The organism is Bradyrhizobium sp. STM 3566 (assembly GCF_045571445.1).
GTDB lineage: Bacteria > Pseudomonadota > Alphaproteobacteria > Rhizobiales > Xanthobacteraceae > Bradyrhizobium > Bradyrhizobium vignae.
On record NZ_CP120692.1, the window covers coordinates 4235847 to 4291399 of the forward strand.

The window sequence follows — 55553 nt, forward strand, 5'->3', positions numbered from 1 at the left end:
GTTGATGCCGAAGGCGCGGACCAGCGTGGGGTTTTCGGTGGCGGCGCGCAAGTAGGCGCCGAGCTGCGTCTTCTCGATCAGGAACCAGGTGGCAAGACACACCACCAGCGAAAACACGACGACCCAGCCGCGGTAGACGGGCAAGAACATGAAGCCGAGATTCATGCCGCCCTTGAGCTGGTCCGGAATGGCGTAAGGCAGGCCCGAGGAGCCGAAGTAGTTCTGGAACACGCCCTGCACGATCAGCGCGATGCCGAAGGTCAGCAGCAGGCCGTAGAGATGGTCGAGCCCGGTCAGCCATTGCAGCATGGTCCGTTCCAGGATCATGCCGAAGATGCCGACGATGATCGGCGCCAGCAGCAGCGCCCACCAGTAGTTGATGCCGCCGAGGTTCAGCAGGAAATACGCCACGAAGGCGCCCATCATGTAGAGCGCGCCATGGGCGAAATTGATGATGTTGAGCATGCCGAAGATCACGGCAAGCCCGAGACTGAGCAGCGCGTAGAACGAGCCGTTGATCAGTCCCACCAGTAGCTGAGCGTAAAGAGCCTGCATCGATCCCGCACCCGGTCCCTTCGGCGTTCCCGTGAAAGTCGCCCGCAGGCTCGATGGCCTGCGGGCCGTTATCTTACTTCTTGAGCAGCGCGCACTTGCTCTCGGACAGCGGGGTGAAAGCCTGGTCGCCCGGCACCGTGCCGACCAGCTTGTAGAAGTCCCACGGTCCCTTGGACTCGGAGGGCTTCTTCACCTCGAACAGATAGGCGCTGTGGATGGTGCGGCCGTTGGGCTGGATCTCGCCCTTGCCGAACAGATCGTCCTCGGTCGGCATCGACTTCATCTTCTCGACGATCTTGACGCCGTCATGCGGATTGCCGCCGAGTGCTTCGAGAGCCTTGAGGTAGTGACGCACGCCGGCATAGACGCCCGCCTGCACCATGGTCGGCGGCGCATTGTTCTTCATCTTCGCGGCGAAGCGCTTCGAGAACGCGCGGGTCTGGTCGTTCATGTCCCAGTAGAAGGTCTCGGTGAAGTTGAGGCCCTGCGCCGTCTCCAGCCCGATCGCCTTGACGTCGGTGAGGAAGAGCAGCAGCGCCGCGAGCTTCTGGCCGCCTCTGCCGATGCCGAACTCGGCCGCCTGCTTGATGGTGTTGGTGGTGTCGCCGCCGGCATTGGCAAGACCGATGATCTTGGCCTTGGACGCCTGCGCCTGGAGCAGGAAGGAGGAGAAATCCGGCGTGTTCAGCGGATGCTTGACGCCGCCCACCACCTTGCCGCCGTTGGCGGTGACGACCGCGCTGGTGTCGCGCTCGAGCGCGGCACCGAAGGCGTAGTCCGCGGTCAGGAAGAACCAGGTGTCGCCGCCGGCCTTGACCAGGGCTTGGCCGGTGGTGTGGGCCAGCATGTAGGTGTCGTAAGTCCAGTGCACGGTGTTGGGCGAGCACTGCGCGTTGGTGAGGTCCGATGTCGCGGCGCCGGAGTTGATGTAGACGCCGTTCTTTTCCTTGATGACGTTGTTGACGGCGAGCGCGACGCCCGAGTTCGGCACGTCGACGATGATGTCGACCTTGTCGACGTCGAACCACTGCCGCGCGATCGCGGTGCCGATATCGGGCTTGTTCTGGTGATCGCCCGAGATGATGTCGATCTTCCAGCCCTTCGCGGCCAGGCCGGAATCCTCAACGGCCATTTGCGCGGCGAGCGTCGAGCCGGGGCCGCCGAGATCGGCATAGAGGCCGGACTGATCGGACAGCGCGCCGATCTTCACGGTCTTGTCCTGCGCGGACGCGACGCCTGCAGCGGCGAAGGTGAGCGCGGTGGTCAGCAGCAATGACGCAATCGACCTGGTGTTCATGCAACTTTCCTTTTTGAATTTTCTCGTTGGCAGTTCTTCAGTTTGAGCATGATCTTGTCGGAAACCGCACCATTTGTGATAGCGCGGCCCTCAGGGTCCTGATCATGCACTAGACACCCAAATAGGTGTGGAGCTTGTCCATGTTGGTGGCAAGCTCCGCGTTGGAAAATCCGTCAATGATCTTGCCGTGCTCGACCACGTAGTAGCGGTCGGCAACGGTGGATGCGAAGCGGAAATTCTGCTCGACCAGCAGAATGGTGAAGCCCTCCTTCTTGAGCCGTGCAATGGTGTGGCCGATCTGCTGGATGATGACGGGCGCAAGGCCCTCGGTCGGCTCGTCCAGCATCAGGAAACTCGCGCCGGTGCGCAGGATGCGCGCGATCGCGAGCATCTGCTGCTCTCCGCCCGACAGCTTGGTGCCCTGGCTGGACAGCCGCTCCTTGAGGTTCGGAAACAGGTCGAAGATCTGGTCGAGCGGCAGTCCGCCTGCGCGGACGACCGGCGGCAGCATCAGATTCTCCCGCACGTCGAGGCTGGAGAATATACCCCGCTCTTCCGGGCAGAACGCGATGCCCATGCGCGCGATCTTGTCGGAGGTCGCACGGATGATCTCCTCGTCGTTGAACTTCACCGAGCCCGAGCGCTTGCCGATGATGCCCATGATCGACTTCAGCGTGGTGGTCTTGCCGGCGCCGTTGCGCCCGAGCAGGGTGACGACCTCGCCCGCGTTCACGTCGAAGTTGATCCCGTGCAGGATGTGGGACTCGCCGTACCAGGATTCGAGATTGCGGACTTGAAGGATGTTGCCGCCGGTCGCAGCCCTGGCCGGAGCCTCGGCGATTGCAGTGTCAGGCATGACCGGCTCCCAGATAGGCTTCCTTGACGCGCTCGTCCTTGGTGAGCTCGGAGTAGTGGCCCTGCGCGAGCACCTGCCCGCGCGTCAGCACGGTGATGATGTCGGAGAGGTTGGCGACGACGCTCAAATTATGCTCGACCATCAGGATGGTATATTTCGCGGAGATGCGCTTGATCAGCGCCGCGATCTTGTCGATGTCCTCGTGACCCATGCCGGCCATCGGCTCGTCCAGCAGCATCATCTCAGGGTCGAGCGCAAGCGTGGTTGCGATCTCGAGTGCACGCTTGCGCCCGTAGGGCATCTCGACCGCGGGCGTATTGGCAAACTCACTGAGGCCGACATCGTTCAACAGCTCGCGCGCGCGATCGTTGAAGCGGTTGAGCACGGACTTCGAGCGCCAGAAGTCGAACGAAGAGCCGTGCTGGCGCTGAAGCGCGACACGGACGTTTTCCAGCGCGGTGAGATGCGGAAACACCGCCGAAATCTGGAACGAACGCACAAGACCCATGCGCGCCACATCGGCCGGTGCCATCGCCGTGATGTCCTGCCCCTTGTACAGGATCTTTCCGGCAGACGGTTTGAGGAACTTGGTCAATAGATTGAAGCAGGTCGTCTTGCCGGCCCCGTTCGGGCCGATCAATGCGTGAATGCTCCCACGGCGAACCTTGAGCGCAACGTCGCGGACGGCGAAGAAGCCCGCGAACTCCTTGGTCAAGCCTTCCGTTTCGAGAATGAACTCATTGGCCAAACAGATTTCCCCCTGCCCGCGCTAGACGCGTGGCTGTCCTTGTTACTTCGGCTGTCCGGAGGCCTTGGAGCCCGCCCGGGACGCCGCCTCCGGGCGCGGAATATGCCGGAGGTGACGGGGGTTAGGCAAGGCGGAAAGCTGAGCAGATCAAGCCTCCGGCTGGGATACAAATGCTCCCTTAGTCGGAGACGTTTTGATGTCGTGCCTGCCCGGCGTCCCGGTTCGCAAGGCGCCGGCCATCAAGCCGTCGTTAACGGTCTTTCGTCTCCCGCGCCAGCCTTCATAGAAAATTTTCCCGCAAGCGGGATCATGTGCGGGTCTTCACGTGCGGAGAATATTGCTTTGGATTTTGCAAGCGCCCCTCCCTCCGTCGTCAAGTCGATCCGGCAACGCGATCTCCTGAACACGTGGCTGCGACTTTACGCGCGCCGGCAGATCGCGCCGGCGATCTGGGAGTATCAGCCGGTGCGACTTGAGGAGGAACTGTGGGATCTCATCTACTATACGGTGGAATTTTCGACGCCGACGCCGCGCCTCATCATCCAGAGCGAAGGCACGCGCATCTCGCGCGCCTATGGACATACCGGCAAGGGCGTTCCGCTCGATGACTATGTCGGACCGCGGCTCGCGCCATTCGTGATACCGATCTATCACGAATGCGTGGCGCGCGGGTTGCCCGTCTACAGCGTGGCCGACGTCGACGACGTCTACGGACGCATCGTCGCCTATGAACGGCTGCTGCTGCCCTTTCAGACTGACGGCAAGGTCTGTCACGTCATCGCCTCGGTCAAGACGTTCTGCGAGGACGGCGGCTTCGAGATCAAGAATCTGATGCGCGGAAACGACGCGCTGCCGCGTCCAAAGATGCGCGCGGTAGTCGATCGCGAGCTGTTTCATCGCGCCCCCGGCCGCATTGCGCCCGCCGAGACGGTCGAGTTCGCCGACCAGCCGGGCTCCGGCATCGCCACCGGGATCATCGAGTTGAACTAAAGCGCCATGAGATTTGGAATCATCGTCGCTTCAGATTGTTGCTTACGCATGATCTTTCCGGAAAACCGCTTCGCACTTTTCCCGATCATGCTTCAGCAGTCAGCGCGCTTTGCCACCGACCTCCTTGGTATAGATATCCGGCTTGAAGCCGACCAGCAGCTTGCTGCCGATTTCCAGCACGGGCCGCTTGATCATCGATGGTTGCGCCAGCATCAATGCCAACGCCTTCTTCTCGGTGAGGCTTTCCTTGTCGGAATCGGGGAGCTTCTTGAAGGTCGTCCCGGCGCGATTGAGTAGCGCCTCCCAGCCGACCTTGTCGCTCCACTGCTTGAGCTTGTCCTTCTCGACACCTGCGGCCTTGTAGTCGTGAAAGTCGTAAGGCACGCCATGCGCATCGAGCCAGGCGCGGGCCTTCTTCATGGTGTCGCAGTTCTTGATGCCGTAGATGATGTTGGGCAAGACGCTCCTCGCGCATGGCGTATCGTGACACTCTTGGCGTTGTACGAAACTCCGGCTCGCGCGACAATATTGCGGACGCCGCCAACTCTCCGAACGGACATTCCATGCACGTCACCCACGATCCCGCAGCTGCCGCCTCACCGACCATCGACTTCGACAGCTTCCTCGCGGTCGATGTCCGTGTCGGAACCATCGTCGACGCCAAGCCGTTTCCGGAGGCACGCAAGCCGGCCTGGCGGCTGTGGATCGATTTCGGTCCCGCCGTCGGCGTGCGCAAGAGTTCGGCACAGATCACTGAAAACCACCCACTCGATACCCTCGTGGGGCAACAGGTCGCGGCCGTCGTCAATTTCCCGCCTCGCCAGATCGGCCCAGTGGTCTCCGAGGTGCTGACGCTCGGCTTCCCCGATGCGAACGGCAAGGTCGTGCTGGTGCAGCCGAGCAAGCCTGTGCCGAACGGCGGACGGCTGTTCTAGCGGGCACACGAACCAGAGCCGCCCCGCCGCCTCCGGCAGGGGCGCGCCAGCCACTTCACCGGCTTGTCTCCCGATCGGCGTCAGCAGGTCTTGACTTGCCACCGTCCTAAAAAAGACTGATCAGTCGTTTTTTTTATTTTTATCGCACCCGAAATTGGTGCATCCTCGACCAACTCCCCAAAACGATCGATCTGTCAGTTATTTATGGACCGGGCCGATGCCAAAGATTAGCGACAAGAAGCGCGAAGGCCGGCGGCAGCAGATCCTCGAAGCGGCCCTCGCCTGCTTTGCCGAGAACGGTTTTCACCAGACCGGCATGGCCGATATCGTCAAGCGGTCGGGCTTGAGCCACGGCGCGGTCTATCTGTACTTCCAGAGCAAGGACGACCTGATCGAAGCGCTCGCGGACGACCGGCATCGCCGTGAGGCCGTGCTCAACTCGGTGGCGCAAGGATCCGGTGATCCAATCGAAGGGCTGCACGCGCTGGTCCGCGTCTACGCGCAATGGCTCACCGATCCCGCCGGCGAAGCCCGCCGCCGTGTCGGCATCCATGGCTGGGCCGAAGCGCTGCGCAACCGCCGCATCCGCAGCAGCGTCGTCGAAGGCATCGACATGCCGCGCGCGCTGATCGTGGCGCTGGTCGAGCGCGGCCAGCATGACGGGCTCATCAAGCGCGAGCTCCGCGCCGAGGCGATCGCGCGCGTGCTGATCGCGACTTTTCAGGGCTTTGTGCTGCAACAGTGCTGGGGCGAGGACCTCGACGTCGACGCCTGCATGGCGGCCGTCGACAGCGTGATCGACGGCTTGCGCATGCCGAAGCCGGACGTCAAGCGACGAACCAGGACATGAACGATGTCCTCGCTTCATGAACTCCTCGCCGGCGTCGGTGTCGGTCTGGTTGCAGGACTGGCGTCAAGCTTTACGGGCACGAGCCCGGGCGGCGGCCTCGTGATCTTCTCCGTGCTGTTGCTCGGTGCCGAGCAGCACGTCGCCCAGGGCACGTCGCTGATCACGCAGATCCCTCCGACCGGTCTCGCCGGCGCACGCCGCTATTGGCAGAGCGGCAACCGCAGCCCGCTGCAATGGATCGTCTGGATCGCAATCGGATTTCTCGTCGGTGGCGCGGGCGGTGGCTATGCCGCGGCGGCTGCCTCCGATTCGGTCTTGCAATGGACCTGCGTGGTCTATCTCGCCGCGCTGATCGCAATGTTGGCTCTGCGCCGTGACGGCAAGGACGACGTCAGCGAGGCAAGCGCTTCAGCCGAATTGCCCTGGCTGCCCCTGCTCCTCATCGGTCTGCTTGCCGGATTTTCCTCGGGCTTCATGGGCATCGGCGGCGGCCTCGCGACCACTGTGGGCCTTGCTGCGGGTCTTCGCGTCCCACAGCACCAGGCGCAGCTCGTCAGCCTCGTCTTCTCGATCATCCCCACCAACGTTCCAGCGGCCTGGATCTACTGGAGCAAGGGGCTCATGGTCGGCTGGCCGGCCGTCATCGGCATACTTGCCGGCCTCTGGATCGGGATCGATCTCGGCGCACGCATGGCCAATGGCGTCGGCAAATCAGCGCTGCGCCGGGCCATGATCGCCTTCGTCTCGCTGATGGCGCTCTATATGACCCACAAGGCGCTGAGCTGAACTTACGGTCGCTTCGGAATGTTCAGCCCGCGTTGCACCGCAGGACGCGCGAGCCCGCGTTCGAGCCAGCTGCCGACGGCCTTGAACTGACCGAACTCCACGAGCTCGCCGGCGCCATAGAAGCCGATGAGATTGCGCACCCAGCCGAGCATGGAGATGTCGGCGATGGTGTAGTCGTCATCCATGAACCATTGCCGGCCGGACAGATGCGCCTCCATCACTCCGAGCAGGCGCTTGGATTCGTCCACGTAGCGGTCGCGGGGCCGCTTGTCCTCAAACTCCTTGCCGGCGAATTTGTGGAAGAAGCCGACCTGGCCGAACATCGGTCCGATGCCGCCCATCTGGAAGTGCAGCCACTGGATGGCCTGGTAGCGGCGCGCGGCATCCTGCGGCAGCAGCTTGCCGGTTTTCTCCGCGAGATATTGCAGGATCGCCCCGGACTCGAACAGCGGCAGAGGCCTGCCGCCGGGGCCGCTGGGATCGAGGATCGCCGGGATCTTGCCGTTCGGATTGAGCGAGAGGAATTCGGCCGTCTTCTGATCGTCCTTGCCGAAATCGACGAGGTGAACTTCGTAAGGAAGCCCGATCTCCTCCAGCATGATGGAGACCTTGACGCCGTTCGGCGTCGGCAAGGAATAGAGCTGAAGCAGTTCGGGATGTTTCGCCGGCCAACGCTTGGTGATGGGAAAGGCGGACAGATCGGGCATCGGGACCTTTGGTGCATGACTGAGCGTGCACAATCTAGGCAGGACGCCGTCCGGCGCAAGTCACGATTTATCCCTGCGAACCCGCACTCATCGCGGCAGCGTCGCCATCGCCGCGATCGGGATCATTGCCTCATGCTGCAGTCGGTACGCGATGAACCGTTGACCCGTGGTCAGCAGGAGGCCCGTGAAGGCGATCGCGAGCATCGCGGTCGCCAATTGGCACACGTCGTACATCAAATTCTGTTCCTCAGCAGTCTTAGGCGTAAACGTCGGCGCAAGCGCCACGTTCCGAGGCGGCATGGAAATATTGCTGTTTTTTCCCGAATTCTGCGCGAAGCCACTGTTCCGACGACCCGTGCAGGGACGAATGATCCCTTTGAGCGTTGTCGCTGCATGAACATCGAGAAGCGCGCCCTGCTCGATCATGCTGAACGCTGTCGCCGCGTCGCGAACGAGCTCGATCATGGCGAAGCTGCACAACGGTTGCGAGCGATGGCCGACGAGTACGAAGCGAGGGCGACAAGATTGGACGACGAAGGCGGCTCCTCGACTCCGGGTCGCAATAGTCACTGACATCTCCAAGGCGATCGGAATGGCTGATCGGTTTCAGTAGTTGATCTCCATCCGCAAGCCGCGAGGATCGATCTCCTCGCCGCCGACGCGCTCCGTGCTGTCACGCGCCGCGACCGCGCAGGCACAGGCGTCGACGAGATCGTCGCGGCCGATGCCGGTGCCGTGGCGTTGCGTCAGCCATTTCGGCAGGCGCGTGAAACCGCGCTGCGCCAAGAGCGCGGTCCGCTGTTCGAGACCGTGCACCGACGTCTTCCTTGCGAGACGGCCACGCCCTGCGAGATTCCAGAAGATCAATTCGGGATGGACCTCGCCGATCATCGCCTGCCGCGTCGGCGTCATGGCCTCGTCGAGCTCTCTCATCTTGTCCCTGATGTTCCAGAGCTGCGCAGATATGCCCCTGCCCTTGCCTTCGTGCTCCCAGTAATGGCGATTGGCGGCAGCCATGTCCGGGAACGTCCAAAGGTCTCGGCGCGCACCGAGAAACACGGCAGGGCCGACCAATTCGCGCCCCCGCAGATCGCAAGCGCGATAGCCGTTCGGGTTCAATCCGATCGGCATGTCGATCATCGCACGTGCGTGCGGGATCGCGAGCAGGCGCATCAAGCCCGGCGAATAGTCGAAGCCGTGATCGCCGCGGTCGTCGATCCAGGCAGCGACCCAGCCGAACCGAAATCCATCGAGGCCGAGATAGTTTGGCACGTCATGCGTCCGTCACTTGCAATTCTCACACGCCGGCACCGTGCGGGCGCTGCACTCGCTGCGGCCGCTCGCCGTCGCCGAGGCCGGCGAAGGCGAGTTCGATCGGTGGAAAGACTGACGCGAATTGCAGACGGAAGGCAAGCCTCTCACCTGCGTCCTCTATGCTGCCCGCCACTGCCACGCCCAGCGCGATCCGCATCGCCTGGTGCAGGCCGCCGATATTCTTCCTGTAAAATGCCATCGCATCCTCCGAGATGAGCCGAGGCCGAATGCCTCGAGCATCAAGAGGGCGCGCTGGCCGAAAAGGATTCGCGGGCGCGTGCAATTTTTTTTGAGATCAGCCTCCAACGGCCTGGTAGGCCAGGCGCTTGAACTCGAAGAAGAACGGATTCCAGAAGCCCATGTAACGCTGGGCCATCAACACGCCCGCGGTATTGGCCTCAGGACAAATCCACCAATGGGTGCCGGCAAGCCCGCCCCACTGGAATTCGCCGGTGGAGTTCGGCGGATCGAACGGCGTCGGCGCGAAGGTCACGGCGCCACCGAGACCAAAACCCTTGCCGGGAATCGGCCCGAGATTGGCGAAGCGGATGGTCTGGCCTGCGGGGAGCTGGTTCGTCATCATCTGCCGCAGCGTCTCCGGCTTCAGCAGAGCATCCGGCCCGGGCAGTAGAGCGCGCACGAGCGCAAGCATGTCCGGCAGGGTCGAAACCAGACCGCCGCCGCCCGAGAGCCGCGGGAACGGCTGCCGATACGCCTGCGGATATGGCAGATGGTCGGCGCGGGTGAGGCCGGGCTTCATGGGATCGAGCACGTCGACGCCGTTGTAGAGCGCAACCAGCCTGCCCTGCTGCGCCTCGGGGACGTAGAAGCCGGTGTCGGTCATTCCGAGCGGATCGAAGATGCGCGCCTTGAGGAAGCCATCGAGCGACTTGCCCGAGACGACCTCCACGATGCGGCCCAGCACGTCGGTCGCCACCGAATATTCCCAGCCGTCGCCCGGATGATAGGACAGCGGCAGGTCGGCAAGCCTGTCGATCATGTCGGAGAGCGGCGTCAGCGGATTGAGCACACGCGCCTCGTTGTAGCCTTTGAACAGCACGGTGCCGGGATCGAAGATGCCGTAGCTGAGGCCCGATGTGTGGGTCAGAAGCTGGCGGATCGTGATCAGCCCCCTCGCCGGCTCGACGTCGGCAAGGCTTGTCGCGCCCTGCTTCAAGACCTTGCGGTTGCCGAGCTGCGGCAGGAACTTTTCGACCGGATCATCGAGTCCGATGCGACCTTCCTCGGTCAGCAGCATGATCGCGCAGGTGACGAAGATCTTCGTATTGGAGAACGCGCGGAAGATATGGTCGGGCCGGAGCGCCGTGTTCGCCTCGCGGTCGGCAAAGCCGACGCATTGCTGATCGACGACCTCGCGCCCCCGCAGCACCGCCCACGACGCACCGGGAATGATCTCCTGATCGACGTAGCGCTGCATCGCCGTCCGTGCGGCGGAAAAATCTGTCGTCCTGGCGTCCATGTGTTTCCCCCAATTCTGGTTGGGATCGATATAACGAGATTTCCTACGATATGAAGCCTGCCGCGCAGCTCATCCCTGCTTCATGAGCGCGGTGACGTACAGGCGGCGACGGATTTTCATTCCCTGCCGCTGGTACAGCGCAATCGCCGACGTATTGCTCGAAAACACGTGCAGGAACGGAATTTCGCCGCGCGCTTCGATCCGGCGCGCGACCGCCGCGAGCAGCGCCTGTGCATAGCCGCGCCCGCGATAGTCCGGATGCACGCAGACGGCCGTCATCTCGACGAATTTTCCCGGCTTCATCCGCTCACCCGTCATCGCCACCAATTCGCCACCTGCGCGGATGCCGAGGAAAGTGCCGAGCTCATGGGTACGCAGCGCGAATGGACCGGGCTTGGTCAGCTCGATCAGCCGCATCATGGCAGGCACGTCGGCCGCCCCCAGCGTGACGATCTCGACATCGCGAAGCGGACTATCGGCGGGCGAGCCGATCATCTGCTCGCCGGTGTCGGCAAGAACGATCTTGAACCCGGCGGGAACGTCAACCGGCTCCGGCGTGAACAGCGCCGCGACTTGCGAAGGTGACATGAGATCGCCGAGCGCCGCAAAGCTTGCAGCGGACATGTCGGCCATGTCGGCAAAGGGCGTCATGTCCACGGGATAGCGCAGCGCTTGCGGGCCGCCCTCGGCCAGATGCTTCTGGCTCGTCGTCAGCGCGCTCCAGATCGGGCGATCCAGCAACGCCTAGTCACTGTCGGACACCGGCCTAGTCCTTGTCGAAGCTGACGATGACGGCGGCATTTGCGATCAGGATGGGGTCGTTGGCGACTTCGGTCGCCGAGGGGATCTCCAGCCCGCCCTTGACCGCAGTCACGGTCACGGTGCCGTAAGGCAGCTCCTTTGCGACGGCTTCCTTGTCCACCGCCTCGGGGTTGGGCACTCCGATCGTGACATCGACGAACATGTCGTTCGCGGTCTTGCCGATCATCCGGAAGAAACCGAGACTCGAATGCCTGATGGCATCCGACACCGCCCGCTTCGCCGCCTTGGTGGCGTCCCTGCCGTGAACATCGACGCCCATACCCATCTCGGTGACACAACGAACGCGAGTCATTTCAAGATCCTGTGGTTGGTCGAGTGATTGAGAGTGTCGGCGATCGGGACGCGCGGCACAAGCGCAGTTATTGCTCTCGTTTCCCGGACGCGCTGCAACGCTCTTGACGTTGCTGCGCAGAGCCGGGGCACGAGACCGTGGTTCTCACGCCTTTGCCTTCTCATGCGCGCGCAGCTCGTCGACCAGCACCCGCACGTTCTCCGAATAGTCGATCGGGATCGAGACGAGGTGCACGCCGCCCTCCTTGAAGGCAGCCTCCAGAGTCGGGCCAAAGCGGTCGATGCTCACGATCCGATGCCCTTTCGCCCCGTAAGCCTTTGCATAGTGGACGAAGTCGGGATTGCCGAAAGTCATGCCGTAATCGGCGAAATGATCGACGGCCTGCTTCCAGCGGATCATGCCGTAGGCGTTGTCCTCCAGCACCAGCACGACCATATTGAGCTTGAGGCGGGCCGCCGTCTCCATCTCCTGGCTGTTCATCATGAAGCCGCCGTCGCCGGCGACCGCGAGCACGCGGCGGTCGGGATAGAGCATCGCAGCCATCATCGCCGACGGCAGGCCGGCGCCCATGGTCGCCAACGCATTGTCGAGCAGCAGCGTATTGGCGACGCGGGTGCGGTAGTTGCGCGCGAACCAGATCTTGTACATGCCGTTGTCGAGCGCGACGATGCCGTTCTCGGGGATCACCTGGCGGATGTCGTGCACGATGCGCTGCGGCGTCGGGGGCCAGCGCGCCTCGGTGGCACGATCGGCGATGTGGTTCAGAATCTCTTCGCGGAGCGGGAGCAGCGCCGCCGCCTGCGGCAGCTTGCCTTCGAGCCGATCCGCCAACAGCTCCAGGCTGGGACCGACGTCGCCAACAACCTCGGCATCGGGGAAATAGACCTGCTCGACGCTCGCCGGGGTATAGCTGACGTGAATGACCTTCAGGCCCGAGGGGCCCATGATGAAGGGGGGCTTCTCGATCGGATCGTGCCCGATGGCGACGATCAGGTCGGCGGCATCGATCGCGTCGTGAACGTAATCGCGCTCCGACAGCGCCGCAGTGCCCATGTAGAGATTGGTGCCGCCGGGTACGGTCCCCTTGCCCATCTGCGTGGTGAAGAACGGAATGCCGGTGCGCCGCACGAAACTTGCGATGCCATGTGTCGACCGCGGCCGGCTGGTCGCCGCCCCCATCATCACCAGCGGGCGCCTCGCGGCCACGATCATCTCGGCGGCGCGGTCGAGCGCGGCGCGATGGGCGACCGGGATTTCGATCGGATGGACGGGGATCATGGGGACACCAGGCACTTCGTCGCCCGCGATGTCCTCGGGCAGTTCGAGATGCACCGGGCCCGGCCGCTCCTCCATCGCCACGCGGAACGCATCGCGTACAACAGTTGGAATGCTGGAGGCGCTGACGATCTGCCGCGACAGCTTCGTCAGCGGCTTCATGGTCGCGACCACGTCCACGATCTGGAAGCGCGCCTGCCGGCTGCTCATGATCGGCTTCTGACCGGTGATCAGGATCATCGGCATCGCGCCGAGATGCGCATAGGCGGCGCCGGTAGACAGGTTGAGGGCCCCGGGGCCGAGCGTCGACAGACAAACGCCGGGCTTGCCGGTCAGCCGCCCATGGGTTGCGGCCATGAAGGCAGCGGCCTGCTCGTGGCGGGTCAGGACCAACTCGATCTTGGAGGCGCGAAGCGATTCGACCAGATCGAGATTCTCTTCGCCGGGAATGCCGAAGATGCGATCGACACCTTCATTCTCCAGGGCCGCGACGAACAGGTCCGATCCCTTCACCTTGTGGTCCTGTCCGCTCATGTCGTCTCCGCTCGTTACGCATCCCAAGCTCCAGGAGCCGCCCATCGTAGCCGTCCATCGTTCCGGCACAACTCACAATGCAGCGTGGACTGGACACTTTATTCGTTGTCTGAGCACGTTCCGTCATCCTGAGGGGTGACGGTGATGGATTGGTGTCCGCGACAGCGTCTCAAATACTTCGCACAACGGAGTCAAGCGCGCTGCCCTTGCGGGAACCCGCGGCATCGATGCTTCGGTCTCGGCGCCGACCCCGGTTCACGCCGATGTTGCGACGTCCACATCCACCGATCCGGCGTCGCCACTGCTCGATCTCGGCAGCACCATCGCGAACCTGGTCGACACCTCGCTGTCGGCGATCTCGCACACGCTCGACAGCTTCAGCACGACGGTCAGTCAGCTGACGTCCACGGTAACCGGAACGATCGGCCAGCTCACGGACAGCGTTACCGGCCTGGTCGGCGGCCTCCTGCATTCCGTCGGCGGCGAAGCACACGACGGGTCCGCCCCCGACCTGTTCAACGCGCTGGTTACCGATATCGTGAGCAGGCCGCTGGCCTCGCAGCACGACAGCGCGGCGACGCACGATGTCGGTATCGCTGGCCTCGACACCGCCGGCGCGGTGCCGATGGCCGCGCTGCCATCGCTGACGCTGCACCTTGGCTTTTTCGGCCAGCCCAGCGACGGCCACGATCTCCATGACGGTGCATTCTCAGCACTCGGCGTCCACCATTTCTAGCGCCGGCTCGGTCCGCGATTGACAGTCCACGATCTCTGACTAAAGTCAGATATCATGCTCGACCCGGTCGCCCGCGTCCGCCGTTTCAACCGCGCCGTCACCTCTGCCGTCGGTGCGCTCGATACCTCGTTCCTCGGGCGCGGCCGGCCGCTCGGCGCGGCGCGCGTGCTCAATGCGATCGGCCACGGGCGCTCCGACGTCGCCGAGATCCGCGACTATCTCGGTCTCGATTCCGGATTGATGAGCCGGCTGCTCCGCAGCCTCGAGGACGAAGGGCTGATCGAGACCGCCGCACGCGAAGACGATGCGCGTCGGCGCATGGCAAAGCTCACACGGGCGGGCCGGCGCGAGTTCGCGGCCTACGAGGCGCTGTCGAACGCGCAGGCCGACGGCATCCTGACGCAACATTCGCAAGCCGAGGTGCTGCTGGCGGCGATGGACCTGGTCGCCTCTGCGCTGACGCGCGAGCGTGTTGCACTCGATGAGATGGATCCGCGAAGCGAGCAGGCCCGCTACTGTCTCGGCGAGTACTATGCCGAGCTCGGCCGCCGCTTCAAGCAGGGCTTTGACGTCTCGCTGTCGCGCGACCCCGACGCCAACGACATGCGCCGACCGCGCGGTAGCTTCATCGTCGCGATCTCGGACACGCTGCCGATCGGCTGCGTCGGCTTGAAGGGGACCGACCACGGCTACGCCGAGATCAAGCGACTCTGGGTCGCGCCCGCGGCACGCGGATTGCGGCTCGGCCGGCGGCTGATGGATGCGGCCGAGAGCACCGCGCGCGAGCTCGGTATCACGCTGCTGCGGCTCGACACCAACAGCGCGCTGCCCGAAGCCGGTCAGCTCTATCGCAGCACGGGCTGGCGCGAGATCCCGCGCTTCAACGATGATCCCTATCCGGACCTCTTCTTCGAGAAGCGCCTCTGATGCGGCGGGGCATCGTCATCTCGTCCGCGTCGGACTTCGGGCTGCTCGATGGCAAAGCGCACGGCTCGCGCGATCGCGTCGGGCTGAAGCGCGATGGCGCGATTGGTCTTCATCGCGCGTGACCCGGTCGGCGGTGAGCCAAGCTCGCGGCGGCCGGCGTCGGGATCACCTTTGGAATGGAGGCAAGCTTCCGGCCCGCGATCGCGCGCGGCGAGCTGGTGCCGATCCTGGAAGACTATTGCCCGTTCTTCGCCGGCTTCTACCTCTATTATCCGAGCCGCCGCAACATCGCGCCAAAACTGCGCGCGCTCATCGATCACGTGCAGCGGCGCGCATGAGCCGAAGGAACCTGCCATGGCCAGGGACGATCTTGCCGCCATCTACCGCGACTACATCGCCTGCCTGAACCGGCGGGACTGGCCGGCCCTCGGACAATTCGTGCACGATGAGGTCGCCCACAACGCGCGGCCGCTTGGGCTTGCGGGCTATCGCGCGATGCTGGAACGGGATGTTCGGGAGATACCCGATCTGCAATTTCACATCGAGATGCTGATCTCCGATCCTCCCCGCATCGCTGCCCGGTTGAAGTTTGATTGCACACCAGTCGGGATATTCCTCGGCCTTGCGGTCAATGGGAAGCGCGTGTCTTTCCACGAAAACGTGTTCTACGAATTTCGCAACCGCAAGATCCGGCAGGTCTGGTCGGTGATCGACAAGGCGGCGATCGAGACGCAGCTCTGAGGCCGCGCCTCGATCCGGCGCTCACGCCGCTGCCGGCGCCATCTCGCCTTGCGGCTTTGCGAAGGGGCGGAACGTCATGGCCATCAGGAACGCACCCAAGCCCATTGCCCAGGAGGCGATGTAGAGCCAGGCGTAGCTGGAAAAGGCGTCGTAGATCAGGCCGCCGGCGAGCGGGCCGGTTGCCATGCCGAGGCTGCCGGCCATCGCGGTGCCGCCGATCACCGTGCCCATCATCTTGAGCGGAAAGTTCTCGCGGATCAGAACGGCGTAGAGCGGCATGGTGCCGGCATAGATGAAGCCGAAGATCGCGCCGACCGCATAGAACGTCGTGAGCTGATGCGCGAAGACATAGGCGAGCGCGCCGAACGCCTGCAGCAGGAGGCCGGAGACCAGCACGCGCTTGGCGCCGAAGCGGTCGCCCATCAGGCCGAAGGCGATGCGCCCGCCGAGGCCGGCGAACCCCTCGATGCTGTAGATCGTCACCGCCGCGACGAGCGGAATGCCGCAGCTCACGGCATAGCTGACGGTATGGATGATCGGACCGGAATGGGTCGCGCAGCAGAAGAAGTTGGTGGCAAGCAAGATGAGGAATTGCGGGGAGCGCAGCGCCTCGCCCATCGACATCTCGCCTTGCGCGGCGCCCTCGCCCGCCGGTGTGGCCGCGGCCTGCGCGAGCGCCGGCGGACGGCGCACCAGCAGCGAGACCGGGATCATGATGGCGCCGACCACGAGCGCAATGATCTGCATCGAGGTGCGCCAGTCGTGGCCGGAGACGAGCCAGGCCGCCAGCGGCGACATCGTCATCGGCGCCATGCCCATGCCGGCCGAGACCAGCGACACGGCGAGGCTGCGATTTGTGTCGAACCAGCCCGTGACGGTCGCCATCATCGGCGCGAAGATCGCCGCGCAGGCCGCCCCGACCAGCAGGCCGAACACGATCTGGAACACGATCAGCGAGGTCGCATGGCTCGCCGCGAACAGGCTGAGCGCCAACACGGTCGATCCCGTCAGCACCACCGGCAGCGGCCCAAACCTGTCCGTTGCCGTGCCCCAGGCCATGCTGGTGAAGGCCATTGCCAGAAAGCCGATCGTCATCGCGCTGGAGATGCCGGTCACCGACCAGCCAGTGTCCTTTGCGATCGGCTGCAGGAACACCGGCAGCGAAAACATGCCGCCGACCGCGACGCAGCCAAGCAGGCCGCCAGCGACGACGATCACCCAGCGATAGTTGGAAGAGGTCATTTCGGTCTCCCGTCAGGTCTGTCTCACATGGAAGACGAATGGGAACGGCGCCGGCCGACAGCGGTCACGTCATTTTTGCCGCACGCTTTTGTGACCTGAAGCAAAAAGTGAAAAAACAACCCCATGCACAGTAGCGGGCACCAGCGGGATCAATGACTTACGAGGACGGTCATTTGCGATGTCAGGGCGCGATTTGACCTGTCGGGCAAAACACCGGCATAATGGCAACATCCCCCGGCCGCGCTCACCGCAGCGCCGCGCTCGGTCAAGCCTCGAACAAGGCCCTGACGTCGTCCTCGGTGAGCGCCGAAGCGATCTGTCCATCGCCCTCGAACAGACTGTCAGCCAGGGCCCGCTTTCGGGCCTCGAGCTCGTCCATCTTCTCCTCGATCGTGCCGGCGGCGACAAGTCTGTAAACGAACACCGCCTTGTCTTGCCCGCTCCGGTAGGCACGATCGATGGCCTGTTCCCCGACCGCGGGATTCCACCAGGGATCGAAGGCGATCACGGTGACGGCAGCGGTGAGATTGAGGCTGACCAGGAACACCTTCGCCGCGCCGTTCTGAAAGGCTTCGATCGCGGTCTTGCGGTCCCTGGTGTCGCCGGTGAGGAGACTGTAACGCATGCCATCGTCTTCGACGCGCTTCCCTTCCTGCACAAGGACGACACGCCGTATCCGGAATAACAGAGCGGCTCACCGGGCCGTGCGGGGGATGCTTCAACGATCCGTGAGTGAGTGGTAGGAGCCTGCATGAGTATTCGCCCGATCGTGCGCTATCCCGACCGCCGGCTCGCGCTGCCGGCCCGCCCCGTCACTGCGTTCGACGAGTCCTTGCGCGACCTCGTGAACGACCTGCTCGAGACCATGCGCGCCGCGCCCGGCATCGGCATTACCGCGCCGCATATCGGCGTGCCCTTGCGCGTCGTGGTGCTGGAGCTCGAGGCCAAGGATGGCGCGCGGACTTACGTCAATCCGGAGATCACATGGGCCTCGCCCGAGATGATCATGCATCGCGAGGGCAGCGTCTCGATGCCCGGGGTCAACGACGAGGTGCAGCGCCATGCGCGGGTGCGGATCAGCTACCAGGACGTCGAGGGCAATATGCAAAACGAGGAATCGGAGGGCTTGCGCGCCGTCTGCCATCAGCACGAGATCGACCAGCTCGACGGGATGTTCTGGATCCAGCGGCTGTCGCGGCTGAAGCGGGAACGGCTGGTGAAGAAGTTCGAGAAGATGTCGCGGAACGCATAGGGGGGATTGGCGACAGTGTCATCCACCAATTTGAGCCTTGTAGATCCGGATGGAGCCCGCTCACGCCCTCTTCCCGCTCCGCTTGTTGATCGGCGCATTGCGACGCTCTCGTTTGCCGCGCGCGATCTCGGTGGCCAGCGCGTCCAGCTTCGGCTCCCAGAAATTCCTGAACTGGCCGATCCATGCATCCACCGCGCGCAGCCCGGCAACGTCGACCGAATAGAGCCGCCTTTGCGCCTCCGCCCGAACGCTCGCAAAGCCGCTCTCGCGCAGCACCTTGAGGTGCTGCGAGACGGCCGCCTGGGTGATACCGAACTCGGCCCCAATGACTTCCTGAAGATCAAGCCGGGCGATGACAGCGAGTGTGTCGCGCCCCTACCCGCCCGCCATCAGCGCCTTCGCCAGCGCCATATACGCCGGCAGCGTCACGGGATCGTTGGCGGCATTGCCCGCCATTGGGTGCGAGGCGTAGCGGGCGATCACCATCTCGGCCTTGGGACCGATGTAGATGCCCTGGCCGTGGACGCCGCGCGCCATGTAGGCGCCGTGCGCGTTGTGCGTGATCCACCATTGATTGCGATAGGAGGCGCCCGGCAGCGTGGTGTAGCCGGCCGGCTTGAACTTTTCGGGATCGCCGCCGCGCCCGATGTCCTCTACGACTTGTGAAGGCACGACCTGGCGGCCGTTGAAGCGGCCGTGATTGCGCATGGTCTCACCGAAGCGGGCGAGATCGCGCAAGGTGGTGGAGAGACCGCCGCCGCCGCTCTCGGTGCCGATGCGGTCGACGTGATAATGCGCGTCCTCCTCCGCGCCCATCGGCTGCCAGATGCGCTCGGAGAGCAGATCCGACAGCGTCATGCCGCTGGCGCGCCTGACGATCCAGGCCAGCACGTCGGTGTTGACGGTCTTGTAGGCGAAAGCCTTGCCGTGCTCGCCCTGCTTCTTCTGCGCGATCAGGAAGTCGAAGATGGTGGTCGGGCCGTCATAGCCAGGCGGAATCGGCGCCATGCCGTTGGCGCGCCGCAGCCCCCACACATCCGAGTTCTTGTCGGTATAGACCTCGGTGTAGAGAAGCCCCGTGGTCATATCCATGACCTCGTGCACGCGCGCGTCCCCGAACGCGCTTGCCTTCAGCTCCGGCACATAATCCGTGACCGGTGCCTGCGGATCGATCTTGCCCTCGGTGACCAGAATGCCCGCCAGCACGCCGGTGAACGACTTCGTCACCGACATCGCGATATGCGGCTTGTGCGGCTTCAGCGCGCCGAAGTAGCGCTCATAGATCAGCCTGCCCCGATGCAGCACCGCGATGCCGTCGGCGTAGGTCTCCTCCAGCATTTTTGCGAAGGTCACGGGCCGGCCGTCCATCGTCATTGAGGCGACCGCGCCGATGTCGTGGTCCTGGCGCGGCAACACCGATGCCGGCCCCGCCCCGCGCCAGACGTTCACGGTCGGTACCAGCTGGCGGATGTTGCTCCAGGCCCAGCGCAGCTCGGGGAAGCTGCGGAACGAGCCGTCCTGGAAGGTGATGGTGCGGTCCGCCGGCGGCGGAAAGCCGCGCATCCAGCCGAGGGTTTCGGGGTCGGTTTCGAGGGCGGTGGCGTGCGGTCGCGTGGCGGTGGGCGAGACAGACATCAACACTGGCTCCAAAGAGGCGATGCAGATGTGGTAGCATGGGCGAGCATGGGGCACATCCGAGGCAAGCGCTGGGCACCTGCGCAACAATCAGGACGGCGGCAATTCACTGAAAGGACCGAGCATCCCAATTCGTGGTACCGACCAATCTCACATTTCCCGGCGAGATACCGCGTGAGCTGTAGCTGGCACAAACTAGCGGACTAAATAGCGGTGTAGCCGCCGTCGGCATTGATGCACGCGCCGGTGACGATCGAGGCCTTGTCGCTGGCGAGAAACGCCACCACCTGGGCGATTTCGTCCGGCCGGGCCAACCGACCGATCGGTTGCCGCACCAGCATCGTCTCGCGGGTCGCCTCCGGCAGCTTGGCCAGCAGGGGCGTATCGACATAGCCCGGAGAGACGCAGTTGGCCCGGATGCCCTGTCGCGCATAGGTCAGCGCAACCGAGCGCGTGAGATTGACGACAGCCGCTTTCGCGGCCGAATAGGCGTTGCTGTTCTCCTGGCCGACATGGGCCAGGATCGAGGCCATATTGACGATCGCGCCGCCACCCATCGCGAGCATGGTGGCCGCGGCAAACTTGTTGCAAATCGCCACGCCGGTGAGGTCAACGTCGATCACGCGCCGCCAGTCAGCGAGATCAAGCGCGTGGATCGGCGACTTGCGCTCGGGAATGCCGGCATTGGCAACGAGTATGTCGAGCCGGCCAAACTGCGTCACGGCCGCCTGCATCAGCGCGGCAACCGAAGCTTCATCGGTAACGTCGACGCACTGGAAGACCGCTGCATGGCCCTCAGCGGCAAGCCCGGCCGCAAGCGTAGCGCCGCTTTCGGCGAGGTCTCCCAACATGACCTTCGCCCCTTCGACCGCAAACAGCCGCGCGACGGCGGCTCCAATCCCGGAGCCGGCGCCAGTGATGACGGCCACTTTTCCCTGCAGCAGCATCGGTTGCTCCCATCCTAGATTAGGCCGCCGAGGTCAGTTCTTCTCGAACCCCGGACGCGGAATGGTACCCATCAGAGTGCGGGTGAAACCGCCGTCCACGACGATCTCCTCGCCGGTGATATAGCTGGCACGCTCGCTTGCCAGGAACACGACCGCATCGGCGATATCTTCGGGACGGCCGATCCGCTGCGCCGGCACGAGCGCGCGCCGCGCCTCATGCACGCCCTGTGTCCGATAGATGGCCTCGGTCATCGTCGTGCGGATCATGCCGGGGTTGACAACGTTGCTTCGCACGCCACGCGGTCCCCACTCCACCGCGAGCTGACGCGACAGCATGACCACGCCGGCCTTGCTCACGCTGTAGGCGCCGCTGTAGCTCTGCGGAAGCGAGGCCGAGATCGACGCCACATGGACGATCGCGCCCGCACCGCGCGCCAGCATCGGCTGTCCGAACGCGCGCGCGCAGCGGAGATAGCCGGTCAGGTTCAACGAGAGAATGCGGTCCCAGTCCGCCATGCTCGTGGTGTCGAGCCCGCCCGGCAACATGGTGCCGGCATTGTTGACGAGGATCGCGGCCTCGCCGACTTTCGCGGCTGCGTCACGGGCAGCACGTGCAACGCTGTCATCGCTGGTGACGTCGCAGGCGAGGAACTCGGCGCGGCCGCCAGTTGAGCGAATCTCCGCGGCCACGGCCGCGCCAGCCTCGTCGCGGTCCAGCACTACGACTGTCGCGTCAACCGCCGCAAGACCAAGGGCAATGCCGCGGCCGATGCCAGCACCGCCGCCCGTGACGACGGCAACTTTCGTCGAGAGATCGATCCAAACCATGCAGGGTGCTCCGAACCTTGGGAAGGCGACCGGCGCCTCAGATGGCCGGACCAGACAGGGATGGCAGTTCAATCCTGCGGATCAGCCGGTTCTCCTGGGCGACGATGAGATGCTCGGAGGCTTGCAAGTAGGCCGGCCAGTCCGGATCCTTGTCGCGCGACGCGTGCCGGCGCTCGAACTCGCCCATGTCCGGGAAGCCCCAGAGATGGACGATCTGGTTGAGCGGCCCGACTGCGCTCGTGAACATGCCGAGCGGGCGCCCCAGATATCTGAGCTGGACCGGCATCGCGAGCCGGTCGAAGATCTCGATGAACTCCGCCATCTTGCGCAGGCGGATGGTGTAGACGCGCAGGTCGACAATGGCAGGCTCGGTCATTGCACGATCTCCCGGGTTGCCCCTCTCAGCTGCGCACGAGTGCGCAGCTTCCCTCCTCGAGAGGCCGGAATGCTTCAGTCGCGCTCAGCGTCGAGACCAGCTTGTAGACGTCGCCGGTGGACGTGCTCTCCGCCGGCTTCTTCACCTCGAAGAGATAGGCCGGATGGATCTTGCGCCCATCGGCGCGGATCATGCCCTGGCCGAAGCAGTCATCGTCGGTCGGCATCTTCTTCATGAGCTCGACGACTTCGCGGCCGTTGCGCTTGGCCTGCTCGACGCCGAGCTCCTTCACCGCCTTGAGGTAGTGCAGCACGCAGGCATAGTCGCCGGCCTGACTCATATTGGGATAGACGTTTGCTGCCAGGCGCGGTTTCACGCGGTTCATGAAGGCGCGCGTTCGTTCGTTAAGATCCCAGTAGAAGGTCTCGGTGAGCGACAGGCCCTTGGCCGTCGACAGGCCCATGCCGATGACATCGGTGACATAGCCGACCAGCGCCGCCATGCGTGTACCGCCCTGGTCGAGGCCAAACTCCTGGGCCTGCTTCAGGCAGTTGATCAGCTCGTTGCCGGAATTGGCAAAGGCGATCACATTCGCGCCGCTTGACTGGGCCTGCAGCAGGAAGGACGAGAAATCCGAGGTCGACCCGAAAGGATAGCGTACCGAGCCGAGCACGCTGCCGCCGGCCGCCTTGACGAACTTCGCCGCATCCGCCTCGGCCGCATGGCCGAACGCATAATCGGCGGTGAGGAAGAACCATTTCGAGCCGCCGGTGCGCACGAGCGAGGTCGCCGTCGAATGGGCGAGACACCAGGAATCCCAGGACCAGTGCACGAGGTTGGCGCTGCAGCTCTTGCCGGTCAGGTCCGACGAGCCTGCGGTGGTGATCAAGGCGACCTTGTTCTTGTCCTCGATCAGATATTTGGCGCCGAGCGCGATCGACGAATTACCGACATTCTCGATCACGTCGACACCATCCTGGTCGAACCATTTGCGGATGATCGCAAGACCGACGTCGGCCTTGTTCTGATGGTCGGCGACCAGGATCTCGACCTTGATCGAGGGATTGGAAGCCATGAATTCGGCCGCCGCCTGCTGCGCGCAGGCAACCGTCGTCGGCCCCGACACGTCACGATAAATGCCGGACATGTCGGTGATCACGCCGATGCGGATCGTGTTGTCGGATTGCGCCCGGGCGAAGGGCGGTGCGAGCGCCGTCGCGAGGCCGGCCCCGACGAAACTGCGGCGTGTCATGCTCATGTCGTTTCTCCCTCACCTGCCCTGCCTGCGCAGAGCTGTTGTCATTGCAATCGGACGGCTTGGATCAGGCCTGCCGACCGGCGAGATGGCGGCCGGTGATGTAGCCGAAGGTCATGATCGGCCCGAGCGTGATGCCGGCGCCAGGATAGTTGCCGCCCATGATGGAGGCGCGATCGTTGCCGACCGCATAGAGCCCGGCGATCGCCGAGCCGTCCCGGCGCAGCACGCGGCCGACCACGTCAGTGGTCAAGCCGTCGAACGTGCCGAGATCGCCCATGATGATCTTCAGCGCGTAGTAAGGTCCGGCTCCGACAGGGGCGACGTTCGGGTTCGGCTTGTGCTCGGGATCGCCGAGATAGCGGTTGAACGCCGTGCTGCCGCGCTTGAATGCGCGATCGACGCCGTCGACGGCGCCCGCATTGTACTCGCGCACCGTTGCTTCGAGGCCTTCGGGATCGAGACCCGCGGCCGCGGCAAGGTCCCGCAATGTCGCGCCGCGCTTGAGATAGCCGTTGCGCACGAAGGGTCCGACCGGCACCGGCGCCGGCTTGGCATAGCCGAGGCCGTATTTGCGGATCGTGGCGTGATCGCAGATCAACCACGCTGCGGTCTCCCTGGCGCCGACGCCGTCGGCGATCATCGCGGCACCGACGTCGTGGTAGGATTCCGACTCGTTGGTGAAACGCCGCCCCTGCCGATTGACGGCGATCACGCCAGGCTTGTAGCGATCCACCAGATGCGGAAACACGCCGGTGCGATTGCCTAATGGCACGCGCGACACCGGCATCCAGGCCGCCGCATTCGGAAAGCGGATGTCGCAACTGCCGCCCTCCTCTTCCGCCATGCGGATGCCGTCGCCCGTGTTGGCCGAGGGCGTCGGCGACAGGTGCTCGCCGCCGCGGGCGAGGTGCGGATAGGCGCGCGCGATGCGCGCTTGGTCATGCGGAAATCCGCCGCTGGCGAGAACCACGGCGTGGCGCGCGGTGATTTCGTACGCGCCCCTGGCGTCGCTGACGACCGCACCGGCGATCGCGCCGTTGCGGCTGATCAGCCGCTGCGCCGGAGTCGCCGTCAGCAGCGGGATCCCGAGATCGAAGATCGTCCTGGCGAGCCGCGCCGCCAGCGCGTTGCCGCTGGTGATCTTGACGCCGCGGCGATAGCGCGCGAGATCCCAGAGGTGGCTCGCAAGCCGCCTCGTCACGTACAGCGCCGATGGCAGCGAGCTGGTCACCCGAAAGAAGTGCTTCAGCTCATCGTTGGACGAGTTGAACATCATGCCGATGAAGGTGATGGTCTCGAGCGGCGGCCGCAGCCGTCGGATCTCCTCACCGAGGGCGCGGGCATCGTAGAGCGCCGCAGTGACCGAGCGGCCGAGCCTGGCGCCGCCTTCCACATCGGGGTGATAGTCGGGATAAGCCGACAGCACGAACTTCGCTTCGGTCTCGGTCTCGAAGAAGTCGAGCATGCGGGGACCGACATCGAGAAAGGCGTCGATCGCGGCATCGTCGAAATGGTTGCCGGTCTCGTTCTTGAGATAGGTGCGCGCGGCCTCCCTGCTGTCGCTCACGCCGGCGTCGCGGGCATGGCGGTTGCCGGGAATCCAGAGCACGCCGCCGGAGAAGGCTGTGGTGCCGCCGAAATAAGAATCCTTCTCGACGATGATCACGTCGAGCCCGCATTTTCGCGCCGTGATCGCGGTGGACATTCCGCCGGCGCCGGAGCCAACGACCAGCACGTCGCACGAGAGGTCGCGCCCTTGCCCTGACATTGCCGCTTCTCCCTCGTCCTCCCCTTGGCCTCGCGCAGCGTTGTTTGTCAGCTCTGCCGAGGCACGATCCTGGATAGACGCGGCCGCCGGCGCCGCCAATGGACGAACCCGCTTTTGTATTGTACTTTTCATGAGCGCAGTGCAGCACCCCGCGGCCGACCGGAGGCCGCCCGGAGGGAACGGAAGCGATGATCCCGCACTATTTTTTGTATGAAGAAGCGGTATCGGAGGTCGAGCCATCGTTCCTTCACATCGAGCCGATCCCCGTGCGCAGTGGCCGTCACAATTGGACAATCCGGACCCATACCCATCCCGACCATCATCAGATTCTGGTAATCAGCAAAGGTGGCGGCGCCATCGAGGTCGAGGGTACGAGCTGGGCGGTCTCGCCACCGGCCCTGATCATCATCCCGGCACTGACGATCCATGCGATCCGGTTCAAGCCCGGCACCGACGGCTATGTCATTACCGTGGCGCCGCCATTCCTGCGCTCTGCCCTCGACGGGGACGCCGACCTCGTCGACGCCTTTCGCCTGCCGGCGCGCTTCCTTCCGCAACAGATCGGCCGCGACGTCGACCTCGTCGGCCTGTTCGCCTCGCTCGAGCACGAGTTCGTCTGGTCGGCTCCCGGCCGCCGCACCGCCATCAAGGCATATCTGCAGCTGCTCGCCGTGGCCGTGCGCCGGCTGCAGGAGCAAGAGCGGGTTCGCCCGATCTCCAGCGCGCGCGAGGCCGACACGGTGATCCGCTTTCGCGAGCTCGTCGAACGGCATTTTCGCGAGCATGCATCGCTCGATTTCTATGCGCGCAGGCTCGGCGTGACGACGGCCCGCCTCAACGCGTGCTGCCGGCTCACGACAGGCAAGTCGTCACTAGCCCTGATCAATGACCGGCTACTCACCGAGGCCAAGCGCAACCTGCTCTATTCGGACATGAGCGTGAACGAGATCGGCGCTGCGCTCGGCTACGCCGACCCGGGCTACTTCAACCGGTTCTTCTCGCGCAATGTCGGCCTGTCGCCCGGACGATTCCGCGACCGGCTGTTGTCCGACATGACGCGCGCCGCCGGTTGAGCCGGCATGGTGCCTTTAGCCGGCGAGAGAAAAGGCCAATCCATGTCGCTTGAGGGCCGCGGCGCCTTCGTCGAGATCATGGAGCGGACGGTCAGACAGGATCTCAAGGACGATCTGGCCTGCATAGCCCCGCCGCGTCAGGAGTCCCGCAATGGCCGCGAAATCGATCGCGCCCGAGCCGAGCGGATCATGCCGCCAATGCCCTTTCGGGGCATCGGACAAATGAACGATGCCGAGACGCGGCCACAGCACCTCGAGCCCATCGACCGGATCCTCGCCGATCGCAAAGGCGTTGGCGACATCGTAGATCACCGGCATGCTCGCATAACCGCCGGCATCGAGGAACGCCGAGATGTCGGCAGCGCTGGCGAGCAGCCCCTGCGGATGATTTTCGAGGATGATCGGCACGCCGGCGCGTTCCGCCTTGTCGTGAATGCGGGCGAAGGCGTCACGAAAGCTTGGCATCAATCGGTCGTTGGCCCTGGCAAGCAACGCATGCCGGCGGCCGGAGCCGACGCAGATCCAGCGCGCGCCCAGCTCGGCGGCGCGGTCGATCGCGGCCGCATATGATGAGACGGCAAAATCCACCACATCACGCGACGGGCTCGCGAGATTGATGTCGCTGCTGGCGAGATCGAGCGCCAGCAGCGACAGGTCGTGACGCTCGATCAAAGCGCGAATGCGGCGCATGCGAGCGGCATCCTCCCTCCAGGGATCGAAGTGCGGCGGCGTGGCCATCAGCTGAATGGCGCGATAGCCGGCGGCCGCGAGCCTTTCGATGGCCTCTTCGGCGATACAGTCCCAGGTGAATCCGAAGGTGTGGGCGCCGAGCACCGGGAGCGTCATGACGCCGTCCGATAAAGCTCGATGGTCCGCCGAATGCCGTCGCGCAAGGATGTCGCCGGCAAATCCGGAAAGACGCGCCGCAAATCGCCTTCGCCGATGTCCTCCGCGAATGGGAGCACGGGTCCGTCGATGCCGATCCTGGCCTCGGGCACAACGGCGCGCACGGCCGCAACGACCTCGTCGTTCGAAGCCACCTCGCCCGGCAGATTGAAGACGAGCGCACCGTCGGGTTCGCGACGGAGCGCGGCCTCGTAGGCCGCCACCACATCGTCGACGAGGACGAGACCCGCCGTCCCCACATAGGGAATGACGTAGGTCTCACGCCGCGCCGCCGCGCGGCAGGCGAGCGAGGGACCGGCGGTCATCCCGGTCTCCCGACCGAAGCCATAGACGATGTAGGGCCTGAAACCGATGCTGGCGATGCCGTGGTCTTCCCAATAGGCCCGCGCGCTGCCCTCACAGGCGAGCTTGAATGCGCCGTAGTGGGTGATGGGGCGCGGCGTCGTCCCGTCATGTGGACCATAGACGCCGGCGCTGCTCGTGAAAACGATGCGGCGAATGCCGAACGCCTGGGCCGCATTGAATACGTTCAACGTGCCGATGAGATTGATCATCGCGCCGCGCACCGGATCGGCTTTGCAGGCCGGCGTCAGCACGCCGGCGAGATGGACGATGGCCTCGCAGCCTTCCGCCGCCGCACGCACCGCCTGCGCATCCGCGATATCACCGATGCGCCACTCCATCGCAGCGGCCGAAACCCCGACGATGCGATCGAACTGCGCCGAACGCCCGACCGGCTCGAAGACGCGCAACTGATGGCCCTCCGCGGCCAACCGCCGCGCCAGCCAGGCGCCAATGAACCCGCCGCCGCCCGTGATCAGAATCTTCATGACGAGCTTCCGTGCTGATCAGGAACCGTGACCGAAGAAGCTCTCGCCCGGCCGCGCGACGCGGCCATAGAGCCCGGGCGAAGCCAGCGTCGCCATCGACAGCTCCTGCGCCGTCTGCAACAGCGCCGGCGCAAGCTCGAGCATGCGCTCCTCGGTCAGGCGGATGTGGGGACCCGCGATCACCACGGCGCCCGTCACCTCCCTGGTCTTGGGATGACGGATGGGAGCCGCGGTCGCGCTCATCCAGGGCGTATAGGTCTGCACGCAGATGCTGACGCCGCGCTTGCGGGTCTGGCGCAGATATTTCAGCAGCGCCGGCCAGCTCTCCGGCGCACGCGGACCATAGTCCTTGCGCAGCCCGTAGCCCTGCTTCTCCACCAGCGCGCGCGCCTCCTCATCCGGCAGGCACGAGAGCCAGGCGTGACCGCTCGCCGAGCAGGACAGCCGCCCCACCTGCCCCATGTCCGGATCGTAGCGCAGGCCGGCAGGCGAGCCCTGCGCCTTGGCCACCCACACCAGCTCGCGCCCGTCGATCATGGCCAGACGCACGAGTTCGCCGCTCTCCCGTGCGAGGCGGTCCAACAACGGCTGGGCAAAATCCGTGATGCCACTGCCGGCGAGGAACGTGAAGGCGAGCGAGGCGATCTTGGCGGTGAGCTGGTAGGCGCCCTGCTCGCGCTCCTGCCTGACGTAACCATGCTCGATCAGGCTCGTCAGCACGCGATGGGTCGCGCTGCGCGGAATGTGCAGCGAATCGGCGATCTCGAACAGCTGCATGCCATGGGCATTGGTCGCGAGCAGCTCGAGCACGCCGAGCGTCCGCTCCAACAGCCCGCTCGGCGCCTCGGCGGGATCCGGGTTTTTCAACATCAAGGCAGCATCCTGATTCACAATTGCATCTCCTGATCAGGTCGCACTATCTGACCGGTTTCGGCGGCTTTGTGAACCGCCATCGTGGCCCGCAAGGTCAGCATGCCGTCGCGCGCCGTGATCAGCGGCGCTTCTTCGGCGCGGACCACCCGCGCCAGATGATCGATCTGCGCAAGATAGGGATCGCCGCGCGTGAGGCCAATCTCGTCGCGCGAGATCGGAGCAAACCAGCTCTTGGCCGAGGCGTAGTGCCAATGTTCCAGCGTCGGCAGCGCCAGCGCGCCGTCGGTGCCGCAGAGGAAATGCGTCTGCACCATAGCCGGCTGCGGCGGATAATTCGGGCTCTCGCCGCTGGCAAGATCCCAGCTCCACGGGCTCGCCGCGGTATCGCTCAGGCTCAGCGTCACCAGCGCCCCACCGGCAAGGCGGAGCAGGATCGCCGCGGAGTCCTCGACCTCGAAGCCGCGCACCGCGTTGGACGTGACGGCTTGCACGGAGGCGATCTCGCCGCAGAGATGCCGGATCAGGTCGATCTCGTGAATGAGGTTGATCAACACCGGGCCGCCCCCCGCCTCGCGACGCCATACCACGTCGAAATAATCCGGCGGCTTGTAGAAGGTTGCGAGCACCGTCGCATTGGTCAGGCGGCCGAGCGCGCCCTCGGCAATCATTGCACGCGCCCGGCGCGTGATCGGATTGTGGCGCCGCTGGTGCCCGACCAGAACAGGCACGCCCGCACGCTCCGAGGCCGCCGCAATCGCCGCCGCGTCGGCTAGCGTGCTGGCGACGGGCTTCTCGACCAGGGCCACGATGCCGCGCTCGATGCAGGCGATCGCAAACGCGCGGTGGGTCGCGTTCGGCGTGGCGATGATCGCCGCCTGCGGCTTCACCGCCTCCAACAGATCGCGCGCATCGCTGTAGCAGGGCACGCCAAGGCCTTCTGCATAAGCCCTTCCCGCGGCAGCGGGTTCGGCGATTGCGACGAGCCGGCAGCTCGTCGAACGGCGGATCGTCTCGCAATGGGCCCGTCCGATTGCGCCGGCTCCGATCACCGCCACCGCGACCTCTGTCATCTGCGTCCTCACGAATTGCCGTTGCTTCCGAGGCGCTCTTAGCACGCCATAACTGGAATTGGAATGGGATTCCAGCTTGTGATCTTTGATATTGGAATTCGATTCCAGTTGTGATACGGCAGGCCCAAGAGCCGCTTGCACGGCCCACCGGCAGCGACCGGCGCATGTCGGAACGGGAGGAAACAAATGACGGATCGGAAGACGACATCGGCCATGACGGGCTTGCGCATCGGCCGTCGCGGCCTGCTCCTCGGCGCAACCTCACTCGCGGCCTCACGCCTCGGCATGCCCTATATCGGCAATGCGGCCGCGGCCGAGCCGATCAAGATCGGAATGATCTGGGCGAAGACCGGTTCGATCGTCGACCAGGCCGAATATCTCGCCCAGGGCGGCATGCTCGCGCTGGAGCAGCGCAACAACACGCTGCTCGGACGGCCCGCGGAGATCGTCTGGCTGGACGAGCCCAATCCGCAGGGCGCGCAGCAGAGCGCGGAGCGTCTTGTCGGCGAGCAGAAGGTCGTCGGCATGGTCGGCGGCGCGCTGTCCTCCTTCGCGCTAGCGATCTCCTCGGTGGCCAAGAAGGCCAAGATCCCCTACGTCGCTGCCAATGCCGCCACCGGCGACCTCACCGGCAAGTCCTGCAACAAGTACACCTTCCGCCTTCAGCCTCCCGTCGACGTGCACGCGCGCATCCTCGCGCCCTACTGCGCCTCGATCGGCAAGAAATGGTACCTGCTGACGGCATCCTACGCGTTCGGCCAGGACATCAAGCGCGCCTTCACCGACTACATCACAGCCAATGGCGGCACCGTGGTCGGCGCCGACGAGGTCCCGGTCGGCACGCCGGACTATTCCTCGTTCATCCTGAAGATCCGCGCCGCCAAGCCCGACGTCGTGATCGGCGGCATCGCCGCGAGCGATCTCACCACCTTCCTCAAGCAGTGGAACGAGCTCGGCATGAAAGGCAAGATTCCCTTTGCCGAGATTTCGGTCGGCAACACCGACCTCTGGGGCGTCGGTCCCGAAGCGGCGGACGGGCTCTATACCATCACCTGGTGGTACAAGAATCCGAACAATTCGCCCGAGGAAAAGGCGATGGCCGCCGCCTACGAGAAGAAATACAACAGGCCGGCGGCTGACAAGGCCTGGATGGGTTGGCTCGGCATGAAGAGCCTTCTCGATTCCATCGAGATGGCGAAATCGACCGAACCTGGTGCCATCGTGCAGGCGCTCGAGGGCTGGACGTATCGCCGCGGCGACCTGGATATCGGCTACCGCGATTTCGATCATCAAATGACGAGCCGGCTGCTGGTCGCCGGCATCCATCCCAAGATCACGGACAAATGGGACTATTTCGACGTCAAGGCCGAGTTGCCGAAGACGTCGGAGGATCTCGCCAAAGCCTTCGGCTCTGCCGGCGACAGCGCCTGCAAGATGGACACTCTCTGAGCCTTCCTTCCCTTGGAATGAGGCCGTGACGCAGGCCCCGCGCCTGCGCCATCGCCTCGCCCGATCCGAAACGGATGTCGCCATGCTCGACATGATCCTCTCGCAAGCCGTCAATGGCCTGGTGCTCGGCTTTCTCTACGTTCTGATCGCGATCGGGCTCTCGATCATTTTCGGGATGCTCGGCATCGTCAATTTCGCGCATGGGGCCTTCTTCGCCGTCGGCGCGTATCTCGCCTACGCCTTGAGCCGGGAGTTCGGCTGGTGGGCCGCACTCGCCGCACCGCTGTTGACCGGCATCATCGGCGTGATCGTGGAGATGACCCTGATCCGGCATCTCTACGGCAAGGAGCCGCTGCTCGGCCTGATCCTGACCTTCGCGCTCGCGCTGCTGGCGGAGGCCGTGCTGCGGCTGGTCTTCGGCGGCGCGCCCGTGCCCTTCGCCGCACCGAAATTCCTGGCCGGCTTCGTCGAATACGGCCCGATCCTGATCACCAGATACCGGATGTTCGTGCTGGTCACGACCGCGGCGGTGCTCGTCGCGTTCTGGGCCTTCCTCGCCTACACGCCCTACGGCCGGATCATCCGCGCAGGATCGCGCGATCCGGAGATGGTGGGCCTGCTCGGCATCAATCTGCCGATCGTCTTCAGCGGCGTCTTCGGCATCGGCTGCCTGCTCGCCGGCCTCGGCGGACTGCTCGCCGCTCCGCTGTGGACCATCACGCCCTCGATGGCCGCCGGCGCGATCATGCCGGCCTTCGTGATCGTCACCATCGGCGGCCTCGGATCGTTTCTCGGCGCTGTCGTCGCCGGCCTCCTGGTCGGCATCACCACCGCGATGACCATCCAGTTCCAGCCGGAATGGTCGGGCGCGGCCATGTACATCCTGATGGCTGCCATTCTCCTCATCCGCCCGCGCGGGCTGTTCGGTGAACGCTGGGAGAGGTTCGAGTGAGACATCTCGCCATGTTGCGCCATCCGGCGCTCGTCACAGCGCTCGTTCTCGCCGCACTGACGGCCGTGTGGTCCCTGCTCGGCGCGCCGATCTCACTGATCACGCAGATCGCGATCTATACGCTCTACGGCGCCGGCGTGAACCTTCTCGTCGGCTATACCGGCCTCGTCCCGTTCGGTGCGTCGGTGTTCTTCGGTTGCGCGAGCTATGCGGCGGCCTTCTTCATCCTCGGCCGTTACGGCAACGATCTCGTCTCGCTGCTGCTTGCGACGGCCTTCTCCGCCCTGCTGGCGCTCGTGATCGGCGCCATCATCCTGCGCCGCAGGGGACTGTACTTCTCGCTCCTGACCCTGGCTTTCTCCCAGATCGCCTTCGAGATTGCCTTCAAATGGACCGCGGTGACCGGCGGCGAGAACGGCCTGCAGGGCGTCTATCGCACGAGCTTTGCCGGGCCGTGGTCGTTTCACGTCTTCGTGGTCGCGGCCACCGTGCTCTGCATCTGGCTGATGTGGCGGATCGCGCACTCGCCGTTCGGCCGCGTGCTGCAGGCACTGCGCGACAACGAGCAGCGGGCGAGCAGCCTCGGCTATGACGTCCACCGGTTCCGCCATGGCGCCCTGATCCTGACTGGCACCTTCGTCGGCTTCGGCGGCGGCCTGCTCACGCTGATGCTCGAAGGCGTGTATGCCAACAATCTGAGCTGGCAGCACGCCGGCGATTCCCTTCTGATGACCGTGCTCGGCGGCGTGCATCACGTGCTCGGGCCGGTGTGGGGCGCGATCGCCTTCATCCTGCTCGAGGACCGCCTGTCCGCGATCACCGAAAACTGGTGGCTGATCTTCGCGCCGATCCTGATGTTGTTCGCGCTGACCTCGCCGGAAGGAATCCAGGGCCTGTGGCAAAGGCTGTTCGGCCGCCAGCGCTGGACGCTGGTGCGTGCCGATATTCCGCCGCGCCCCGACGTCATTGCGCCCTTCGCGAGCAGCGCCAGCGGGCCCCACCGTGGCAAGCCGCTGCTGCAGACCATCGGGTTGAGCAAGAACTTCGGTAGCCTGGTGACGGCGAAGAGCATCGACCTCGAGATCCATGGCGGCGTGCTCCACAGCATCATCGGGCCGAACGGCGCCGGCAAGACGACGTTCTTCAACATGCTGTCCGGCGCGCTTAAGCCGAGCGGCGGACGCATCGTGTTCGACGGCCGCGACATCACCCGCCTGCCGATGCATGTTCGCGCAAGACTCGGGATCGGGCGCTCGTTCCAGATCCTGTCGATCTTCCAGAACCTGACCGTGTTCGAGAACGTCCGGGTTGCCGTACAGGCCCAGCGCAAGGGATCGGGCCGGCTGCTCCGAGATGCCTATGCTCTCGAGGAGACCAACGCCAGGACCTGGTCGATCCTCGATGCCGTCGGCCTCGCGGATGTCGCGGCCGAACCCTGTGTCAACCTTCCGCACGGGGCGAAACGGCTGCTGGAGATCGGCATTACGCTCGCAATCGAATCCAGGCTGTTGCTGCTCGACGAGCCGCTCGCCGGCCTCGCCGAGGCCGATCGTGTCATCGTCGCCGATCTGATCCGGAAGCTTACGCAAACGCATGGCGTGCTCCTGATCGAGCACGACATCGACCGCGTTCTCGCGATCTCCGACCGCATCTCGGTTCTGCACCAGGGCCGGATGATCGCCGACGGCAGGCCAGCGGAGGTCGCCGCCAACCCCGACGTGGTCGCGGCCTATCTCGGCGCCGCCAGGGATGGCAGCCAGTCGCCGCCGCCCGCAATCGAGCGGATGGCCCACGCCAAGGCCCCGCTGCTGCTCGCGGCAAATGCGGTGTCGGCAGGCTACGGCGGCAGCACGGTCCTCGAGGCCGTTGATCTCGCCGTTCATTCCGGCGAGGCCGTCGCCCTGCTCGGCCGCAACGGCGTCGGCAAGACCACGCTACTGCGCAGCCTCAGTGGTACGCTCGCCATCTCCGGCGGCAGCATAGCGCTCGAAGGAACGCCGCTCGCGCGCCTCAAGCCCTACGAGATCAATCGCCTCGGCATCTCGCTGGTCCCCGAGGGACGCCGGCTGTTCCCCAACCTCACCGTCACCGAAAATCTGCAGCTTGCCGCGCGGCCGGGCGGCCTCGGGCTTGCGGAGGTGTTTGAGCTGTTCCCGCGCTTGCGGGAGCGCCGGTCCGCGAAGGCCGAAATGCTGTCGGGCGGCGAACGGCAGATGGTCGCGATCGCGCGCGCCCTCGTCGTGCCGAGCAAGCTGATCCTGCTCGACGAGCCATTCGAGGGCCTCGCGCCGGCCGTGGTCAAGGAAGTGATGGACGCGCTCGTCAAGCTGCGCGGCAAGGTCGCCATGGTCATCGTCGAGCACCACGCCGAGACCGTGCTGCCGATCGTCGACCGCGCCTACGTGCTGGTGAACGGCCAGATCGCCTTTGCCGGCGACGCGGAGATCCTGGAGCGGGATCATGAGTTGCAGGCGCGCCTGCTCGGCGTGGTCCAGGCCGAGACGGCACAGGCCCGCGGAGCAGCCTAACCGAGAGAGAACAACAATGATCAGCCTGAACCTGACCGGCGCAACGCGCCTCAACATCATCGTCGGCGATCCCATCGCCCAGGTGAAATCGCCTGCCGGTGTGACGCAGGCTTTCGTCAACCGCGGCTATGACGCCATCCTGGTGCCGGTGCAGATCGACAGCGACCACCTGAAAGCGCTGCTGACGACCGCGACCGAGATCCGCAACCTCGACGGCGTCATCGTCACGGTCCCGCACAAATTCGCTTGCTACGAATTCTGTTCGAGCGCGACCGACCGCGCCCGCCTGCTCGGATCTGTCAACATCATGCGGCGGCGCCGCGAGGGGGGGTGGCATGGCGATCATGTCGATGGGCTGGGTTTCGTCGGGGCGGTGCGCGCCAGCGGCTACGATCCGGCCGGCAAGCGCGCCCTGCTGGTCGGCGCCGGCGGAGCCGGGTCCGCGATCGCCATGGCACTGGTCGAAACCGGCGTACGCACCCTCGCCATCCACGACAATGATGTGGCCCGGCGCGACCAGCTGATCGGAAAGCTGAAGACGCTGGGTAAGGCCGAGATCGGCCCGGGCTCCGCCGACCCTACCGGCTTCGATCTCGTCGCCAACGCGACGCCGCTCGGCATGAAGGCCGGCGATCCGCTGCCGCTCGACGTGTCAAAGCTCAACGAACGTACGTTCGTCGGCTGCGTCATCACGAGCCCTGTGATCTCGCCGCTCGTTGAAGCAGCGCGCCGTCTCGGCTGCAAGACGTCGACGGGCAGCGAGATGTACAACGCGCTGCAGAGCTCGATGGTCGATTTCCTGCTTCAAAGCGACAGCTCGAGGTAACCGCCATGTTCAGGAACATCAACGAGATTTCCGACGGCGCGCCCTACGATCTGGTCGTGATCGGCTCCGGTGCCGCCGGGATGGCAGCCGCCCTGTTCGCCGCAATCGAAGGGCGCAAGGTCCTCCTGGTCGAGCGCACCGAATATGTCGGCGGGACCAGCGCGCTGTCGGCGGCAACCACGTGGGTGCCCAACTCCCACCATTCCAGGAGCGTCAACCCCGACGACAGCCGGGACAAGGCGCGCAAGTTCCTCGACGGCGTCGTCGGCAATCATTCCGCCCCGTCGATGCGCGAGGCCTTTCTCGACAGCGCGCCGGAAGCAATTGCGGCGCTCGAAGCCAACAGCGTGGTCAAGTTCCGCCCCTACGCCACCCATCCCGATTACGAGCAGCAGTTCGAGGGCGCCACCATGCGCGGCCGGGCGCTCGAGCCGGTGCCGTTCGACGGCCGCAGCCTCGGACCCGACCTCGACAAGATCCGCCCGCCGATCCCGGAGTTCACGATCTTCGGCGGCATGATGGTCGACCGCACCGACATCGGCCACCTGCTCGCGATCAGGAAATCGGCGCGCTCCGCGGCTCACGCTATCAAGATCCTCGCACATTATGCCGGCGATCGGCTCAGGGGCCGGCGCGGCTCGCGCCTGGTGATGGGCAACGCATTGATCGGTCGTTTCCTGGCGTCTCTGAATGCGCGCGGCGTCGAGATCCTGATCCGGACCGAGGTCCAGGATCTCGTGAGCGAGAACGGCACCGTCACCGGCGCGATCCTCAAATCGGGTGCAACGACCCGCCGCGTCGCGGCCACCAACGGCGTCGTGCTCGCGGCCGGCGGCTTCAACCGGCATCCGCGACGCCGCGCCGAGCTATTGCCCCAGGGCGAAACGTACAGCCCTTCGGCGCCGGGACATACCGGCGCCATGCAGGACATCGCATTGCGGCTTGGCGCCCGGTTTGGCGAGGGCAATCTCGACAACGCCTTCTGGGCGCCGGTCTCGATCCGCAAGCGCGCTGACGGCAGCACGGCGAGCTTCCCGCATTTCGTCATGGATCGTAGCAAGCCCGGGACGGTCTGTGTCGATCAGACGGGACGACGCTTCGTCAACGAATCCGTCTCCTATCACCTGTTCGGACGAGCAATGTTCGAGCACAACAAGCAGGTGCCGTGCATCCCCTGCTTCATCATCACCGACGCGGTCGGGCTCTCGAAATACGGTCTCGGCATGGTGCGGATGGGCACGCGCGACCTCACGCCTTATCTTGCCGACGGCTACCTGATGGAAGGCGCCAGTATCGCCGATCTCGCCGCCAGGATCGGCGTGCCGGCGGCCAGTCTCGAAACGACGATCGCGGCGATGAACCGCTATGCCGCAAGCGGCGTCGATCCCGATTTCGGCCGCGGCACCACGGCCTATCACCGCGTCAATGGCGATGCATCCATCGGGCCCAATCCGACGCTGGGTCCGATCTCGACTGCGCCCTACTATGCCGTACGGCTCTATCCCGGCGACATCGGGGCGGCCACAGGTCTCGTCATCAACGAATGGGCGCAGGTCACGCGCGCCGACGGCACTGCGATCCCGGGCCTCTATGCCTGCGGCAATGAGGCCAATTCGATCATGGGCGGCACCTATCCCGGGCCCGGCATCACCATCGGTCCTGCCATCACGTTCGCCTACCGCGCAGTGCGGCACGCCGTCGGCGCGGCCCAGGCACGGCGCGCAGCGTGATCCGGAGGCTGATTTGACAGGCGACCACAATCTCGACTGCGATCTGCTCGTCATCGGCTCGGGCGCGGGCGGCCTGGCGGCGGCGGTCACCGGCGCCTCGCTCGGTCTCGACGTCATTTTGATCGAGAAAGAAGAGCAGCTCGGCGGGACCACGGCCTGGTCGGGCGGCTGGATGTGGATCCCGGGCAATCCGCTGGCGAAAGCCGCCGGCATCGTCGAGCCTCCCGAGCAACCGAGACTCTATTTGCGGCACGAACTCGCGGACGGCTATGACGAGAGCCGGGTCGAGATGTTCCTCGAGCAAGGTCCGCGCATGGTCGAGTTCTTCCGGCGCGAAACCCATCTGGCCTTCATCGACGGCAATCAGATTCCGGATTTTCACGGCAGGAGTCCGGGTGCGGTGACGGGCGGCCGCTCGGTCTGCGCCGCGCCGATCGACGGCCGCGAGCTCGGCCCTCGTATCCGCGATCTCAAGCCGCCTCTGGATGAAGTCGCCCCGTTCGGAATGGGCATCGCCTCCGGCGCCGATCTCAGGCATTTCCTCAATGCCCGCTCGTCTCCGACCTCGTTCTTCCACGTCGCCCGCCGGCTTGCGCGGCATATGCTCGACCTGCTGCGCTTCGGTCGCGGCATGCATCTCGTCAACGGCAATGCCCTGGTGGCACGGCTGCTGAAATCCGCCGATAGCCTCGGCGTCCGCATCATGCCGGGGACACCCGCGCAATCGTTGCTGCGGGAGGGGGCTCGCGTCGTGGGCGCCCGCGCTGGGCGCGACGGCACGACGATCGAGATTCGCGCGCGCCGCGGCGTCGTGCTCGCCTGTGGAGGCTTTCCGCACGACACGCAACGGAAGGCTGCGCTGTTTGCCCATGCCCCGACCGGCCACGAGCATTGGTCGGCGGCACCCGCGAGCAACACCGGCGAAGGCATCCGCCTCGGCGAGGCCGTCGGCGGGCGGCTGCGGACCGATCTCTCCGATGCAGGGGCCTGGGCGCCCGTGTCGCTGGTACCGCATCGCGACGGCTCGTTCGCTCACTTCCCGCATCTGATCGAGCGCGCCAAGCCCGGGCTGATCATGGTGCGCAGCGACGGGACGCGGTTTGCCAACGAGGCCGATTCCTATCATGACGTAATGAAGGCGCTGTTTGCCGCCACGCCGAAAGGCACGCCGGCCGAAGCCTGGGCGATCTGCGACGCAAAGTTCCTCAAGCGTTACGGTCTTGGCCGCGTGCGTCCCCCGCCCTTCCCCGTCGCGCCCTGGATCCGCAACGGCTATCTGAAGCGGGGCGCGACCATCGCAGCGCTCGCGCGGGCCTGCGACATCTGCGCCGACGGACTCGTAGCGACGATCGAGCACTACAATCGCTTCGCCGCCCGCGGTGAAGATCCCGCCTTCGGGCGCGGTGAGGCGCCCTACAATCGCGTGCAGGGTGATGCGGCGCATCTGCCAAATCCTTGCATCGCGCCCATCGAATCCGGCCCGTTCTATGCGGTCAAGATCGTGGCCGGCAGTCTCGGCACGTTCGCAGGCCTCGCCACCGACGAATATGCCCGCGTGCTCGATGGGCAGGCCACGCCGATCGACGGCCTCTACGCCGTCGGCAACGACATGGCGAGCATCATGGCCGGGCGGTATCCGTCGGGCGGCATTACGCTCGGCCCAGCCATGACCTTCGGCTACATCGCCGCGCACCATGCCGGCGGAATTCCACTCGCGAACAACCGGTCGGCCGCGGCCTGACCGCATGGAGAAGAACATGCTCTACGAGATCGCAACCCTGACGGTGAAACTCGGCACCGCGGCCAAGGCCGTGGCCGGCATCGGCGACTACGTCAGCGCATCGGGCGCCAATGGCACGCTGCTCGGCTGCTGGGCCAGCGAGATCGGCGAGCTCAACCAGCTCCTGGTGCTGCGCTCATTCAGCGATCACGAGGCGTGGCGCGCCGAGCGCGAGCGTGCATTGCGTACGACAAATCCCTTCGGAGCCGGCGAGGCCATCACCGGGATGAGCTTCGATACCTATGCGCCGTTTCCGTTCCTGCCGCCGCTCGCGCCGGGCAAGTACGGCAGCGTCTACGAGATCCGCACCTATCGTCTCAAGCACGGCGGCGTTCCTCCGACGATCGCGGCATGGGAAGCAGCCATGCCCGAGCGCGGCAAGCTGTCGCCGCTCTCGATCGCAATGTATGCGCTCGACGGGCCGCCACGCTTCACTCATATCTGGCCGTTCGCCAGCCTGGATGCCCGCGCCGCGGTGCGCGCCGAGTCCGTTGCCAATGGCATCTGGCCGCCGAAGGGCGGACCCGACTGGCTGACCGGCGACATGCGCTCGATCATTGCACTGCCAACGGCAATCTCTCCGCTGGCCTGAGGCGACGATCATGCCGCACATCTATTCACTCGCGTACCTCACTTCGGCGCCAATGGCACCCCCGGATGCGCTGGTCCTCGCCGCCAAGCTCGGCTACCAGGCGATCGGGGTTCGCATCGCGCCTGCGGCGCCGGGCGGCGACTTCTCACCGCTCACCACCGATGCAGCCATGCTGCGCGAAACCATCCGGCGCATCGACGATACGGGAGTTGCAGTGTTCGACGTCGAGATCGCACGACTGGGGGTGGATTTCGAGCCGGAGCGCTTCGCGTCCTTTCTCGACACGGCCGGACGGCTGAATGCGCGCGCGATCCTGGTCGCCGGCGACGATCCAGACGAAGCGCGGCTGACAGAGTCGTTCGCAAACTTCTGCCGCGCCGCCGCGCCTTACGGCCTCACCGCCGATCTCGAATTCATGCCATGGACAGCAGTGAAGAACGCCAAGGAGGCTTTGCGGATCGTGACCAACGCCAATGAGCCCAACGGCCGCGTGTTGGTCGACGCGCTGCACGCCGCGCGCTCCGCGACCACTCTCGCCGATATCGCGTGCCTGCCGCACGACTTGCTGAGCTACGCCCAGCTCTGCGATGCACCCGCTGGCATCCCCACCAGCAATGACGAGCTGATCCACACCGCGCGCTGCGCGCGGCTTCTGCCGGGCGACGGCGGCATCGATCTCGCCGGGATCGTCCGCGCGCTGCCGGACGATCTTCCGCTCAGTCTCGAGATTCCTAACGACGAGTGGCTTCCGAAGCTCGGAGCGGAGGAATGGGCACGGCGGGCGCTGGCCGCAGCCGAGACGACCGTCGCGCACGCGGCAAGGGGGACGGCGAGCGCATGACCGGGCTCAATTTTGAAGGTCGCATCGCCGTCATTTCCGGCGGCTGCGGCGGCATCGGCCGGGCGGTTCGCGAACGGCTTGTAGCCGGCGGCGCCAAAGTGCTCGTCTGGGATGTCGCGGATGAGGCAGATGAACGGGTCGATCTCACCGACGAGACCGCCGTCGACGAGGCGATGGCGCGCCTCCTTGCGCGACACGGCCGCATCGACGTTCTTGTCAATGCCGCCGGCATCACCGGCCCCACGGTCAATATCGAGCAGTACAGCCTTGCCGATTGGCGGCGTGTTCTTGACGTGAACCTGACCAGCACCTTCCTCTGCTGCAAGGCCGCCATCACACCGATGCGACAGCAAAACGGTGGCCGCATCGTCAACCTGGCCTCGATCGCGGGCAAGGAAGGCAATGCCAGCATGACCGGCTATTCCGCGGCAAAGGCCGGCGTGATCGCGCTAACGAAATCTCTCGGCAAGGAGCTGGCCGGTACCGAAATTCGCGTCAACGCCATTGCACCTGCCGTGATCGCCACCGATCTCGTCAAGCAGATGACGGAGGAAGCCTATCGGAACGTGTTGGCAAAGATCCCGCTCGGACGCGCAGGCCTGCCGAAGGAAGTCGCCGCGCTGGTCGCCTGGCTCGCCTCCGATGAATGCTCGTTCTCGACTGGCGCCGTCTTCGATCTTTCCGGAGGGCGCGCAACGTATTGAGTTGTCTTAAGATGACCGCTTGATACGGATCCGTCGAACATCGATTGCGCCGCGGAGGAGCCCTGCCCGTCTGATCCCGGCCTTGGAATCCTTTGCAGCGTGTCTTCTGGTCAACACATGCTGATCATCGCTCGTGGACCGCAAGCATGCACAAGGTTCCGATGAGGGGTCCTGCCGCGAGGACAGCAAAGGCCGCCGCAAACGAGCCGGTTGCCGCGAACACCACGCCAACAACGCTCGGAACGATCACGCTTCCGAGCTGCCAGAGAGCATTGATCATACCGGTCGCGGTCGCCGTCATCCGCATGTCGACCCTCTCGGTGATCATTGCGGCAAGCAGCGGGCTGTAGACCACGGCAGTCAACCCAAGGAGCGGCGCTGCGATCAGGAATCCGCTTTTCGTGTGCATCATACCGAATACGATCAGCATCGCGGCGAACGCGAGAAGGTCGCAGATGACAAGATTGCGGCGCTTGCCGCCAAGCATGTCCGAGAGCAGTCCATAGAGGGGCTTTGAGACTGCAGCCGCGATACCAAAGATCAGGGCGATCGCGCCCGCATCCACTGGACTGAGCTGATAGCCCCGGATCATCAGCGCGGTCGCCCAGAACGCAAATCCCCACGTACCCCAATTGGCACCGAAGCCGGCAAGCGCGATCAGAACGAGGTTCCTGTCGGCCCACAGTGCTGCAAATCCGCGGCGCCATGTCACCTGATCGGGCGTCTTCGAGTTGCGTTCGCCGGCCCCCGCCGGCGTCAAGTCGGTCAAGAGGAACAGGCAGATCACGGCAACGAGTACCGTGAGGCCACCGAGGCCCCAATAGAGCGCACGCCAGCCGACGACGCCCAGCAGCATCGGAAAGATCGCGTTTGCGGCGGCGACACCGATCGACGGCGCCGTCGAAAACAGACCAAGCGCCCTGCCGCGCTCGGTTCGGCCGAACCAATCGGCGACAACCTTGACGCAAGCAGCATAGTCCGCGCCGGCGAACAGGCCCATCAGGGCCTGCAGTACGAGCCCCATCGCAAATGAACTGGTCAACCCGAACAGAAACGTGCACGCGGCAAGCGGCGCGAGCGCGAAAAACAGCATCAGCCGCGATCCGATACGGTCAGTTACGAAGCCTGCAAGGCCGCTCGCGATCACGTAGCCGGTGTAGAAGGCCGTCACGTACAGGCCAAGTGTTGCGACCGGAATGTCCAGTGATTTGCTGGCCATGAGATTGGCATTCGCCCATGCCAGCCGGTCGAGGAAGGTCACCAGGAAAGCGGTAAAAACGACCGAAAGGACCACCCATCGATAAGAACCAACCGAACCTTTCGGCTCGGCCGGAGCCGTTGCTGACGCGTCAACCCCTGCATTGGCGCCCCCCGTAGATGCACGTGTCGCATCATCCTGTGCAACGCGCGGTCGCGTGTTCGCAACGACATTCATGGGACGGGCCTTTCCAGTGTCTTGCCGGTCAGCTCCGGCGCGGTCGCCATGCAGGCGTGCGACGAGGGGATGGCCTGGAAGCGCCAACCCTGTTGTTGTCGTGCACGCGCCCGGAACGGGTCGATCGCCGCCATTGCAGGCGCTTCGCAACTCACGTAGATCGTGTCGAGATCCGCCCCGGCCGGCTTGGTCAAGCGGGGCGCTGTGCGCATGGTATTGGTCTCGATCATCCGCTCAGCTAACGGCAGTTGCCGGCGGCAGATGGCCACGCGACGGCAGGGCCCCTGCTGCAGTCAGACTCTTCTGAACAGTCCCGTGCGGCAACGCCCGCACGTCCCAGCCGTACGCCCCGGCATGCGCCGCGAGGTGGCCGGCGGCCTGGCCCAGTGCCATGGCTGTGGCCTGGTGCCGGATCGCCCCATTCGCCTCGCGGGTCGCCGAGATGGCCCGACCGGTGACGACGAGATTCCTGACCGAAATGCAGGTCATGCTGCGCGCTGGAATCTCGAACGGCTGCGCCGGCATGAAGAGCCGGAGCTTGCCATCTTCCTCATGCACATCCAAGGGACCGCAGCCCAGCGCTACCGCATCCTCGAACGGTGTGGCACCGACCACATCCTGTTCCGTAAGCAGGTAGTCGCCGACCAGCCGAACGCTTTCTCGCACGCCGACATGGCTTGCAATTCCAGCCAGCTCGCAAGCTGCAAATCCCGGCATTCTCCGCTTGAGGAAGCCGGCGATGCGACTGACCTGATAGCGTCCGATAAACTCCGCCCTGGTCAGATCGTTGGGGTCGAGATTATCGAGCCCATCCAGATGGCTCATCAGGCAGATGGCGTCAGACGTGCCGACCGGCGAGACGGACAGGACATCCCAGAACAGCTCACCTGTGGCCATGCCCTCGAGAGCAATCGCGCGCTTTTCCTGCCTTGAGAGGGCGCGAAAGCGAGCGACATCGACGTGGGACAATCGAAAGACGAGGCTCATTCCCATGCGGTGCCGACCCGCCTCTACGTCCGCCAGTGGCGCTCCTGCGTGGCGCGCAACGACCGCATCCCCGGTCGCGTCGATAAAGCAGCTCGCCCCCACGTTGAGCCGTCCGCCGGACGTTTCGATCTGCACCCCGGTCACACGGTCGTCGTCTCGGGAGGCGCCGCAAATCCGGGCATGAACCAATGCAGACGCCCCGCTCTCCAGGACGAGCTCATCGGCGACGAGCTTTACGATTTCGGGATTGAACGGAAGGCGCTTGAGGTGAAGGGGACGCACGGTGGCTTCCGCCAGCACGTAGTTTTCAAAGCCGTTGGATCCGCCCCGGGCGATCACCCGCTCGGCAAATTCCATGGGCAGGCCGCCGACAGCGCATGTCTCGCCATTGTAGAAGCCGAGCCACTGCGCCACCATCGACGTTGTGCCGGCGCCACCGAAGCAGCCGGATGTTTCCACGACCAGGACGCGTGCACCCTGCCGGGCGGCAGACACCGTCGCCATTAGACCCGAAGCACCCCCGCCGGCTACCACGATATCAAAATGATCGCCCGAGCGGACCGGCGGAAGCCGGCCGGCCCTTTGCAACACCTCGCTACTGCCGATGGTCATGGCGCTCCTTCCCTTCGCTCGCGTGTTCAACGCCCGTGTTCTTATCCGGACTATGTGCGCAGGCCGAGACTGGACGCCAGGGCGAACTGTGCGTTTTTGTGCCAAAGTGTGCGCTATACGCACAGTAGTGGAGATCTGATCGATGGCATCGTCGAAACCGAGGTATTATCGGCCGATTGCGGAGGAGAAACTGAACCGGAATTTCGTAACGGCTTTTGCGCGCGGACTTGCGGTCATCCAGTCGTTCGGCGCCGAGAACAGGGCCATGACGCTGGCGCAGGTCGCCGAACGTACCGGGATGGACCGGGCGGTGGCGCGTCGCCTCCTCCTTACGCTGGTGGAGCTTGGCTTCGCTCGCCTGCATGAGCGTCGCTTCGAGCTGACAACGCGCGTGCTCCGGCTCGCCTACTCGTTTCTGTCGTCCGCCGGTTTCGGCGCTTCCCTGCAACCATTTCTAGACCAGCTCGCCCGTTCGATCGGCGAGACAGTCTCACTCGCCGTGCTCGACGAAGCTGAAGTCGTATTCGTCGCGCGATCCGACATTCCCGGCCGGCGACTGTCTTACGTCGTCACGACAGGCATGCGACTGCCGGCGTTCTCCTCCGCATCCGGACGCGTGTTGCTCGCCTACAAGCCACGCGTCGAAGTGGAGCGGCTGCTGGCGCGGACCAGGATCGTCCGCCACACGCGGCACACGGTCATGCTCAAGCGCGAGATTCTTTCGCTGATCGTCGAGAGCAAGGTGAAGGGCTACTGCATCAACTACGAAGAGCTGGAGGACGGTTTGGTCAGCGTCTCGGTTCCGGTGTTCAATCGAGCCGGTCTTGTCGTCGCGACGCTCAATGCGAGCACGAGCTCGGCGCGCGCCAACAGGGAAAAACTGGCTGGAGAATTTGTCTCCAAGCTGAAGGGGATGGCGGGCGAGCTTTCGTCGATGCTGCCGTAGGAGCACGGTCCATTCGCCTTGTGCGCACAGCGCACAGACTGGAGCTTTTTTGCAGAATTTCCGTTGGCACGCTTTCGTTCGAAGGACCAGTATGGTTCCTGACGCGGGACGAGCTCTGAGAGATCGTGTTAGAGATGCTGTGGAGACGAGCATTCCTTTGTGGCGCCATGGCTCTTGGGCACTATTCCGAGCAGGTTCATGCGCAGGCAAACATGCCAGGCATGGTAACGATCGCTGTGAGGTGCCCTGCAGGTCGCCCCGCCGACACTATAGCGTGCCCTCGCTGCGGAATACCTCAGTACAAGCGTGGACTGCAATTACCATCAGCTGCAAACTGGCCACACCCCATGCTGACTGCCCCGCAAGCTTGCACATCTCATGCTCGCCTAGACCTGCGCGATCACAAGGGGGACCAATGCCTTATGTTCAGCTGAACCTTCCGGGACATTACCCAGCGGCAGCCAAGCGAAAGGCAGCTGAAGTCATCGGCAAACTCTACTGCGAGGAACTACTGGCGCCGCCGGGGGTAGTGAACATCGGCTTTGTAGAGCTCGGGTGCGACAATCTCTATCGCACAGGCTTCGCGCCGATTGAGACGGTGGCGCTCGCAATGGTCGATATCAGGGCAGGACGCAGTGTCGATCAGCGCACGCGGTTCGCTCGCAGACTGACCGAAGCCTGCGAAACCCATCTCGCCGTCCCTGCTGCGATGTTCACCGTCCTCTTCACGCAGCACGCAGGTGACGAGGCTTATCGAAACGGGCGCCTCGCCCCTGACTGGTCGCCGGCCGAGGGCCAGACCAGGCATGCCGGCTGGACATCCAGGGAATGACCAAGTGCTACGGAGGAATCACGTGTCGCAATCATGAGTGAGGCGCTCGAGCAGCGCGATCGCCATCTTCGCCGAACACGATGGGCCATTCACGGGTTATGGCCGCTCGTTATAACCGCAAGACTGTTCAGAGAGGAAACGAGAATGATCTACGAAATGCGCCAGTATCGCTGCGTACCCGGCCGCCTGCCGGCATTGCTGAAGCGGTTCGAGACTGCCACGCTGAAGATCTGGGAGAAGCATGGCATCAAGCAGGCCGGGTTCTTCACCACGATGATCGGCGAATCTAACCAGGAGCTGACCTATTTCCTGGCCTGGGAGTCGCTCGCCGAACGCGAAAAGAAATGGGGCGCGTTCGTGGCCGATCCGGATTGGCACGAGGCGAGCAACAAGTCCCATGCGGACGGCCAGATCATCGCCAACATCGTCAGCCAGATTCTGGCCCCGACGGCATTCTCTTCGGTCAAATAGCCGTCCTTCCGGACAGAAGGCTGCGGCGCACCACTGATGTTCGAAGGCTAGAGCCGCGCGACCATAGCGACCGAATGGGTGGGATCAACCCAATTCGCCGATCTCAGCCCGAGCCTGTTCCAACAGCGTGGTAAGCACGGCCGAAATAGATCAAACTATCCGTATAGCATGACCTCTGCAGCGCGACCACGCGACAGAACAGCACGTCGTGCGTGCCGACATTGACCATGTGGGCGATCCGACAATCGAACGCAGCAGTGCAGTCGACGAGGAGCGGCGCTCCCGTCTCGAGCGTCGACCATGTGGCCGCGGCGAACCGCTCCTCGGCTGGCACCTTGCCGCCGAACAGGCGAGACAGCGGCTCGTGCCGCGCCGAGAGCACGTTGACGCAGACCGCCTTGTTGCGTGTCACGCTGCCATAGGCGGAAGACGCTCGGTTGATGCAGACCAGTAGCGTCGGCGGATCGTCGGTGACGCTGCAAATCGCAGATGCGGTAAACCCAGCGCGGCCCGCGCTGCCGTCGGTCGTCACGATACTGACGGCGGCACCGAGACAGGCCATCGCGTCGCGGTAATCCTGAGGGGCCACGCTCCGCATCGTCATCCTCACGCGCCCGCCGCGGGCGGATATGCGAGTTCGCGCAGCACCTGCGCTAGCACGGAGGCGCCGGCGGCGACATGATCGGGCTCGGCCCATTCGTGCTCGACATGGCTCACCCCGTGGCGGCACGGGATGAAGATCATCGCGGCCGGACAGATTTTTGCGAGATGACGCGCGTCGTGACCGGCGGCCGACAGGATGTCCATGGCCGGGTGCCCCTGCTCCCGCGCCGCCTTCGCGATGCTCGCACGTAGGCGCGAATCGAAGACGTTCGACGGCGCATCGACGAGCGGCGTCACGGTAACCGAGCACGGCGGCGCCTTCTCTCGGCAAAGAGTGTTGATGCGCGCGCCGGCCGCGTCGAGCACCGCATTGTCAGGGTGACGCAGATCGATGCTGAAGCTGACGCGCGACGGCACCACCGACGGCGCGTTCGGCGCGACGGCGATCCGGCCGATGGTGAACTTGATGTCGGCATCGATGGTGCCGATCTCGGAATGCAGCGCGGTCGCCATCCGGGCAAAAGCCGCGAGCGCATCGCGCCGCTCCTGCTGCGCCAGCGTGCCGGCGTGGCCCTCGGCACCCTCGAGCACGACCTGAAAGGTCTTCTTGCCCTGGATGCCGGTGACGACACCGATGGTGCAGCCGGCCGCTTCCAGCAGGGGTCCCTGCTCGATGTGTAATTCGAGATAGGCTCCGGCAGCAAAGCCGAGCGACCGGCGCGGCATATCGGGAAAAGCCTGGTGGAGGCGGTCGAGCGCCTCGCCGACACTGACGCCGTCTGCATCGCGCGCGGCGCGGATCGCGTCCATGTCGCGCTCACCGGTAAAGGCCTCCGAGCCCATCATGCCCGGCGCGAAGCGCGAGCCTTCCTCGTTCATCCAGGCGACGACGACGATATCGCGCGCGGGCTTGTCGCCCTGCCCGGCCAGCGAGACCACCGCCTCCAATGCCGCCATCACGCCGGCGGCGCCGTCGAACTTTCCGCCGGTCGGCTGGCTGTCGAGATGACTGCCGAGCAGCAGCGGCGGTGCGGCGCGATCGCGGCCGGCCAGGGTCAGGAACAGGTTTCCCGCAGCATCCGTTGACGGCGTCGAGCCCGCTTCGCGCGCCCAGCCGATGACGCGGCGCCAAGCCGCGATCTCCCCGTCGCTCAGCGCCTGACGGTTGACCCCGCCGGCCGGCGTCGCCCCGATCTCGGCGAGCGCCATCAAGCGGGTCCAGAGCCGATCGGCGTTGATCAGAGGCTTGCCCGCCATCGGCTACTTCGTGCGCATGATCTGACCCGGCAGCGCGCGCGGATCGCGCGGCAGCCAGCGTCCGGCCTCGACCTGGGCAATGAACTCGGCGAGCAGTGCGTTGAATGCCGCCGGCTCTTCGAGATTGAGCGTGTGACCGGTCTTGGGAAAGACCGAGAGACCGCAGGCGGGAATCGTCTTCTTCAGGAAGATGCCGGGCTGCAGACAATGGTCGTCCTCATCGCCGACGATAACCAGCGTCGGCACCATCATCTTCTTCAGGCCGTCTTCGAGGTCATAGAATGACGGCCGCCGCGCCTGGACGCCACGCATCGTGTTGGCGGCGCCGCGGTCGGAATGGGTGGCGAGCCGATCGGCGAATTCCTGCCAGCCGCGCGGATCCTTGTTCTGGAACTGCACCCGGCTCGCACCGAGCGCATAGATCCTGGAAAACTCCTTCGCTCCCTGCTTCTCGAAACTGTCGGCGACTTCGCGCGAGACGCCGCGAAAATACTCCTCGAACTCCTTCTCGCAGCCATAACCGGCGCCGGCCACCGTGAGCGACAAAGCGCGCTCCGGCGTGCGCAGGCCGAAATGCACCGTACAGAATCCGCCCATGGAGAGGCCGACGATATGCGCCATATCGATCTTGAGCGCGTCGAGCACGGCGACCGCATCATCAGCGGCGATCGCCTGCGAATAGGCCTCCGCGCTGTCAGGCACGTCCGACGGCGGATAGCCGCGCGCGGCGTAGCTGATGCAGCGATGGCGCCGGCTGAAATAGCGCAGCTGCGGCTCCCAGCTTGCGTGGTTGCCGCCGAATTCGTGGATGAAGAGGATCGGCGTGCCCTCGCCGGCCTCTTCCACATGGAGCTTCACGCCGTCCTTCGTCGTGATCATCGTCATCGGCATCGTCCCTAGAATTGCGGCGGCAGATCGTTGAGCGTGCGCGCCTGCGCGACCATCTCCGGCAGCAGCGTGCACAGCTTTTCGACCCAGCCTTGCGGCACCGAGGTGCTGATCTTGACGAAGCGGTCGCCAAAACGCTGGGTGTGATAGGTGCCCTGGCGGATCATGATGCCCTGGCGGCGATAGCATTCGACCAGCGCTTCGGGTCGGATGCCCGCCGTGATGGTTTCGAGCACGAGGAAGTTGCCGTGCGAGGGCATGATCGGCAGCGCCAGCCCGTCGATTGCGGCCGCCGCCTCCTGGATCATCGCCTTGTTGGTACGGTCGATGCTGCGCACCTTCTTCATCCATTCGGCCTTCACCGACAGCCCCGCCTGCGCCGCGCGCTGGGCGATGACGCTGGCGCCGAGCACGCTTGTGGAGGTCTGCGCCAACTCCTCGAACAGGTCAGGCGCTGCGACGAGCGCCCCGATCCGCAGGCCTGCAAGCCCGAGCCATTTCGAGAAGCTGGTCGAGACCACCGAGCCTTTCGGGGCGACATGAAGGGCCGGCGTGTGGCCGTCGGCGAAATCGCGATAGGTGCAGTCGTGCACCAGCAGCGCGCCGCAATCGCGCGCGATCGCGGCAAAGCTCTCGATCTCCTCGCGCGTATAGCGGATGCCGAGCGGATTGTTGGGATCGACGAGATAGATGATCGCCGTGCGCTCATCGACATGCGCCCTCAAGGCTTCCGGCGTCAGGCGGTAGTTGCAGGCGGGATCGTAGATCGGGATCTCGATCACCTCGGCGCCCTGCTGGCGCGCGAACAGGCACGGCCATTTCCAGGTCGGATCGGTAGTGACAAGCGTGGTGCCGGGCTTGCAGCGTGCACGGCAGATCATCGCCAGTGCGTTGACGCCGCCCTCGGTCACCAGGGCCTCTGCGCCCGGCGTGCCGAGATCCGCGACGATCGCCTCGCGCAGCGCCTCGAAGCCGAGCGGTGGGGCATAGGCATTGAACTCGCCTGCCTCGATCGAGCGCAGCATGGCCTCGCGCACGGCGGGGTGGCTCTCGATATGGTTGGTGTTCTGGCCGAGCCAATAGAGTCCCGGCGTCGCCGAGAGCTCGTCGAAATAGCGGTTGCGGACCAGCGCCGCGGATTGAGGCTTCGACATCGACGCCTCAGATCACCGAGCCGCGCGCGGCGATGCCGCCGTCGATCGTCACCACGGTGCCGGTGATGTAGCCGGACCGCGGCGAGGACAGGAAGGCGACGAGATCGGCGACCTCTTCCGACGTCGCCGGCCGTTTGCCCGGATATTTGTCGAACAGCTCCTCCCAGCGGCTTTCGTCACCGAGCATGTCGATCGCCTTGCGCTTCATGATCTTGAGCATGCGGTCGGTCGCAACCGGACCCGGATTGACCGCGACCACGCGCACGCCGTGGTCGAGGCTGCGCCCGCCGAGCGCCTTGGTGAAGGACATCAGCGCCGCATTGCCGGTCGAGCCCGCGATGTAGCTCGCGTCCCAGTTCTCGCCGGAATTGCCGATGATGTTGATGATGACGCCGTCCCTGCCCTTCATCCGCGGGTAATAAAGGCGCGACAGCGTGATGTAGCCGAACACCTTGAGATCGAAGCCACGCCGCCAGGCGGCGTCGTCGAGGATCTCCAGCGAGCCTGCCGGGATGTCGCCGGCATTGTTGATGAGGATGTCGATGTCGCCGACTTCGGCGGCCAGCTTCTCCATCGCGGACGTGCTCGACAGGTCGAGCGCATAGATCGTGATCTTCACGCCATGGCGGGCTTCGAGCGCCTTCTTGGCCTCAAGCAGGGCTTCGCCGTTGCGGGCGGCGAGATGGAGATGACACCCCTCGGCGGCGAAGAGCTCGGCCACCGCCAGTCCAATTCCTTTCGACGCGCCGGTGATGAGGGCGGTCTTGTTCGTCAGCTTCAGGTCCACTCCGGGTCTCCAGGATGCAGGCTAGATATACAAGGTCTAGCAATTTGCATACCAAGAGGCAGAAGGTCATTCGAAGGCGGCGAGGAAGTCCAAGAGGTTGTCGCCGAGCAGGTTGACGTGGTCCCGCATGGCGCTGTGCGCCCGCTCCGGGTCGTGGGCCAGGATCGCCTGCATGATCGCCTCGTGCTCGCGAACGGTATCGGCGATCCGGCTCGGCATTCGCGTCACCCGGCGGCGATAGGCGGCGACCTGATTGCGCAGCTTGCGGGTCTGATCGGCGAGGAAGGCGTTGCGCGAGGCCTCGTAGATCGCTTCGTGGAATTCCTGATTGATGTCGTAGAACACGTCGATGTCGCCGGTTTCGCCTGTCGCGACAAGTCGCTGGTGAATCTCACCAATTTCGGCACCCCAGGCCTGGGAGACGCGTCTTGCGGCCAGCCGCGCGCAGAGCCCCTCAAGCTCTGCCATGACCTGAAACATCTCTATCAGCGCCTGCGCCTTGATGCTGCGGACCGTCGCCCCCTGCCGGCCGCGCAGCTCGACCAGATTGTTCGCCGCCATCAGGCGGAACGCCTCCCGCACCGGCGTGCGGGAGACGCCGAAGCGCTGCGCGATCTCCTGCTCGTCGAGCCGGCTACCCGGCTCCAGACGGCCGGCTGCGATCGCGCCCTCGAGCCTCTGGCGCAGGCTTTCCGCGAGCGTCATGCCGGAGGTCGCGGTGAGGGTTTCATGACCATTTTTGACGCGCTTGCCTGCGCCATGTGCACCAATACCCGCCATCATGGTTCTCCAATTTCAATATACGTATACATATTGGCGCTCCTATCCCCACGAAATGACCGGTTTTCTCCCGGAGATGCGGGTGCCGCCGAGATATTCGGCCGTCGTTCTCGCAAGTCTTATGCCTGATTTGCGCGACAATCGTATTGGCACACGAGTTGCTAAGAGATTTTGACGCGGTCCTGCTTCCGTATGCGAATGACCGCCGCAATTATACAAGGATACCCCGGTGCAGGCTGCCCGCCTCCCCCATCCCGGCCCGGCCCCCGAAGCCCCGCAGGCTCAGCCCAAGCCTGAGCCGCTGCTTGAACTTCGCGCGATCAACAAGACATTCGGTGCTGTCGCGGCCCTGTCGGGACTTCAGGCGAACATCGCCCCCGGCGAGTTCGTCACCGTCGTCGGCCCCAGCGGCTGCGGCAAGAGCACCCTCTTCAACATCGTCGCAGGCCTGGAAGAGCCGGATGCCGGCGGCATCCTGCGCTTCGAAGCGAAGAGCTGCCATGCCGCCGACCTGCTCGGCCGCGTCTCCTTCATGCCGCAGCGCGATTTGCTGTTTCCCTGGCGCAACGTGGTGGACAACGCCATCCTCGCGCTCGAGGTCGAGGGGATGCCGCGCGATCAGGCGCGCGCCAAGGCGCTGAAAATGCTGCCCGAGTTCGGCCTCGCCGGCTTCGAGAAGCAATATCCCAATCAATTGTCGGGCGGCATGCGCCAGCGTGTTGCACTGATGCGCACCTTCCTGTTCGAGCGCGACCTGATGCTGCTGGACGAGCCGTTCGGCGCGCTCGATGCGCTGACGCGCGCGATGATGCAGCGCTGGCTGCTCGACGTCTGGCAGAAATACCGCCGCACGATTCTTTTCATCACCCATGATGTCGACGAGGCGATCTTCCTCGGCGACCGCGTGCTGGTGATGACTGCGCGTCCAGGCTCGGTGAAGCTCGAACAGGTCGTTGACCTCCCCCGCCCGCGCCGCCCCGAGATCGTCACGTCCCCCGAATTCATCCGCCTCAAGCGCACGCTGCTCGATGCAATCGAGGAGGAAAGCATGAAATCGTTCCAGTCCTCCATCGCGCAGGAGAAGTCGCAGTGAACGCGATGTCAGCGAGAGAAGCGCACGGGATCGATCCGGCCGAGTGGGACGCCCGCGTCAAGCTCGCCGCCTGCTATCGCATGGTCGCCAAGCTCGGGATGGACGACCTGATCTATAATCACATCTCCATGCGCGTTCCCGGCCACGAGGATCAGTTCCTGATCAACCCCTACGGGCTGCTGTTCGACGAGATCACCGCGTCGAGCCTCGTCAAGATCGACACCAAGGGAAACAAGCTCGACGACACACCGCATGCGGTCAACGTCGCGGCCTTCGTCATCCATGCCGCGATCCACACCTCGAACCGCGACGCGGCCTGCGTGCTACACACCCACTCCGACGCGAGCGTTGCGGTCTCCGGGCAGGAGAAGGGCCTGCTGCCGCTCAGCCAGTTCGCGATGCGCTTCTACGAGCGCCAGGCCTTCCACGACTACGAAGGCGTCGCTATCGATCTCGATGAGCAGACGCGCCTGGTGCGCGATCTCGGGCCGCACAAGGTGATGCTGATGCGCAACCACGGCATCCTCACCGTCGGTCGGACGCCGGGCGAGGCCTTCATGCTGCTCTACTATTTCGAGCGCGCCGCGCGGATTCAGCTTCAGATGCAGGCGGCGGCCGCAGCCGGCGCCACGCTGGTGATGCCGCCGCACGAGGTCTGCGAGAAGGCCGCGCGCCAGTTCTGGGAATTGCAGGGCGACATTCTGGTCCCCGGCGAACGCGAATGGCCCGCCTTGATGCGCCAGCTCGATCGCACCGATCCGTCTTACCGCAATTGATTTTCACCGCCTGGAGTATGACCATGTTGAGCCGACGCCACGCCTTCTCCGTCCTCTCCGCCATCGCACTGGCGACCGGCTCGCTCGTCACGGCTGCGCCGGCAGCCGAGCCGCAGAAGGCGAGCCTGCGCCTGAAATGGCTGCCGCAGGCCCAGTTCGCCGGCTTCTACGTCGCCGCCGCCAAGGGCTACTACAAGGCCGAGAGTATCGACCTCACCATCAATCCCGGCGGGCCCAACCTGCTCACCGAGAACCTGGTCGCCACCGGCGCCGACACGTTCGGCCTGTCCGGCGGCACCGATAGCGTGTTCGCCGCCCGAGACAAGGGACTGCCAATCGTCTGCATCGGCGTGTCGCACCAGATCACGCCCTTCATCTTCGTCACCCGCAAAGATGGACCTGTGAAGACGATCCAGGATTTTAAAGGCAAGACCGTCACCACCTGGTTCACCGGTGCTAACCACGTGCTCAACGGCATGCTGGCCAAGGAAGGCATCAAGCCGGATGAACTCAAGATCCAGCCGCAGCAGGTCTCTGTCACTCCGTTCGTCGACGGTAGCGTCGATGTCGTCACGGCGACCTATTACAACGAGTTCTACACCATCCAGTCGAGCATGCCGAAGGACAGTCTGAAGACGTTCGTTGCCGAAGATTACGGCATCACCTTCCCGCGCGACACGCTGATCGTGGCCGAAGCGACCGCCAAGGAGAAGCCGGAGCTGGTCAAGGCATTTCTGCGCGCGTCGCTGAAGGGCTGGAAGGACGCCTTCTCCGATCCCAAGGGCGCCGTCGACACCGTGATGGCCGCAGCCCCGACGCTCGATCGGGCGCAGCAGGAGTTCATGCTCACCGAGGTGAAGCGCCTGATGACGTCAGGCGCGGCGGCAAAGAACGGCCTGTTCTGGATCGATGCCGACGCGGTCAAGACCGCTCACGACTTCTTCCTGAAGTATGGCGTGATCTCCAAGCCGCTGGATCTTGCCGCCGCCTATGACGCAAGCTTCATCCAGGCCATCCCTGCGGCGGACCGGCTGCCGTGAGCAGCCCTGCCGCGACATCGCTCGGTGAGGCCGCCGCCGCGACGCGGTCGATCACGATGCCGGATTCGCTGCGCAAGCTGATTCGGCTCCTGCTCGGCCTCGCCATTGCGGCAGTAGTCTGGGAAGGTGCGGTGCTGCTGTTCGGTATCCGTCCCTACTATCTGCCGCGCCTCAGCACGATCCTGATGGCGATCGCGGCAACGCCTCGGGCCTATGTCGACGGTTTCCTGCGCACGCTTGCCGAGACGCTGATTGGCTTTGCGTCCGGCGGCGCCTACGGCGTGCTCATGGGCATCGTGTTCTTCCGCGTCCGCGCGCTGCGCGAAATGATCTTTCCGATCTTCGTGGTGTCGCAAACCATTCCGGTCATCGCCTTCGGCGCGCTGGTGGTGCTGTGGTTCGGCAACACGCTGCTCGCCAAGGCGATCATCGCGTTCTATCTGACCTTCTTTCCGGTGACGGTGAACACGCTGCTAGGCCTCGATACGGTCGATCCCAAGCAGGTCGCCCTGATGCGCAGCTTCGGCGCCTCCAATCGCCAGCTCCTGCTGCGCCTTCAGCTTCCGACGGCAATGCCGCAGATCTTC

60 protein-coding genes and 3 pseudogenes (2 of these 63 cut by a window edge) are annotated in these 55553 nt (G+C 64.8%); 27 read left to right on the forward strand and 36 right to left on the reverse strand.

All coding sequences use genetic code 11. The features are described from left to right. From P6U27_RS20465 to P6U27_RS20480, 4 genes are all read right to left on the reverse strand, one after another. A protein-coding gene (locus P6U27_RS20465; protein ID WP_028178028.1) for a branched-chain amino acid ABC transporter permease crosses the window boundary here: on the reverse strand, positions 1-555 show its 5' portion. Its footprint begins 309 nt before the window's first position; 555 of the gene's 864 nt are visible here — the first part of the coding sequence; it begins with the start codon at positions 553-555; its stop codon lies off the left edge, out of view. Positions 556-628: 73 nt separating this feature from the next. Continuing rightward, complete coding sequence (locus P6U27_RS20470; protein WP_407192413.1) at positions 629-1852, reverse strand: ABC transporter substrate-binding protein; 1224 nt, start codon at positions 1850-1852, stop codon at positions 629-631. A gap of 109 nt (positions 1853-1961) precedes the next feature. Further along, the gene (locus P6U27_RS20475) at positions 1962-2708 is read right to left on the reverse strand and encodes an ABC transporter ATP-binding protein (protein WP_122403624.1); all 747 of its coding nucleotides are present in this window, start codon (positions 2706-2708) and stop codon (positions 1962-1964) included. After that, entirely contained in the window at positions 2701-3456 is a 756-nt protein-coding gene (locus tag P6U27_RS20480; protein ID WP_122403625.1) for an ABC transporter ATP-binding protein, read from the reverse strand. Before P6U27_RS20480 ends, P6U27_RS20475 begins: the two co-directional genes overlap by 8 nt. Before the next feature lie 309 nt (positions 3457-3765). On the opposite strand from P6U27_RS20480, the gene P6U27_RS20485 reads away from it, so the two are divergent. Next, positions 3766-4446, forward strand: a complete 681-nt coding sequence (locus P6U27_RS20485) for a hypothetical protein (protein ID WP_407192414.1) — start codon at positions 3766-3768, stop codon at positions 4444-4446. Positions 4447-4545: 99 nt separating this feature from the next. On the opposite strand, the gene P6U27_RS20490 is transcribed toward P6U27_RS20485, so the two are convergent. After that, positions 4546-4905: an ArsC family reductase gene (locus P6U27_RS20490; RefSeq protein WP_209295136.1), complete on the reverse strand. Its 360-nt coding sequence runs from the start codon at positions 4903-4905 to the stop codon at positions 4546-4548. A 104-nt stretch (positions 4906-5009) separates the two neighbouring features. On the opposite strand from P6U27_RS20490, the gene P6U27_RS20495 reads away from it, so the two are divergent. The 3 genes from P6U27_RS20495 to P6U27_RS20505 all read left to right on the forward strand — a co-directional run bounded on the left by P6U27_RS20495 (position 5010) and on the right by P6U27_RS20505 (position 7017). Next, a complete protein-coding gene (locus P6U27_RS20495) occupies positions 5010-5381 on the forward strand; it encodes a tRNA-binding protein (RefSeq protein ID WP_129143357.1) in 372 nt (123 codons plus the stop codon). Between the two features lie 217 nt (positions 5382-5598). Then, positions 5599-6231, forward strand: coding sequence for a TetR/AcrR family transcriptional regulator (locus P6U27_RS20500; RefSeq protein WP_407192415.1), 633 nt, complete (start codon positions 5599-5601; stop codon positions 6229-6231). Positions 6232-6234: 3 nt separating this feature from the next. After that, positions 6235-7017 carry a sulfite exporter TauE/SafE family protein gene (locus P6U27_RS20505; RefSeq protein WP_407192416.1) on the forward strand — a complete coding sequence of 261 codons (783 nt, stop codon included), beginning with the start codon at positions 6235-6237 and terminating at the stop codon, positions 7015-7017. Between the two features lie 2 nt (positions 7018-7019). Here the strand turns inward: P6U27_RS20505 and P6U27_RS20510 are convergent, their stop codons facing one another. The 9 genes from P6U27_RS20510 to P6U27_RS20550 all read right to left on the reverse strand — a co-directional run bounded on the left by P6U27_RS20510 (position 7020) and on the right by P6U27_RS20550 (position 13825). Further along, positions 7020-7724 (reverse strand): glutathione S-transferase family protein, encoded by a 705-nt coding sequence (locus P6U27_RS20510; protein ID WP_122403631.1) that lies wholly within the window; start codon positions 7722-7724, stop codon positions 7020-7022. An 87-nt stretch (positions 7725-7811) separates the two neighbouring features. Then, on the reverse strand, positions 7812-8189 hold the full coding sequence (locus P6U27_RS20515) for a hypothetical protein (RefSeq protein ID WP_407192417.1): 378 nt from the start codon (positions 8187-8189) through the stop codon (positions 7812-7814). 141 nt (positions 8190-8330) lie between these two features. Continuing rightward, positions 8331-8996: a DUF429 domain-containing protein gene (locus tag P6U27_RS20520; RefSeq protein ID WP_407192418.1), complete on the reverse strand. Its 666-nt coding sequence runs from the start codon at positions 8994-8996 to the stop codon at positions 8331-8333. 25 nt (positions 8997-9021) lie between these two features. Beyond that, a complete protein-coding gene (locus P6U27_RS20525; RefSeq protein ID WP_407192419.1) occupies positions 9022-9237 on the reverse strand; it encodes a hypothetical protein in 216 nt (71 codons plus the stop codon). A 96-nt stretch (positions 9238-9333) separates the two neighbouring features. Further along, a complete protein-coding gene (locus tag P6U27_RS20530; protein WP_407192420.1) occupies positions 9334-10518 on the reverse strand; it encodes a serine hydrolase domain-containing protein in 1185 nt (394 codons plus the stop codon). 69 nt (positions 10519-10587) lie between these two features. Next, positions 10588-11259, reverse strand: coding sequence for a GNAT family N-acetyltransferase (locus tag P6U27_RS20535; protein WP_407192421.1), 672 nt, complete (start codon positions 11257-11259; stop codon positions 10588-10590). 25 nt (positions 11260-11284) lie between these two features. Further along, the gene (locus P6U27_RS20540; RefSeq protein WP_018646107.1) at positions 11285-11632 is read right to left on the reverse strand and encodes a Lin0512 family protein; all 348 of its coding nucleotides are present in this window, start codon (positions 11630-11632) and stop codon (positions 11285-11287) included. A gap of 144 nt (positions 11633-11776) precedes the next feature. Further along, positions 11777-13441, reverse strand: a complete 1665-nt coding sequence (locus P6U27_RS20545) for an acetolactate synthase large subunit (RefSeq protein WP_407192422.1) — start codon at positions 13439-13441, stop codon at positions 11777-11779. Positions 13442-13696: 255 nt separating this feature from the next. Next, positions 13697-13825, reverse strand: coding sequence for a hypothetical protein (locus P6U27_RS20550; protein WP_407192423.1), 129 nt, complete (start codon positions 13823-13825; stop codon positions 13697-13699). A 154-nt stretch (positions 13826-13979) separates the two neighbouring features. On the opposite strand from P6U27_RS20550, the gene P6U27_RS20555 reads away from it, so the two are divergent. The 5 genes and pseudogenes from P6U27_RS20555 (at position 13980) to P6U27_RS20575 (ending at position 15845) form a co-directional block, all read left to right on the forward strand. Further along, positions 13980-14177, forward strand: a complete 198-nt coding sequence (locus P6U27_RS20555) for a hypothetical protein (RefSeq protein ID WP_407192424.1) — start codon at positions 13980-13982, stop codon at positions 14175-14177. 54 nt (positions 14178-14231) lie between these two features. After that, entirely contained in the window at positions 14232-15104 is an 873-nt protein-coding gene (locus P6U27_RS20560) for a GNAT family N-acetyltransferase (protein WP_407192425.1), read from the forward strand. Next, on the forward strand, positions 15104-15226 hold the full coding sequence (locus P6U27_RS20565; RefSeq protein ID WP_283810456.1) for a hypothetical protein: 123 nt from the start codon (positions 15104-15106) through the stop codon (positions 15224-15226). Before P6U27_RS20560 ends, P6U27_RS20565 begins: the two co-directional genes overlap by 1 nt. 18 nt (positions 15227-15244) lie before the next feature. Further along, positions 15245-15442: pseudogene (locus tag P6U27_RS20570) on the forward strand (LysR substrate-binding domain-containing protein); the annotation flags it as partial. 16 nt (positions 15443-15458) lie between these two features. Beyond that, a complete protein-coding gene (locus P6U27_RS20575) occupies positions 15459-15845 on the forward strand; it encodes an ester cyclase (protein WP_129143346.1) in 387 nt (128 codons plus the stop codon). A gap of 21 nt (positions 15846-15866) precedes the next feature. Here P6U27_RS20575 and P6U27_RS20580 read toward each other — a convergent pair whose 3' ends face one another. Then, the gene (locus P6U27_RS20580) at positions 15867-17087 is read right to left on the reverse strand and encodes an MFS transporter (protein WP_407192426.1); all 1221 of its coding nucleotides are present in this window, start codon (positions 17085-17087) and stop codon (positions 15867-15869) included. Between the two features lie 265 nt (positions 17088-17352). Further along, a pseudogene (locus P6U27_RS20585) lies at positions 17353-17733 on the reverse strand (helicase-related protein); the annotation flags it as partial. 105 nt (positions 17734-17838) lie between these two features. Here P6U27_RS20585 and P6U27_RS20590 point away from each other — a divergent pair. Beyond that, positions 17839-18339 carry a peptide deformylase gene (locus P6U27_RS20590; protein WP_407192427.1) on the forward strand — a complete coding sequence of 167 codons (501 nt, stop codon included), beginning with the start codon at positions 17839-17841 and terminating at the stop codon, positions 18337-18339. Between the two features lie 60 nt (positions 18340-18399). On the opposite strand, the pseudogene P6U27_RS20595 reads toward P6U27_RS20590, so the two are convergent. From P6U27_RS20595 to P6U27_RS20625, 7 genes and pseudogenes are all read right to left on the reverse strand, one after another. After that, positions 18400-18681, reverse strand: a pseudogene (locus tag P6U27_RS20595) (ArsR/SmtB family transcription factor); the annotation flags it as partial. 33 nt (positions 18682-18714) lie between these two features. Next, complete coding sequence (locus P6U27_RS20600) at positions 18715-19974, reverse strand: serine hydrolase domain-containing protein (RefSeq protein WP_407192428.1); 1260 nt, start codon at positions 19972-19974, stop codon at positions 18715-18717. A 203-nt stretch (positions 19975-20177) separates the two neighbouring features. Beyond that, positions 20178-20921 (reverse strand): SDR family NAD(P)-dependent oxidoreductase, encoded by a 744-nt coding sequence (locus tag P6U27_RS20605; RefSeq protein ID WP_407192429.1) that lies wholly within the window; start codon positions 20919-20921, stop codon positions 20178-20180. Positions 20922-20954: 33 nt separating this feature from the next. Next, positions 20955-21749 carry an SDR family NAD(P)-dependent oxidoreductase gene (locus tag P6U27_RS20610; protein ID WP_407192430.1) on the reverse strand — a complete coding sequence of 265 codons (795 nt, stop codon included), beginning with the start codon at positions 21747-21749 and terminating at the stop codon, positions 20955-20957. A 37-nt stretch (positions 21750-21786) separates the two neighbouring features. Continuing rightward, a complete protein-coding gene (locus P6U27_RS20615) occupies positions 21787-22125 on the reverse strand; it encodes an NIPSNAP family protein (protein ID WP_122403645.1) in 339 nt (112 codons plus the stop codon). A gap of 25 nt (positions 22126-22150) precedes the next feature. Next, the gene (locus P6U27_RS20620; protein WP_407192431.1) at positions 22151-23383 is read right to left on the reverse strand and encodes an ABC transporter substrate-binding protein; all 1233 of its coding nucleotides are present in this window, start codon (positions 23381-23383) and stop codon (positions 22151-22153) included. Between the two features lie 64 nt (positions 23384-23447). Further along, positions 23448-25151, reverse strand: a complete 1704-nt coding sequence (locus tag P6U27_RS20625) for an FAD-dependent oxidoreductase (RefSeq protein ID WP_407192432.1) — start codon at positions 25149-25151, stop codon at positions 23448-23450. A 188-nt stretch (positions 25152-25339) separates the two neighbouring features. Between P6U27_RS20625 and P6U27_RS20630 the strand changes: the two genes are divergently transcribed. Beyond that, positions 25340-26224, forward strand: a complete 885-nt coding sequence (locus P6U27_RS20630; protein ID WP_407192433.1) for a helix-turn-helix domain-containing protein — start codon at positions 25340-25342, stop codon at positions 26222-26224. A gap of 15 nt (positions 26225-26239) precedes the next feature. On the opposite strand, the gene P6U27_RS20635 is transcribed toward P6U27_RS20630, so the two are convergent. Genes P6U27_RS20635 through P6U27_RS20650 form a run of 4 tightly spaced genes read right to left on the reverse strand, consistent with a single transcriptional unit; the run spans position 26240 to position 29903 of the window. After that, positions 26240-27070: a sugar phosphate isomerase/epimerase gene (locus tag P6U27_RS20635; protein WP_209295147.1), complete on the reverse strand. Its 831-nt coding sequence runs from the start codon at positions 27068-27070 to the stop codon at positions 26240-26242. Next, positions 27067-27960, reverse strand: a complete 894-nt coding sequence (locus P6U27_RS20640) for an NAD(P)-dependent oxidoreductase (protein ID WP_122403650.1) — start codon at positions 27958-27960, stop codon at positions 27067-27069. The genes P6U27_RS20635 and P6U27_RS20640 overlap by 4 nt, the downstream gene beginning before the upstream one ends. A gap of 18 nt (positions 27961-27978) precedes the next feature. Further along, entirely contained in the window at positions 27979-28830 is an 852-nt protein-coding gene (locus P6U27_RS20645) for an IclR family transcriptional regulator (RefSeq protein ID WP_162500311.1), read from the reverse strand. Positions 28831-28847: 17 nt separating this feature from the next. Continuing rightward, positions 28848-29903, reverse strand: coding sequence for a Gfo/Idh/MocA family protein (locus P6U27_RS20650; RefSeq protein ID WP_407192434.1), 1056 nt, complete (start codon positions 29901-29903; stop codon positions 28848-28850). A gap of 186 nt (positions 29904-30089) precedes the next feature. Here P6U27_RS20650 and P6U27_RS20655 point away from each other — a divergent pair, with 186 nt between their 5' ends. From P6U27_RS20655 to P6U27_RS20695, 9 genes are read left to right on the forward strand one after another with little or no spacing between them, the layout of a single operon-like run. Next, positions 30090-31352: an ABC transporter substrate-binding protein gene (locus tag P6U27_RS20655; RefSeq protein WP_407192435.1), complete on the forward strand. Its 1263-nt coding sequence runs from the start codon at positions 30090-30092 to the stop codon at positions 31350-31352. A 25-nt stretch (positions 31353-31377) separates the two neighbouring features. Then, a complete protein-coding gene (locus P6U27_RS20660; protein WP_244607667.1) occupies positions 31378-32304 on the forward strand; it encodes a branched-chain amino acid ABC transporter permease in 927 nt (308 codons plus the stop codon). Continuing rightward, positions 32301-34832, forward strand: a complete 2532-nt coding sequence (locus tag P6U27_RS20665; protein WP_407192436.1) for an ATP-binding cassette domain-containing protein — start codon at positions 32301-32303, stop codon at positions 34830-34832. Before P6U27_RS20660 ends, P6U27_RS20665 begins: the two co-directional genes overlap by 4 nt. Positions 34833-34848: 16 nt before the next feature. Then, on the forward strand, positions 34849-35658 hold the full coding sequence (locus tag P6U27_RS20670) for a shikimate dehydrogenase family protein (protein WP_407192437.1): 810 nt from the start codon (positions 34849-34851) through the stop codon (positions 35656-35658). Positions 35659-35663: 5 nt separating this feature from the next. Continuing rightward, entirely contained in the window at positions 35664-37388 is a 1725-nt protein-coding gene (locus P6U27_RS20675) for an FAD-dependent oxidoreductase (protein ID WP_407192438.1), read from the forward strand. Positions 37389-37401: 13 nt separating this feature from the next. Continuing rightward, complete coding sequence (locus P6U27_RS20680; protein WP_407192439.1) at positions 37402-39129, forward strand: FAD-dependent oxidoreductase; 1728 nt, start codon at positions 37402-37404, stop codon at positions 39127-39129. A gap of 16 nt (positions 39130-39145) precedes the next feature. Further along, a complete protein-coding gene (locus P6U27_RS20685) occupies positions 39146-39760 on the forward strand; it encodes an NIPSNAP family protein (protein ID WP_209295152.1) in 615 nt (204 codons plus the stop codon). A 10-nt stretch (positions 39761-39770) separates the two neighbouring features. Beyond that, positions 39771-40601: a sugar phosphate isomerase/epimerase family protein gene (locus tag P6U27_RS20690; RefSeq protein WP_407192440.1), complete on the forward strand. Its 831-nt coding sequence runs from the start codon at positions 39771-39773 to the stop codon at positions 40599-40601. Continuing rightward, positions 40598-41305 (forward strand): SDR family NAD(P)-dependent oxidoreductase, encoded by a 708-nt coding sequence (locus tag P6U27_RS20695; RefSeq protein ID WP_129143328.1) that lies wholly within the window; start codon positions 40598-40600, stop codon positions 41303-41305. The genes P6U27_RS20690 and P6U27_RS20695 overlap by 4 nt, the downstream gene beginning before the upstream one ends. Before the next feature lie 124 nt (positions 41306-41429). On the opposite strand, the gene P6U27_RS20700 is transcribed toward P6U27_RS20695, so the two are convergent. From P6U27_RS20700 to P6U27_RS20710, 3 genes are all read right to left on the reverse strand, one after another. Beyond that, positions 41430-42524, reverse strand: coding sequence for a nitrate/nitrite transporter (locus P6U27_RS20700; RefSeq protein WP_407192441.1), 1095 nt, complete (start codon positions 42522-42524; stop codon positions 41430-41432). 212 nt (positions 42525-42736) lie between these two features. Further along, positions 42737-42970 carry a hypothetical protein gene (locus tag P6U27_RS20705; RefSeq protein ID WP_407192442.1) on the reverse strand — a complete coding sequence of 78 codons (234 nt, stop codon included), beginning with the start codon at positions 42968-42970 and terminating at the stop codon, positions 42737-42739. A gap of 4 nt (positions 42971-42974) precedes the next feature. After that, positions 42975-44339 carry an FAD-dependent oxidoreductase gene (locus P6U27_RS20710; RefSeq protein WP_209295156.1) on the reverse strand — a complete coding sequence of 455 codons (1365 nt, stop codon included), beginning with the start codon at positions 44337-44339 and terminating at the stop codon, positions 42975-42977. 265 nt (positions 44340-44604) lie between these two features. Between P6U27_RS20710 and P6U27_RS20715 the strand changes: the two genes are divergently transcribed. The 3 genes from P6U27_RS20715 to P6U27_RS20725 all read left to right on the forward strand — a co-directional run bounded on the left by P6U27_RS20715 (position 44605) and on the right by P6U27_RS20725 (position 46588). Next, positions 44605-45285, forward strand: coding sequence for an IclR family transcriptional regulator C-terminal domain-containing protein (locus tag P6U27_RS20715; RefSeq protein WP_244607669.1), 681 nt, complete (start codon positions 44605-44607; stop codon positions 45283-45285). A gap of 415 nt (positions 45286-45700) precedes the next feature. Continuing rightward, a complete protein-coding gene (locus P6U27_RS20720; protein WP_209295157.1) occupies positions 45701-46117 on the forward strand; it encodes a tautomerase family protein in 417 nt (138 codons plus the stop codon). 144 nt (positions 46118-46261) lie between these two features. Continuing rightward, complete coding sequence (locus tag P6U27_RS20725; protein WP_122403663.1) at positions 46262-46588, forward strand: NIPSNAP family protein; 327 nt, start codon at positions 46262-46264, stop codon at positions 46586-46588. Positions 46589-46691: 103 nt separating this feature from the next. Here P6U27_RS20725 and P6U27_RS20730 read toward each other — a convergent pair whose 3' ends face one another. From P6U27_RS20730 to P6U27_RS20755, 6 genes are all read right to left on the reverse strand, one after another. Then, complete coding sequence (locus P6U27_RS20730; RefSeq protein ID WP_407192443.1) at positions 46692-47186, reverse strand: flavin reductase; 495 nt, start codon at positions 47184-47186, stop codon at positions 46692-46694. 8 nt (positions 47187-47194) lie between these two features. Next, positions 47195-48448: a Zn-dependent hydrolase gene (locus P6U27_RS20735; protein ID WP_407192444.1), complete on the reverse strand. Its 1254-nt coding sequence runs from the start codon at positions 48446-48448 to the stop codon at positions 47195-47197. 3 nt (positions 48449-48451) lie between these two features. Continuing rightward, complete coding sequence (locus P6U27_RS20740) at positions 48452-49333, reverse strand: alpha/beta fold hydrolase (protein WP_407192445.1); 882 nt, start codon at positions 49331-49333, stop codon at positions 48452-48454. A gap of 11 nt (positions 49334-49344) precedes the next feature. Continuing rightward, a complete protein-coding gene (locus P6U27_RS20745; RefSeq protein WP_209295160.1) occupies positions 49345-50490 on the reverse strand; it encodes a pyridoxal phosphate-dependent aminotransferase in 1146 nt (381 codons plus the stop codon). Positions 50491-50497: 7 nt separating this feature from the next. Next, positions 50498-51277 (reverse strand): SDR family oxidoreductase, encoded by a 780-nt coding sequence (locus P6U27_RS20750; protein ID WP_122403667.1) that lies wholly within the window; start codon positions 51275-51277, stop codon positions 50498-50500. A gap of 66 nt (positions 51278-51343) precedes the next feature. Next, on the reverse strand, positions 51344-51982 hold the full coding sequence (locus P6U27_RS20755; protein WP_407192446.1) for a GntR family transcriptional regulator: 639 nt from the start codon (positions 51980-51982) through the stop codon (positions 51344-51346). A 304-nt stretch (positions 51983-52286) separates the two neighbouring features. Here P6U27_RS20755 and P6U27_RS20760 point away from each other — a divergent pair, with 304 nt between their 5' ends. The 4 genes in view from P6U27_RS20760 to P6U27_RS20775 are tightly spaced (at most 23 nt apart) and all read left to right on the forward strand, a layout consistent with a single transcriptional unit that may run on beyond the window. Beyond that, entirely contained in the window at positions 52287-53150 is an 864-nt protein-coding gene (locus P6U27_RS20760) for an ABC transporter ATP-binding protein (protein WP_122403668.1), read from the forward strand. Further along, positions 53147-53926 (forward strand): class II aldolase/adducin family protein, encoded by a 780-nt coding sequence (locus P6U27_RS20765; protein ID WP_407192447.1) that lies wholly within the window; start codon positions 53147-53149, stop codon positions 53924-53926. The genes P6U27_RS20760 and P6U27_RS20765 overlap by 4 nt, the downstream gene beginning before the upstream one ends. A gap of 23 nt (positions 53927-53949) precedes the next feature. Then, a complete protein-coding gene (locus P6U27_RS20770) occupies positions 53950-54966 on the forward strand; it encodes an ABC transporter substrate-binding protein (protein ID WP_407192448.1) in 1017 nt (338 codons plus the stop codon). Beyond that, on the forward strand, positions 54963-55553 hold the 5' portion of the coding sequence (locus P6U27_RS20775) for an ABC transporter permease (protein ID WP_407192449.1). The gene runs 225 nt beyond the window's last position; only the first 591 of its 816 coding nucleotides appear in the window; the start codon lies at positions 54963-54965; its stop codon lies off the right edge, out of view. The genes P6U27_RS20770 and P6U27_RS20775 overlap by 4 nt, the downstream gene beginning before the upstream one ends.

Bases quoted from the DNA above. Each gene is read 5' to 3' on its own strand.
- P6U27_RS20675 (WP_407192438.1), top strand. From the start codon at position 35,664: ATGTTCAGGAACATCAACGAGATTTCCGACGGCGCGCCCTACGATCTG.
- P6U27_RS20515 (WP_407192417.1), bottom strand. From the start codon at position 8,189: ATGATCGAGCTCGTTCGCGACGCGGCGACAGCGTTCAGCATGATCGAG.
- P6U27_RS20485 (WP_407192414.1), top strand. From the start codon at position 3,766: ATGTGCGGGTCTTCACGTGCGGAGAATATTGCTTTGGATTTTGCAAGC.
- P6U27_RS20575 (WP_129143346.1), top strand. From the start codon at position 15,459: ATGGCCAGGGACGATCTTGCCGCCATCTACCGCGACTACATCGCCTGC.
- P6U27_RS20685 (WP_209295152.1), top strand. From the start codon at position 39,146: ATGCTCTACGAGATCGCAACCCTGACGGTGAAACTCGGCACCGCGGCC.
- P6U27_RS20705 (WP_407192442.1), bottom strand. From the start codon at position 42,970: ATGATCGAGACCAATACCATGCGCACAGCGCCCCGCTTGACCAAGCCG.
- P6U27_RS20635 (WP_209295147.1), bottom strand. From the start codon at position 27,070: ATGACGCTCCCGGTGCTCGGCGCCCACACCTTCGGATTCACCTGGGAC.
- P6U27_RS20500 (WP_407192415.1), top strand. From the start codon at position 5,599: ATGCCAAAGATTAGCGACAAGAAGCGCGAAGGCCGGCGGCAGCAGATC.
- P6U27_RS20645 (WP_162500311.1), bottom strand. From the start codon at position 28,830: ATGTTGAAAAACCCGGATCCCGCCGAGGCGCCGAGCGGGCTGTTGGAG.
- P6U27_RS20655 (WP_407192435.1), top strand. From the start codon at position 30,090: ATGACGGATCGGAAGACGACATCGGCCATGACGGGCTTGCGCATCGGC.
- P6U27_RS20730 (WP_407192443.1), bottom strand. From the start codon at position 47,186: ATGCGGAGCGTGGCCCCTCAGGATTACCGCGACGCGATGGCCTGTCTC.
- P6U27_RS20650 (WP_407192434.1), bottom strand. From the start codon at position 29,903: ATGACAGAGGTCGCGGTGGCGGTGATCGGAGCCGGCGCAATCGGACGG.
- P6U27_RS20565 (WP_283810456.1), top strand. From the start codon at position 15,104: ATGCGGCGGGGCATCGTCATCTCGTCCGCGTCGGACTTCGGGCTGCTC.
- P6U27_RS20740 (WP_407192445.1), bottom strand. From the start codon at position 49,333: ATGACGATGATCACGACGAAGGACGGCGTGAAGCTCCATGTGGAAGAG.
- P6U27_RS20510 (WP_122403631.1), bottom strand. From the start codon at position 7,724: ATGCCCGATCTGTCCGCCTTTCCCATCACCAAGCGTTGGCCGGCGAAA.
- P6U27_RS20690 (WP_407192440.1), top strand. From the start codon at position 39,771: ATGCCGCACATCTATTCACTCGCGTACCTCACTTCGGCGCCAATGGCA.
- P6U27_RS20600 (WP_407192428.1), bottom strand. From the start codon at position 19,974: ATGTCTGTCTCGCCCACCGCCACGCGACCGCACGCCACCGCCCTCGAA.
- P6U27_RS20605 (WP_407192429.1), bottom strand. From the start codon at position 20,921: ATGCTGCTGCAGGGAAAAGTGGCCGTCATCACTGGCGCCGGCTCCGGG.
- P6U27_RS20625 (WP_407192432.1), bottom strand. From the start codon at position 25,151: ATGTCAGGGCAAGGGCGCGACCTCTCGTGCGACGTGCTGGTCGTTGGC.
- P6U27_RS20590 (WP_407192427.1), top strand. From the start codon at position 17,839: ATGAGTATTCGCCCGATCGTGCGCTATCCCGACCGCCGGCTCGCGCTG.
- P6U27_RS20530 (WP_407192420.1), bottom strand. From the start codon at position 10,518: ATGGACGCCAGGACGACAGATTTTTCCGCCGCACGGACGGCGATGCAG.
- P6U27_RS20495 (WP_129143357.1), top strand. From the start codon at position 5,010: ATGCACGTCACCCACGATCCCGCAGCTGCCGCCTCACCGACCATCGAC.
- P6U27_RS20615 (WP_122403645.1), bottom strand. From the start codon at position 22,125: ATGACCGAGCCTGCCATTGTCGACCTGCGCGTCTACACCATCCGCCTG.
- P6U27_RS20620 (WP_407192431.1), bottom strand. From the start codon at position 23,383: ATGAGCATGACACGCCGCAGTTTCGTCGGGGCCGGCCTCGCGACGGCG.
- P6U27_RS20540 (WP_018646107.1), bottom strand. From the start codon at position 11,632: ATGACTCGCGTTCGTTGTGTCACCGAGATGGGTATGGGCGTCGATGTT.
- P6U27_RS20640 (WP_122403650.1), bottom strand. From the start codon at position 27,960: ATGAAGATTCTGATCACGGGCGGCGGCGGGTTCATTGGCGCCTGGCTG.
- P6U27_RS20470 (WP_407192413.1), bottom strand. From the start codon at position 1,852: ATGAACACCAGGTCGATTGCGTCATTGCTGCTGACCACCGCGCTCACC.
- P6U27_RS20720 (WP_209295157.1), top strand. From the start codon at position 45,701: ATGCCTTATGTTCAGCTGAACCTTCCGGGACATTACCCAGCGGCAGCC.
- P6U27_RS20735 (WP_407192444.1), bottom strand. From the start codon at position 48,448: ATGGCGGGCAAGCCTCTGATCAACGCCGATCGGCTCTGGACCCGCTTG.
- P6U27_RS20755 (WP_407192446.1), bottom strand. From the start codon at position 51,982: ATGACGCTCGCGGAAAGCCTGCGCCAGAGGCTCGAGGGCGCGATCGCA.
- P6U27_RS20610 (WP_407192430.1), bottom strand. From the start codon at position 21,749: ATGGTTTGGATCGATCTCTCGACGAAAGTTGCCGTCGTCACGGGCGGC.
- P6U27_RS20715 (WP_244607669.1), top strand. From the start codon at position 44,605: ATGACGCTGGCGCAGGTCGCCGAACGTACCGGGATGGACCGGGCGGTG.
- P6U27_RS20700 (WP_407192441.1), bottom strand. From the start codon at position 42,524: ATGGCCAGCAAATCACTGGACATTCCGGTCGCAACACTTGGCCTGTAC.
- P6U27_RS20630 (WP_407192433.1), top strand. From the start codon at position 25,340: ATGATCCCGCACTATTTTTTGTATGAAGAAGCGGTATCGGAGGTCGAG.
- P6U27_RS20525 (WP_407192419.1), bottom strand. From the start codon at position 9,237: ATGGCATTTTACAGGAAGAATATCGGCGGCCTGCACCAGGCGATGCGG.
- P6U27_RS20695 (WP_129143328.1), top strand. From the start codon at position 40,598: ATGACCGGGCTCAATTTTGAAGGTCGCATCGCCGTCATTTCCGGCGGC.
- P6U27_RS20560 (WP_407192425.1), top strand. From the start codon at position 14,232: ATGCTCGACCCGGTCGCCCGCGTCCGCCGTTTCAACCGCGCCGTCACC.
- P6U27_RS20475 (WP_122403624.1), bottom strand. From the start codon at position 2,708: ATGCCTGACACTGCAATCGCCGAGGCTCCGGCCAGGGCTGCGACCGGC.
- P6U27_RS20545 (WP_407192422.1), bottom strand. From the start codon at position 13,441: ATGAGCGGACAGGACCACAAGGTGAAGGGATCGGACCTGTTCGTCGCG.
- P6U27_RS20505 (WP_407192416.1), top strand. From the start codon at position 6,235: ATGTCCTCGCTTCATGAACTCCTCGCCGGCGTCGGTGTCGGTCTGGTT.
- P6U27_RS20770 (WP_407192448.1), top strand. From the start codon at position 53,950: ATGTTGAGCCGACGCCACGCCTTCTCCGTCCTCTCCGCCATCGCACTG.
- P6U27_RS20670 (WP_407192437.1), top strand. From the start codon at position 34,849: ATGATCAGCCTGAACCTGACCGGCGCAACGCGCCTCAACATCATCGTC.
- P6U27_RS20745 (WP_209295160.1), bottom strand. From the start codon at position 50,490: ATGTCGAAGCCTCAATCCGCGGCGCTGGTCCGCAACCGCTATTTCGAC.
- P6U27_RS20580 (WP_407192426.1), bottom strand. From the start codon at position 17,087: ATGACCTCTTCCAACTATCGCTGGGTGATCGTCGTCGCTGGCGGCCTG.
- P6U27_RS20725 (WP_122403663.1), top strand. From the start codon at position 46,262: ATGATCTACGAAATGCGCCAGTATCGCTGCGTACCCGGCCGCCTGCCG.
- P6U27_RS20710 (WP_209295156.1), bottom strand. From the start codon at position 44,339: ATGACCATCGGCAGTAGCGAGGTGTTGCAAAGGGCCGGCCGGCTTCCG.